Below are 56,472 nucleotides of genomic sequence, written 5' to 3' on the forward strand. Positions count from 1 at the left end.
GTCGGCCCGGGCCGCGACGGCCCGGACGGCGGGCCCCGCGAGGAGCACGTCGCCGAAGCTGTCGAGCCGGCTGACCAGGGCCTTCACGCATGCCTCCGCCGCACGGGCCGGCCGGTGTCGTACGCGGGCGGGGTGGTCGGGGGAAGGTCCCGGGCCGGGGTGTCGAGGACGAGGCGTACCGCCGTGGGCAGGTCCGGGGCCACGCAGGGGGCCGCGGCCGTTTCCTCGGGGCGGGTCCGGGGGGTGGGGACGAGGATGCCGTGGGCGCCGGCGCGGCGCGCGGCTTCCATGTCGGCGCCGATGTCGCCGATGACGACGCAGTCGGCGGGGCTGGTGCAGATGCGGCCGGCGGCCCACAGGATCATGCCGGGCCGGGGTTTGCGGCAGTGGCAGCCGTCGTCGGGGCCGTGCGGGCACAGGGCCCACACGTCGAAGGGGCCGAGGAGTTCCTCGACGCGCCGGTTGACGCGGCGGGCGTCGGCCTCGGTGAGCAGCCCGCGCGCGATGCCGGACTGGTTGGTGACGACGCCGGTGCGGATACCGCGTGCGCGCAGTGCGGCGAGCGCCTCACGGGCGCCCTCGACGGGCCGTACGCGTGCCGGATCGGCGTTGTACGGGACGTCGTGGACCAGCGTTCCGTCGCGGTCGAACAGCACCGCCCGCACCGGGCTCACCGGGCCGTCTCCTGCCAGGCGGGGGCGTTGCGGTGGCGCCAGGCGCCGGCCAGCCGGTGCCAGGTCGCGGCGGGCGGGATGACGACGCTGGTGGCCAGCATGGTCGTCACCTCCTCGCGGGTGCGCGGCCCGGGGACGATGCGGGACCGCGCGAACTCGGCGGTCCCCGCGGCCCAGCCGAGCGCGCAGACGCCGGCCGCCCGGCGATGCCCGGTGGCGCCGAGGACGCAGGCGGCGGCCCCGGCGGCGGTGATCGCGGCGTGCCGGCGGATCCGGCCGCGCGGTGCGACCGCCTTGTCCCACCAGTCCGGGCCGTGCAGCCGCCGCATCAGGGCGTCGTCGGCGTGGCCGCGCTGCCGGCTCAGGGACGCCCAGCGGGAGGCGGGGCGCACGGGGTGCAGGGTGGTGCGGTGGCCCCGGCGGATGCGCCAGCCGGCGTCGAGGAGGCGCAGCGCGAGGTCGGCGTCCTCGCGGTAGGGGCGGCGGAAGCGTTCGTCGAAGCCGCCCACCTGTTTCAGCGCTTCGGTGCGGTAGGCCATGTCGGCGGTGATCCAGCGGGCCCGGGAGAGCCCGGCCGTGCCGCGCTCCCAGTCGTTGGGGCGGCGCCCCTCGGGCAGCGGCACGCTGATGACACCCTGGACGCCGGCCGTGTCGGGGGACGCCTCCTTCAGGTCCCGCACGAGCTCCGCGCACCAGTGCGGGCCCACCTGGACGTCGTCGTCGAGGAACGCGACCCAGGGCGCGGTGACCGCGCGCACGCCGGTGTTGCGCGCGGCGGCGGGTCCGTGGCCCCCGCCGGCCCTGACGGTGGTGCGTCCGCGCAGGTCGCCCAGGACGCTGAGCGCGTGGCCCATCGCGTCGGGGCCGGGCGGGACCTCGGGCCGGTCGTCGACGAGGACTATCTCGTCGGGGCGCGGTCCGTTCGCCGCGGCGAGGGCGGCGAGGCAGTCGGCGAGGGTGTCCCGCACCAGGGTGGGGATCACGACGGCGTACGACGTCATCCGAACGCCCTCGCGCGGGCTCTGGTACCGGGGATGCGCATCGGGGCTGTACTCCGTCCCTGTGAGGCGTGCGGGTGCTACCGGGACGCGGGTGCCGCATTCGCGGTTGCCTCAAACACTTGGACACAGCTTGTCCCAAACGACCGATTGGGGCACTTTCCCGCGTCGGTTCAGGTCACGCCCGCCGGGCGCGGGTGACAACCCTCACACCTCGGCGACGCCTCGGCCGCGGGCATGCGAGACGGACTATGCATTGCGTGTATAAACGCTATGTATAGTCCGCCCATGCCTTCTCTGACCAGGAAGATGAAAAGATCGGGGACCGCGTTCCGCGCGGTGGCGGCCGTGGCCGCGGCCACGGCTGTGACGCTGGCGCTGACCGGTTGCACGCGACTGGAGACGACCGCTCCCAGCACCGCCCGGAACACCGACGTCCAGGCCCGCTTCGGCACCGTCGACTGCCGCGAGGCCAAGTGCATCGCACTCACGTTCGACGCAGGCCCCAGCGAGCACTCCGCGCGGCTGCTGGACATCCTCGAGGAGGAGCAGGTTCCGGCGACCTTCTTCCTGCTGGGCAAGCGGCACATCGACACGTACCCGGAGCTCGTGAAGCGGATGGCCGACGAGGGGCACGAGGTGGCGGGCCACACATGGACCCACCGCAACCTGACGGACCTGGAGCCGGACGAGATACGCGAGGAACTCGAACGCCCCAACGAGGAGATAGAACGCCTCACCGGCCGCCGTCCCACCCTGATGCGCCCGCCCCAGGGCCGTACGGACGACACCGTGCACCGGATCAGCCGCGAACTGGGCCTGTCGGAGATCCTCTGGAGCGTGACGGCGAAGGACTACCGAACCACCGACTCGGACCTCATCACCCGCCGCGTCCTCGCCCAGGCCTCCCGCGACGGCATCATCCTGCTCCACGACCTCTACGACGGGACCGTCCCCGCCGTGCCCGGCATCATCGACGCCCTGAAGAAGCGGGGCTACGTCTTCGTGACGGTCCCCCAGCTCCTCGCCCCGGGGAAGGCGGAGCCCGGGACGGTGTACCGGTGAGCGGGAGCCGGTACCGGAAGGCCCGGCGATGGGCCGTCCGGGTGACCCGGGACCGGCCGTGCCGCCGGGCGGCCGGGGTTTCCTAGGATTCCCCCGTGGCCACCTTCCAGTTCCAGCGCACGGCGCCCCTCCCCCTCGACGAGGCCTGGCGGCGGCTCACCACGTGGCCCCGCCACGGCGAGGTGGTCCCGCTGACCCGGATCACGGTGACCACTCCCCCGCCCACCGGCGCGGGCACCGCGATCGTCGCCCGCACCGGCCTCGGACCGCTCTCCTTCGACGACCCGATGGAAGTGACGGTGTGGCAGCCACCCGCGGGGGACGCCCCGGGGCTGTGCCGGCTGGAGAAGCGGGGCCGCGTCGTCAGGGGCTGGGCGGAGATCGAGGTGCGGCAGGGGCCGGGCGGCCGGGCGCGGGTGGTCTGGCGGGAGGAGATCCGGGTCCGCTTCCTGCCCGCCCCCGCCGACGCGCTCCTGGCGCGGGCCGGACGCCATGTGTTCGGACGGGCGGTCAACCGCCTGCTCCGGTGGGCCTGAGGCCTCGGACCGGGCCTCAGGCCACGGATCCGATCCGGCCGGTGGGCGCGGCCGTGCCGTCGTGGTGGATCGGGGTGTGGGCGCCGGTGAGGGACACTCCGCTGCCGCCGCGCCGGTTCGCGACGATCTCCGCCGCGATGGACAGGGCCGTCTCCTCCGGCGTACGGGCGCCCAGGTCCAGGCCGATGGGGGACCTCAGGCGGGCGAGCTCCAGATCGCTCACGCCGGCTTCGCGCAGCCGGGCGTTGCGGTCCAGGTGGGTGCGGCGCGAGCCCATCGCGCCGACGTAGGCCACCGGGAGGCGCAGCGCGAGTTCCAGCAGCGGTACGTCGAACTTCGCGTCGTGGGTCAGGACGCACAGGACCGTACGGGCGTCGACGGAGGTGCGTTCCAGGTAGGTGCGGGGCCACTCGACGACTATCTCGTCCGCCTCCGGGAAGCGGGCCCTCGTCGCGAACACGGGACGCGCGTCGCACACCGTGACGTGGTGGCCGAGGAACTTGCCGACCCGCACCAGCGCCGAGGCGAAGTCGATCGCGCCGAAGACGATCATCCGGGGCGGGGGGACCGAGGACTCGATCAGCAGCGTGAGCGGTGCTCCGCAACGCGAGCCCTGCTCACCGATATCCAGCGTGCCCGTGCGGCCGGCGTCCAGGAAGGCACCCGCCTCGGCGGCGACCGTGCGGTCGAGTTCCGGGTGGGCGCCGAAGCCGCCCTCGTGCGACCCGTCCGGGCGGACGGTCAGCGCGCGGCCCAGCAGCTCCGCCGGACCGCTCACGATCCGCGCCACCGCCGTCGCATCCCCTCGCGCGGCGGTGGTGAGCGCGGATGCGAGCACCGGGCGGGCGGGATCCGCCGCCCGCACCGGTGTGACCAGGATGTCGATGATTCCGCCGCAGGTCAGACCGACGGCGAAGGCGTCCTCGTCGCTGTAGCCGAAGCGCTCCAGGACGGTTTCGCCGTCCCTCAGCGCCTGCTCGCACAGCTCGTACACCGCGCCCTCCACGCAACCGCCGGAAACCGAGCCGATCGCCGCGCCGTCGGTGTCCACCGCGAGCGCGGCGCCGGGCTGTCGGGGCGCGCTGCCGCCGACCGCCACCACGGTGGCGACCGCGAAGTCACGGCCCTGCTCGACCCACCGGTTGAGCTCCTCGGCGATGTCCAGCATCTCTCTGTCTCCTCAACTGCGGTTGCGGGGAAGGTGCGGGCGGCTAGTGCACGCCCAGCCAGCTCTCGATCGGGGCGAGGGCGAAGTAGACGACGAAGATCAGCGTCAGGCCCCACATGAAGGCACCGATCTCCCGGGCCCTGCCCTCGGCGGTCTTGATGGCCACGTAGGAGATGACTCCGGCGGCCACGCCCGCGGTGATGGAGTAGGTGAACGGCATGATCACCACGGTCAGGAACACCGGGATCGCGGTGGCCCGGTCGGCCCAGTCGACATGGCGGGCGTTCATCATCATCATCGCACCGATGACCACCAGGGCCGCGGCGGCGACCTCGCCCGGCACGATCGCCGTGAGCGGGGTGAAGAAGAGGCAGGCGGCGAAGAAGAGTCCGGTGACGACGGAGGACAGACCGGTCCGGGCCCCTTCGCCGACACCGGTCGCCGACTCGACGAACACCGTCTGGCCGGAGGCACCGGAGACACCGCCGATCGCACCGCCGGCGCCGTCGATGAACAGCGCCTTGGACAGGCCCGGCATCCGGCCCTTGTCGTCGGCGAGCTTCGCCTCGGTGCCGACGCCGATGATCGTCGCCATGGCGTCGAAGAAGCCCGCGAGGACCAGCGTGAAGACGATCATGCCGACGGTCATCGCGCCGACCTCGCCCCAGCCGCCGAACTCGACGTCCCCGAAGACGGAGAAGTCGGGCATCGACACCGCGCTGCCGTGCAGTTCGGGCGCGCCGCTCGCCCACTGCTTCGGGTCGACGACCCCGAACGCGTTGAGGGTGACCGCGAGCAGGGTGCCGCCGACGATGCCGATCAGGATGGCACCGGGGACGCGGCGCGCCTGGAGCATGAAGATGGCGAGGAGGGTGACGGCGAACAGCAGCACCGGCCAGCCGGCCAGCTCGCCCGCCGGACCCAGGGTGACCGGGGTGGCCTTGCCCTGGTGCACGAAGCCGGCCTTGTAGAAGCCGATCAGGGCGACGAACAGGCCGATGCCCATGGTGATCGCGTGCTTGAGCGCGAGCGGGATCGCATTCATGATCAGCTCGCGCAGGCCGGTGACGACGAGCAGCATGATGACCACGCCGTACATCACGCACATGCCCATGGCCTGCGGCCAGGTCATCTCCGGCGCCACCTGCGAGGCGAGGACGCCGGAGACGGAGAGACCGGCGGCGAGGGCGAGCGGCACCTTGCCGAAGAACCCCATCAGCAGGGTGCTGAGGGCCGCGGCGAAGGCGGTGGCCGTGATCAGGGCGGTGCGGCCGAGGGTGTTCCCGGCGGCGTCCTGGCCGGACAGGATCAGGGGGTTGAGCAGGAGGATGTACGCCATCGCCATGAAGGTGGTGACGCCGCCGCGCACTTCGCGTGCGACGGTGGATCCTCGGTGCGTGATGTGGAAGTACCGGTCGAGCCAGGACCGGCCGGCCGGGACGCGGGTTCCCGCGCCCGCGTCGTGGGCGGTGGTCGCCGGCTTGAGGGACTGCTGGGTCATGTGGGCCTACTCCCAAGGTTCATAGGGGCACCCGGACGCTGCCGCTGGGGGCGGGGTCGGGATTTGGGAGGTGCCAGACCCGGGGGACGGCCCGGTACTGCACCTTGATGTGGGGACCGGTGCCGGGGGTGACCGTGGGGTGCTGGCCGCCTGCCCGGCGCCGGGTGCTGCTGCGCCCACCCGTGCCGCCCTGCGGCACGGGTGGGCGCAGCAGCAGCCGTGTTGCCAGGTGCCGCACGCTGCCCGCAGCCTGCGGCACAGGGGTTACATCGTCCCGGTGAGGTGTTCCGGGCGGACCGGGGTTTTGGTCAGGGGGAGGCCTGTGGCGTCGCGGATGGCTGCCAGGACCGCCGGGGTGGAGGACAGGGTGGGCGCCTCGCCGATGCCGCGCAGACCGTAGGGGGCGTGGTCGTCGGCGAGTTCGAGCACGTCGACGGGGATGGTCGGCGTGTCGAGGATGGTGGGGATGAGGTAGTCCGTGAAGGACGGGTTGCGTACCTTCGCGGTCTTCGGGTCGACGACGATCTCCTCCATGACCGCCACGCCCAGGCCCTGGGTGGTACCACCCTGGATCTGGCCGATCACGGACAGCGGGTTGAGCGCCTTGCCGACGTCCTGCGCGCAGGCCAGTTCGATGACCTTCACCAGGCCGAGTTCGGCGTCGACCTCGACGACGGCGCGGTGTGCGGCGAAGGAGTACTGGACGTGGCCGTTGCCCTGGCCGGTGCGCAGGTCGAAGGGCTCGGTCGGGCGGTGCCGCCACTCCTCCTCGACCTCCACGGCCTCGTCGCCGAGGACGTCCACCAGGTCGGCGAGGACCTCGCCGCCGTCGGTGACGACCTTGCCGCCCTCCAGCAGGAGTTCGGCGGTGGCCCAGGCCGGGTGGTACGAGCCGAACCGGCGCCGGCCGAGTTCCAGCACCTTCTCGCGGACGAGCTCGCAGGCGTTCTTGACCGCGCCGCCGGTGACGTACGTCTGCCGGGAGGCAGAGGTGGACCCCGCGGAGCCGACCTGGGTGTCGGCCGGGTGGATGGTCACCTGGCCGACGCCCAGCTCGGTGCGGGCGATCTGGGCGTGGACGGTGACGCCGCCCTGGCCGACCTCCGCCATCGCGGTGTGCACGGTGGCGACCGGCTCGCCGCCGACCACCTCCATGCGGACCCGGGCGGTGGAGTAGTCGTCGAAGCCCTCCGAGAAGCCGACGTTCTTGATGCCGACCGCGTAGCCCACCCCGCGGACGACGCCTTCGCCGTGCGTGGTGTTGGACAGGCCGCCCGGCAGCTGGCGCACGTCGGCGCCCTCGCTGGACTCCCACTGGCGCTCCGGCGGCATGGGCATGGCCTTGACGCGGCGCAGGAGTTCGGCGACCGGCGCCGGGGAGTCGACGGGCTGCCCGGTGGGCAGCAGCGTGCCCTGCTCCATGGCGTTGAGCCGCCTCAGCTCCACCGGGTCCATGCCGAGCTTCGCCGCCAGCCGGTCCATCTGTGCCTCGTAGGCGAAGCACGCCTGGACCGCGCCGAAGCCGCGCATGGCGCCGCAGGGCGGGTTGTTGGTGTAGAGGGCGATGGCCTCGATCTCGACGTCGTCCACGACGTACGGTCCGACGCCGAGGGAGGAGGCGTTGCCGACCACGGCCGGGGAGGCGGAGGCGTACGCGCCGCCGTCGAGGACGATGCGGCACTTGACGTGGGTCAGTCTGCCGTCCGCCGTGGCGCCGTGCTCGTAGAAGAGCCTGGCCGGGTGGCGGTGGACATGGCCGAAGAACGACTCGAAGCGGTTGTAGACGATCTTGACGGGTTTGCCGGTGCGCAGGGCGAGCAGACAGGCGTGGATCTGCATCGACAGGTCCTCGCGGCCGCCGAAGGCACCGCCGACGCCGGCCAGGGTCATCCGTACCTTGTCCTCGGGCAGTCCGAGGACGGGCGCGATCTGGCGCAGGTCGGAGTGGAGCCACTGGGTGGCGATGTAGAGGTGGACGCCGCCGTCCTCCTCGGGGACCGCGAGCCCGGACTCGGGGCCGAGGAAGGCCTGGTCCTGCATGCCGAAGGTGTACTCGCCCTCGACGATCACGTCGGCCCGCTCCCGGGCCGCGGCGACGTCGCCGCGCACGATGGGCTGGCGGTGGACGACGTTGGGGTGCGGGACGTGGCCGATGTGGTGGTCGTCGCGGTTCTCGTGGACGAGGACCGCGTCCGGGGCGAGGGCGGAGGCCTCGTCGGTGACGACGGGGAGGTCGCGGTACTCGACCTTGATCCTGGCGGCGGCGCGGCGGGCGGTCTCCGGGTGGTCGGCGGCGACGATCGCGACGGGTTCGCCGTGGTGGCGGACCTTGCCGTGGGCGAGGACCGGGGTGTCCTGGATCTCCAGCCCGTAGTGCTTCACCTCGGTCGGCAGATCGTCGTACGTCATCACGGCGTACACGCCCGGGACGGCGAGGGCCTCGCTCGTGTCGATGGACACGATCTCGGCGTGGGCGACCGTGGAGCGCAGGATCTGCCCCCAGAGCATGTCCTCGTGCCACATGTCGGAGGAGTACGCGAACTCGCCGGTGACCTTGAGGGTGCCGTCGGGCCGGAGCGTGGACTCGCCGATGCCGCCCTTGGTCCCCGAGCCCTGCGTGATCTTGGTGGGAACACCGTTCGTCGGCATGCTCAGACCCCCTCGGACTGGCGGGCGGCCGCCAGGCGGACCGCGTCCATGATCTTCTCGTAGCCGGTGCAGCGGCACAGGTTGCCCGACAGTGCCTCGCGGATGTCCGCGTCGCTCGGGTTGGGGTTGCGCTCGAGCATCTCGTCGGCCGCGACCAGCAGACCGGGGGTGCAGAAGCCGCACTGGACGGCGCCGGCGTCGATGAACGCCTGCTGGACCGGGGAGAGCTCGGTGCCCTCGCCGGTCTGCGAGTCGGTGCCCTGGGCCTGCCACCCCTTGGCCTCGTCCAACGAGGTGCCACAGGCGCCGGTGCCGCAGGCCCGCTCCCGGGCGAAGTCCGCCAGGCCCTCCACGGTGACGACCTCACGGCCCTGGACCTGGCCGGCCGCGACGAGACAGGAGCACACGGGAACGCCGTCCAGGCGGACCGTGCACGAGCCGCACTCGCCCTGCTCGCAGGCGTTCTTGGAACCGGGCAGGCCGAGCCGCTCGCGCAGCACGTACAGCAGGGACTCGCCCTCCCAGACGTCGTCGGCTTCCTGGGGGCGTCCGTTGACGGTGAAGTCGATGCGCATTACGCGGCTCCCTCCGTGGTGCGGTGGGCGCCGCGGTACGACTCCCAGGTCCAGGTGAGTGTGCGGCGGGCCATGACACCGACCGCGTGCCGGCGGTAGCTCGCGGTGCCGCGCACGTCGTCGATCGGGTTGCAGGCGGCGGCGCACAGGTCGGCGAACTGCTTGGCGACGGAGGGGGTGATGATCTTCCCGTTGTCCCAGAAGCCGCCCTCTTCCAGCGCCGCGTTCAGGAACTCCTCCGCGGCCTGCGCCCGGACGGGCGTCGGGGCGGCCGAACCGATGCCGGTGCGCACCGTCCGGGTCCGCGGGTGCAGGGCGAGCCCGAAGGCGCACACGGCGATGACCATGGCGTTGCGGGTGCCGACCTTGGAGTACTGCTGGGGGCCGTCGGCCTTCTTGATGTGGACGGCGCGGATCAGCTCGTCGGGCGCCAGCGCGTTGCGCTTCACGCCGGTGTAGAAGGCGTCGATCGGGATGCGCCGCGTGCCGCGCACCGACTCGGCCTCGACCTCGGCGCCGGCGGCGAGCAGCGCGGGGTGGGCGTCGCCGGCCGGGGAGGCGGTGCCCAGGTTGCCGCCGACGCCGCCGCGGTTGCGGATCTGCGGGGAGGCGACCGTGTGGGAGGCGAGGGCGAGCCCCGGCAGCTCGGCGCGCAGGTGTTCCATGATCTTCGAGTACGGGACGGAGGCGCCGAGCCGTACGCTCTCCTCGCCGACCTCCCATTCCTCGAGGTCGCCGATGCGGTTCAGGTCCATGAGGTACTCGGGCCGGCGGTGGTCGAAGTTGATCTCGACCATCACGTCGGTGCCACCCGCAATCGGCACAGCGGCGGGGTGCTCGGCCTTCGCGGCGAGCGCCTCCTCCCAGCTGGCGGGGCGAAGGAAGTCCATGACCGGCTCTCTTCTTCGTCTCGTGGGGCGTACAGATTGAGCCAATCCGTGTGCGGCGGGCCCGGCTCGTTCATGTGCTGTTCACTCGGAGTGAGGCCAGTACACCGCCGGGCGATCCGCTCGGGTCAGTCACGGAAACCATGAAGGAGTTGGCTGGCCAGCAAAGGCATCTTGTAGATTCGTATGAACGGAGGTCGGCTGCAACCTCCCCACTTTCCTCCTGTGACGGAGAACACCGTCCGGGAAACGGCCGACACCGCTGATCAGCCACCCCATGGGCCCTCACCGGAAGATCTCTTCCCGGTCCATCGTAGATATCGAGACAGAGAACGGCGGCGACGAGAATGCGGCTGCGCGCACTGCTGGACACCGACGCGCTGGGCCTGAAGCTGCTCGGCGGCGAGGACGAGCTGGACCGCGGTGTGCGGGGCGTGATGACCACCGACCTCAGGGACCCCAGCCGTTACCTCTCCGGCGGGGAACTGGTGCTCACGGGGCTGGCCTGGCGCCGCGACGCCGCCGACTCCGAGCCGTTCGTACGGATCCTGGTGCAGGCCGGGGTGGCCGCGCTGGCGGCCGGTGAGGCGGAACTGGGCGACGTGCCGGACGACCTGGTCGTCGCCTGCGCGCGGCACCGGCTGCCGTTGTTCGCCGTGCACGAGTCGGTGGCCTTCGCGACCATCACCGAGCACGTGGTGCGGCAGGTCTCGGGCGAGCGCGCCGGGGATCTCGCGGCGGTCGTGGACCGGCACCGGCGGATGATGACGTCGGGTCCGGCGGGCGGCGGACCCGACGTGGTCCTCGACCTGCTCGGCTCCGACCTGGACCTGCGGGCCTGGGTGCTGTCGCCCACCGGCCGGCTGATCGCGGGGTCGAAGGTCGCGGGGCCGCACGGGGCGGAGCCGACACTGCCCGCCGACGTGTGCGCACGGCTCGCCGCGGAGCAGCTGGCGGCCGCCCGCACGGGCAGGCGCGGGCCGCACCGGGTCACGCTGGGCCAGACGACGTACAGCCTCTTCCCGGTGCGCGGCAGCGGGCGTTCCGCGCCGACGGCCCGGGACGTGCGCGAGACGGTGCTGTCGGACTGGCTGCTGGCCGTCGAGGCCGATGCCGGGGACTGGGCCGAGGAGAGGCTGGACCTGCTGCAGGGCGTGACCCAGCTGATCTCCGTCGAGCGGGACCGCCGGGACGCGGCGCGCACGGTCCGGCGCCGGCTCGCCCAGGAGGTGCTGGAGCTTCTGCAGACGGGTGCCGCGCCCGCCGAGACGGCGGCGCGGCTGCGGGTGGCCGCGCCCGTGCTGCTGCCCGGGCTCGGCACCGCGCCGCACTGGCAGGTCGTGGTGGCCCGGGTCGACTGGGACGGCGGGGAGGTCGACGGCGGTCCCGTGGCCCAGGCGCTGTTGGAGGAGATCCTGGTCGACCCGGCGTCGACCGGTCCCGAGCACTCCGACCGCATCGCGGTGGCGCACACCGGCGACGAGGCGATCGCGCTCGTACCGCTGCCCGCGGTGACCGGCGACGACGACACCGCCGGCGCCGGAGTCGTCGCCGACGCGCTGCTCGAAGCCGTGCGCGACCCGCTCTCGGCCGGTCTCGACGGCGACGGCCGGCTCACTCTGGGCGTCTCCGCCGCCGTGCACTCGGCGGAGGGGCTGCGGGGTGCGCTGGAGGAGGCACGGCACGCCCGGCGGGTCGCCGCGGCCCGTCAGGGCCGGGTCTGCGCGGCCGGCCACCAGGAACTCGCCTCGCACGTCCTGCTGCTCCCCTTCGTCCCCGACGACGTGCGGCGGGCGTTCACCGCCCGCCTCCTGGACCCCCTGCGGGACTACGACCGCCGTCACCGCGCGGAGCTGATCCCCACCCTGGAGGCGTTCCTCGACTGCGACGGCTCCTGGACCCGTTGCGCCTCCCGCCTCCACCTGCACGTCAACACGCTGCGCTACCGCGTCGGCCGCATCGAGCAGCTGACGGGGCGTGACCTTTCGCGGCTCGAGGACAAGCTGGACTTTTTCCTGGCACTGCGCATGAGTTGAGCCGAAATGGACCCGTCCGGCCAGTTCGGGTCCGCAGCCCATGACTTTGTGAAATCCTTCACCCACCCTCTTGGCCGGGCCCCGTGGTTCGTGCTGAGATGCGGCCACCACTCAACAGCTCGATGGCGTGCTCGGGGAGGGCAACGTGGCGCATACCGCCATGTCCGGTGACGGAACGACCGCCGATGACGATCCCCTCCAGACGGCGGTGTGGCGACTGCGCTCCCGCGCCTGCTGGGCCGACGCCGCGGCGCTGCTCGCCCCCAACACCCCGGACGCGGCGATGCAGCGGGCGTCGCTACTGGTGGAGCGGTGTGTCTACACCGAGGCGGGGTGGGAGGAGGCCGAGGACGCGCTGCGTACGGCCGAGGCGATGGCGCACAGTGACGAGGAGCGGGGGGCGGCCGCTTGTGAACGCGGGTACTTGGCCTATGCGGCCACCCTGTTCCGGGTGCGCGACCGGGCGGACGAGGCGCGGGCCGCGCTCGGCCGGGCGGCGGCGCTGATCGCTCCGGGGGCGGCGGGCCGGGCGCTGCTGGACTTCCGGCGCGGGCTGATCGCGGAGAACCTCACCCGGTCGCCGCAGGCGGCCCGGGCGGCCTACCGCCGCGCCCACGCGGGCGCCACCGCGCACGCCGATCCGCTGCTGCTGTCCGGCACATGGCGCCACCTCGCCGGACTGGCCCTGCGGGACGGGGAGTTGACGGAGGCCCGGCACGGCTTCGCCGAATCACTGCGCATCAGGGAGGAGTTGGGCTACCTGGTCGGCACGGCTCCGGCCCTGGTCTCCCTGGCGGAGACGGAGACCGGCCCCGAGGCCTCCCGCCTCCGCGAGGAGGCCCGCCGCCTGTTCCGCCTCCTGGGCGGAGTCCCCACCTGGCTGGCGGACCAGCTCTCCCCACCGGACGCAGCAACGGCCTGACAGCCCCTCCGGCGCTCGAGGACGAGGCCCGAAGGGCCGAAAGGGGGGTCCGGGGGCACAGCCCCCGGGGACGATGGGGGCACCTCCCGCTCGAGCGAAGCCGAGCGTGGGGGAGGGACGGGGCGGCGGGGCGCAAAGGCCGGAACAACGCCCCCCTCTCACCCCGCCCCGTTGAAATGCTCCGACACCAACGCCCGCACCACGTCCGAATCCCCCGCGATCAACGCGTCCAGCAGCGCGGTGTGCTCATGCGCGTCAGCGATCAGCTCCGCCCGCCCCCGCCCCCCGGCCGCACCGCCGACCAGCGGCCACTGGGCCCGCCGGTGCAGTTCCTCCGCGATCCCGACCAGTTGCTCGTTCCCGCCGAGGGCGAGCACCGCCCTGTGGAACGCGCGATCGGACTCCGCGTACGTCGCCCGGCACCCGGAGGACGCGGCACGGACCGTCGCCTCGGCGAGCGGACGCAGTTCGGCCCACCGCTCGGCCGGCACCGTGCGCGCCAGCCGCAGCATCACCGGGACCTCGATCAGCGCCCGCACCTCGGCGAGCTCGGCCAGCTCCCGCGCACCCCGCTCGACGACCCGGAACCCCCGGTTGGGCACGACCTCGACCGCGCCCTCGACGGCGAGCTGCTGCATGGCCTCGCGGACGGGCGTCGCGGAGACGCCGAACCGCTCCCCGAGCACGGGTGCGGAGTACACCTCGCCGGGCCGCAGGTCGCCCGTCACCAGCGCGGTGCGCAGGGCGGCGAGGACCTGCCCGCGCACGGAGGACCGCTGGACGCCGGTCCGGGGAGCCGGTACGGCGGGTTCGCCGTGCGTGTGCTCGCCGCGCACGGCGTCGCCCTCGGCCGCACCGGCCCGGCCGCGCGCCCCGTCGCCCGGGCCCGTCGGCTGGGCGGGCACCCGGTAGCGGCCGGGCCCGGCCTGAGCGGCGGCGGCCGCCTCACGTGTCACGGCGGAGCCCTGCGTGCCCTGCTTCACAAGGTCCTCCTGCGGACGTGTCGGTACTTGGGGTCATTACGGCGGGTTGCCACCTGTACGTCAAGCACCATAGGCGCACCGGACACCAGTTCACATCTCGGCGATCTTCGGTAAGGTGAGCCTTACCTTTATTGCCCGGCTCCACGAGACGTGAAGGGGTGGTCCCATGCCTGTGCCCGGTTCGGCCGTCGCGGACGCGTACGCCCGCCTGGCGGAGGCCTTCCCCGCGCTGGCCGTCACCGAACTCGGCGCCGGCGAGGAGGCGCCCCGGGGCGGCGGTTGGGTCGCCGCGTCGGAGCTCGCGGACGCCGGGACCGGCCTGGACGCGTTTCTGGCCTGGGACGACACCCAGGTGCTGCGGGACTACGGTCAGCAGGCCCGCCCGGATGTGCTTGCCGGCTTCGGCCTGCACCGCTACGCCTGGCCCGCCTGCCTGCTGATCACCGTGCCCTGGTTCCTGCACCGCCGGGTGCCGCGCTATCCCGTGACGCATGTCTCGTTCGACCGCACCGCCCCCGGTCTCGCCGTGGGCCGCATGGCCGTACGGCCGGAAGGCTTCGCCTGTCTGCCCGACGACCCGGCCGCCGCACTCCCCGGCGCCCGGGTGGTGCCCGACGAGGAGGCGCTGCGGGCGGAGGTGCGCGCGGCGGTGGCCCAGCACCTCGAACCCGTGCTGGCCGGTTTCGGCCCCCGGATGCGGCGCCGCGGCCGCGCCCTGTGGGGCATGGCGACCGACGAGATCGTCGAGAGCCTGTGGTACGTCGCCCAGCTGCTCGGCGAGGAGGAGCGGGCGATGCGCGAGCTGGAGCTGCTGCTGCCGGGGGCGACCAAGCCGTACGTCGGCGCGGCGGCGTTCCGCCGGCCGGCCGGGCCCGGCGGGGAGCAGGAGCGCGCGACCCGGGAGCGGGTGAGCTGCTGCATGTTCTACACCCTGCGCCCCGCGGACATCTGCGCCACCTGCCCGCGCACCTGCGCCAAGGACGCGGCGACCGCCGGACGGGCCACCACCGTTGCCGCACAGGCGAGTTGACGTCACGTCGGACGCCGGGCACCCCCTTCGGAGCCGTAGGATCATGCGGTCGGTACGCCGCAGAGGTCACAGCTGATTCACAATTTCCTCACCTGTCGCGGGAACTATCCGCGGAACCACTCGTACGGGTAGTCTTATTCGAACTCAACTCCCGCCCCTCATGCGGCAGTTCGAGCAGAACGTCGCCCGGACACCCCCCTCGCACTTCCTTGGCGGCCTCTTGCCCCGAAACCCCCTGAGGGCAGCCGGGATTGGGCCACTATGACGGGCGTTACGCCCTATCCCAATGCAAGGGACCCCTAGATGAGACTGACCGACATATCGCTGAACTGGCTGCTTCCGGGCGCCGTGCTGCTCCTGGGCATGCTGGCGGCGGTGGCGGTGCTGGCGCGCGGGAAGCGCTCCTCGGTCAAGGACACGAGCGCGGACGACTCGTGGGAGCGCAGCGAGGAGCGCCGCCGGCGCAAGGAGGCCATCTACGGCACCGTCTCCTACGTTCTGCTGTTCTGCTGTGCGGCGGTCGCCGCGGCGCTCTCCTTCCACGGCCTCGTCGGCTTCGGCGAACAGAACCTCGGCCTCACCGGCGGCTGGCAGTACCTCGTTCCCTTCGGCCTGGACGGCGCGGCGATGTTCTGCTCGGTGCTCGCCGTGCGCGAGGCCAGCCACGGTGACGCGGCCCTCGGCTCGCGGATACTCGTGTGGACGTTCGCCTTCGCCGCGGCCTGGTTCAACTGGGTCCACGCTCCCCGGGGCGTCGGGCACGCGGGTGCCCCGCACTTCTTCGCGGGCATGTCCCTGTCCGCGGCGGTGCTGTTCGACCGCGCGCTGAAGCAGACCCGCCGTGCCGCCCTGCGCGAGCAGGGGCTGGTCCCGCGTCCGCTCCCCCAGATCCGTATCGTGCGCTGGCTGCGCGCCCCCCGGGAGACCTACCGTGCCTGGTCGCTGATGCTGCTCGAGGGTGTGCGCAGCCTCGACGAGGCGGTCGAGGAAGTGCGCGAGGACAAGATCCGCAAGGACGAGGCCAAGCAGCGCCGCCGCGACCAGCAGCGGGTGGAACGGGCCCGACTGAAGGCGATCAGCCGCGGCCACCGGGGTTTCGTGGGCCGGGGCGGCGGGCGCGAGCTGGAGACGGCAACCGTGGAGCGCGACTCCGAGCTGGTCTCCGCGGAGCCTGCCATATCGGCGCCGGAGGCCCTGCCCGTCCGCGCGCGTCCCTCCCTGCAGCCGGCTCGCACCGGCGGCTCTGACGCGGTGACCGTCGACCTCACCGCCGAGGACGACACCCAGGCCCTGCCCCGCCTGGACTCCCTGGAGCGCAAACTCAAGGACCTCGAGCAGCAGTTCGGCTGACACCGATCGACGGACGACGAGGGTGCGGTCCGCACGGGCCGCGCCCGCCGAACCGTGCGGTGCGGCCGTGCGTCAGGCGGCGTCGGCGCCGAGTTCGAACCAGACGGACTTGCCCACCTCGTGGGTGCTGACGCCCCACTCGTCCGCGAGGTACTCGACCAGCACCAGGCCCCTTCCGTGCGTCCCGTCGTCGGTACGCGGCCGGCGCGGCCGGGGCTCGCGGGACACGAAGTCCCGTACCTCCACCCGCAGTCGGCGCGGCCCGACCGTGGCCGTCAGCACCGCCTCGTGGTCGGTGTGCACGAGCGCGTTGGTGACGAGTTCACTGGTGAGCAGTTCCGCGACCGCGGACCGCTCCGGAGTTCCCCAGTGCGTGAGCAGCTCGCGCACCGCCCTGCGGGACTCGCGCACCGCTCTCAGATCCGCCCGCCCCAGTGTGCGCCTCAGCCGATCCGCCGAAGCCTGACTCTTCATGGCCCCCGCCCGCGTACAGATGTCGATTCCCCCTGCGCTCGAACACGTACACGGGATTCATTTCCCCGTCGCTCGCACGCCAGTCATGTCGCATCGTCACAACCGGTAGTTGGCCGAAGTGCACACGCCACGCATGCGGGCGGGGCCGTCCTCCCGACCCCCGTGGCGAGAGGACGACCCCGGCTTTCGTGGTGGTCGTGGTGGACCGTGGCTCAGTAGAGCTTGTTGACGGCCTTCTTCGTCGTCTTCTTGAAGGCGCCGACCGGGGCGTCGTCGAAGTCGCCCATCTGTCCCCAGTCGACGACGGTCACCGTCCTGCCGTCCCGTCCCACGGACAGCAGGTGGATGTCCGTGGCGCCGTAGGAGGTCTCCGTGTGCAGCCCGCGCACCGTGGCGCCCTCCTCGACCGGCAGCGTGCCGTAGTACCGGCCCTCGGCCTCGATGTCCGGGTACGCCTGCTCGAGCCGGTCGGCGCAGGAACGGATCTTCCTGTCGAGCAGGGCGGCCAGCGCCTTGCCCTTGGCGGCGGAGCCGGTGACGACGGTGACCTGTACGGCGCCGGTGTCCAGGTCGGTGTGGAAGAGGCGGTGCCGGTAGTCGTAGGCCGGTACGCCCTCGCCCAGGCAGTGGGCGAGCTGCTCCGGGAATCCGTCCGTGACCGGGCCGGCCGTCCAGTCCGACGACGGGTGCGGGGGCAGCTCGGAGGCGGAGAGGAACCTGGGCGGGGCGCTCTTCCGCACGGCGGCACCGGCCGGTGCGGTGAGCGCGGCGCCTGCCGCGAGGGCGGCGACGGTGAGCGTGGCGAGCGCGGCGGCCCGGGTACGCATGGGCATGGGTGTCCCCCGTGAGGTGTGCGTGATGGAATGGCGGAGCGGTACGCCGTGACGACCGGGATGGTCCGTCCGGCGGCCGTCGGGGCGGTGCGTGCCAAGAGCATCGGCCGCCTCGGGGGACGGGCGCAAGCGTCGTCGCCGGATTCACCGGCATGGAACCATCCCAGCCCGTCCGACGTGCAGATACATGGGGTGCCTGGGATGCCGTCCCGGGGCCCGTCCGGGTCGGAGCGAGTGCGGGGTGACGTGTCGGTGTCGGCACAGGACGACGTGGCTGAGTTCGCGGCGCTGCTGCGGGAGCTGAAGGAACGCACGGACCGCAGTTACGGCTCGCTGGCCCGCCGCCTGAACATGAACACCTCGACGCTGCACCGCTACTGCGCCGGCGAGGCGGTCCCCGTCGACTTCGCCCCGGTGGAACGGTTCGCCGCCCTCTGCGGCGCGTCCCGCGCGGAACGCCTCGAGCTCCACCACCGCTGGCTCCGCGCGGCGGACGCCCGCCAACGCCCCCACGGAACGGCTTCCGCCTCCCGGCCGAAGACACCGCCCCCCTCTGACCCCACGTCAACAACGGACGCGGCCCCCGACAAGGTCTCCGCACCGGCCACGGACACCGGGCCGGGCGCGGAAGCCACACCCGGCACGCACATCCCGCCCACCCGGCCCGCAACCGGCCCCACGCCCGGCACCGACACCTCCTCCAGCACGGCCCCCGCGCCCACCGCGGACGCCGCACCCGGCACGGGCACCCGATCCGGTGCGGCAGCCGCATCCGGTGCGGACTCCGGACCCGGCACCGAGTCCGGGTCCGGTGAGCCGGCCGCGGAGGGTGGCGCCGTTGCCCCGGATTTACGGCGTTCGGCCGTCGGCGGGCGGTCCCGGCGTTCCGAGGCCGTCGGGGCCGGCGCCGGGCGCGTGGTCGAGGGCGGCGAGGTGAGCGGGCCCTTGCCGCCCGGGGACGGGGACCGGCGGCCCTGGTATCGGCGGCGCAAGCGGGTCGCCGTGGCCGTGGCCGCCGCGTGTGCGTTGCTCGCGACCGTGGGGAGTCTGTCCGCGCTGCCCGACGACCGGCGGCCGTCCGCCGGGAGCGAGGCGCCCGGCGCGCCGCCACCGGGCGGGTCCGCGACGACCGGACCCGCCGCGACGCCGCACAGCCGCACCCCCTCACCGACACCCTCCACTGCGGGCACCGGCGCCGGAACCGGTGGCACCCCGTCGCCGAAGGCGCGCCCGGGGGCCCCGGAGACACCGCGCGGCATTGAGCCGCCCGGGTCGAAGGCGCCGGCCGCGGCCCCGCCGCTCACCTGGTCCGCCGACTCGCATGTCTGGGCGGACGGGTGCGGTCACGACTACGTCGTCGCCCGCCCGCCCAAGCAGGTGCCGCCGCCGCCCGCCCCGCAGGACGCCCGGACGTGGGCGGAGGCGCAGTCGGCCGTGCACGGGGGCGAGACGATGGTGGAGCTCTCGGTCCAGGGGACGTCCGGCACGGCCGTCGTCCTGACCGCGCTCCGGGTCCGGGTGACCGGCCGTACCGCGCCCGCCCCGGGAAACGGCTACGCCATGGACCAGGGCTGCGGCGGCGCGCTCACCCCGCGCTACTTCGACGTGGACCTGGACAAGGACCGCCCCATCGCCCGGGCCGTCGCCGGGAACGACGCCGGTACGCCGATCCCCGCCGTGAAGCTGCCGTACACCGTCTCCGCGACCGACCCGGAAGTGCTGATCGTCACCGCCCGGACCCGCGACTGCGACTGCCGCTGGTACCTCGAGCTGGACTGGTCCTCTCAGGGCCGCACCGGCACGGTCCGCGTCGACGACCACGGCCGCCCGTTCCGCACCAGCGGCATCGCGGACCGGCCCCGTTACGAGTACGACACGTCCGCACGCGAGTGGCGCCCGCGCGAGCGGTGACGGCGTCTAAGGCCGTGGCACGTTGCGGAGGTTGGAGCGGGCCATCTGCAGCATCCGGCCCACGCCGCCGTCCAGCACGACCTTGGACGCGGACAGCGCGAACCCGGTCACCATCTCCTTGCTGATCTTCGGCGGGATGGAGAGCGCGTTGGGGTCGGTGACGACGTCGACGAGGGCCGGGCCCTTGTGCCGGAACGCCGATTTCAGCGCCCCGGCCAGTTCCTTCGGCTTCTCCACGCGCACCCCGTAGGCGCCGCAGGCGCGGGCGACCTCGGCGAAGTCGGGGTTCTTCAGGGCGGTGCCGTGCGAGGGCAGACCGGCGACCAGCATCTCCAACTCGACCATGCTGAGCGAGGAGTTGTTGAACAGGACGACCTTCACCGGCAGGTCGTACTGCACGAGGGTGAGGAAGTCGCCCATCAGCATGGTGAATCCGCCGTCGCCGGCCATCGACACGACTTGCCGGCCCCGGTCGGTGAACTGCGCCCCGATCGCCATCGGCAGCGCGTTGGCCATCGAGCCGTGGGAGAAGGAACCGATCACCCGGCGGCGGCCGTTGGGCGTGATGTAACGCGCCGCCCAGACGTTGCACATGCCGGTGTCGACGGTGAACACCGCGTCGTCGTCGGCCATCTCGTCCAGGACGGACGCCACGTACTCGGGGTGGATCGGCACATGCTTCTCCACCTTCCGTGTGTACGCCTTCACCACGCCTTCGAGCGCGTCGGCGTGCTTCTTGAGCATCCGGTCGAGGAATTTCCGGTTGTCCTTGGTGCGGACCCGGGGCGTCAGACAGCGCAGCGTCTCCTTCACATCGCCCCACACCGCGAGGTCCAGCTTGGAGCGCCGCCCGAGGATCTCGGGCCGCACATCGACCTGGACGATCTTCACGTCGTCGTCGGGGAGAAAGGCGTTGTACGGGAAGTCGGTGCCGAGCAGGATCAGCAGATCGCACTCGTGCGTGGCCTCGTAGGCGGCGCCGTAGCCGAGCAGTCCGCTCATGCCGACATCGTACGGATTGTCGTACTGGATCCATTCCTTGCCGCGCAGGGCGTGCCCGACCGGGGCCTTGATCTTCCCGGCGAACTCCATGACCTCGGCGTGCGCGCCCTTGGTGCCGGCGCCGCAGAACAGCGTGACCTTCTCGGCCCGGTCGATCATGTCGACGAGGCGGTCGATCTCCGCGTCGCCGGGGCGGACCGTGGGCCGGGAGGTGACGAGGGCGGTCTCGGGGGCCTGGTCCGGTGCGGGTTCGTCGGCGAGGTCGCCGGGGAGGGAGACGACGCTGACCCCGGAACGGCCGACCGCGTGCTGGATGGCGGTGTCCAGCAGCCGGGGCATCTGCCGGGGGCTGGAGATCAGCTCGCTGTAGTGGCTGCACTCACGGAACAGCTGGTCGGGATGGGTCTCCTGGAAGTAGCCGAGACCGATCTCGCTGGACGGGATGTGCGAGGCGAGGGCGAGGACCGGGGCCATGGAGCGGTGGGCGTCGTAGAGGCCGTTGATGAGGTGCAGGTTGCCCGGCCCGCACGAGCCGGCGCAGGCGGCGAGCCGGCCGGTGACCTGCGCCTCGGCGCCGGCCGCGAACGCGGCGGTCTCCTCGTGCCGGACGTGGATCCAGTCGATGGCGGCATTGCGGCGCACGGCGTCGACGACCGGGTTGAGGCTGTCGCCGACCACGCCGTAGAGGCGTTTGACTCCCGCGCGGGTGAGGATGTCGACGAACTGTTCCGCGATGTTCTGTTTGGCCATGGGTTCCGTCTGCCCCTCCGATGTCGAAGATGCCTGACGGGTTCCATGAATTCACACCGGGAGCGCTCACGCCTCCCAAACGGCGACGGCCGTGCGGTCGTCCGCGTACCCCTTCACCCGTACCTGGGTGTCGGCCAGGAACGCGGCGAGGCCGGGCGGTTCGGGGCGGGACCACCGGTCGGCCAGGTGGGCGCGGAGTTCCTCCTCACCGCGCAGCGGGTCGGCGAGACCGGTGCCGCACATCAGCAGGGTGTCACCCGGGCGGGCTACGGAGGTACGGAAGCGGAAGGGCTCGCGAGGGGGTGCGGGGGCGGGCTCGTACGGGCTCGGGGGTGTGGGGATGCCGAGGTCCATGGTGAGGCGGTCGCCGTCGGGGGTCTCGGAGGGCGGCGAGCCGAAGCCGAGCACGGGTTCGCCCTTCACGTCGGCGACCTCCGGTTCGATGTCCTGCCACTCGCCGTCCCGCAGCCGGAACAGACCGCCGGGGCCGACGCCGAAGAAGACCCGGGTGCGGCAGTCCGGGTCGGCGGGCAGGAGGAGGCAGCGCAGGGTGGCCGCGTAGTCGTCGGGTTCGAGGCCCTGTTCGGCCGCGCCGGCGCGGAGCCGGCCGAGGCTGCGGTCGGTGAGGCGGTGCAGGCCCGATTTGAGGTCTCCGCGCCGGGCGGCCCTTATGTCGTCGACGAGGCGGTCGTGGCTGCGCCCCACGGCACTGCCGATCCAGCGGCAGGCCTCGGCGGCGGCCAGATGCGCCCTGGGCGCGGTCCGGGTGCCGGTCGCCAGCGCGACGAGGAGCAGCGCCCGCTCGCCCGTCCCGAACCGCGCGGTGAGCAGGGCGTCGCGGCGTGGCTCTCCCCGGTACCGCGCGGAGTCGCCGCGCACGGACGCGGCCCGCAGGGTGCAGGCCCCGTACCGGGCGCCGTCGAGCACGGTGTCCGGCGCCAGGTCGTCCAGCGCGTCGGGGTCGGCGGCGGGCAGGGCGGTGGGTTCGGCGTCGTAGGTGGGGGGCCGGGAACCGACGTGGCCGCGGGAAGGCGGGGGCAGGGGCGGGGGCGGATCCAGGCGGGAGGGGCGGGGGCCGGCGGGGGGCGGTGCGTCCTCTGGTTCCGGGGTGGCGGGCGGCGCAGGCGCCGAGTCCGGGAACGGCGTCCAGGTCCCGAAGGTCATGGGCGGCAAGGGCGCCGACGAGGTTTCCTGCGGGGTGGCCCGGTCCCGGCCCGCCCGCCTCCGACGCGGATCCTGCGGCTGACTTCGGTCCGCCTCTCCGCGGGACGCGGGCGGACCCTGCCGGCCGCTGCGGTCTCCGTCGTCCCGGGACGGGGAGGAATCCCGCGGACCGCTCGGGTCCGCGTCCTCGCGTGACGGGGAAGAGTCCCGCCACCCCCTCCCGTCTCCACCCTCCCGGGACGGGGCGGGAGTTTGCCGGCCGCTCCGGTCCGTGCCCTCCCGGGACGAGGGCGAGCCCGGCCGGCCGCTCCCGTCCGGATCCTCGGTGGGCTGCGGCCCGGAAGGCCGGTGGGCTCCCGGCGGGAAGGTCACCGGGCCCGGTGGTGCGGCGGGCGGAGGTTCCCAGGGGGCGCGGGAGGGCGGGGCGGGCGTGGCGCGGGGTGCGGGGATCCTCGTCGTGGGCGCCGGAACCGGCCCGGTGTTCAGCGTCCCGGACGCCGAGGCGAAACGGTCGTCCAGGGAATCGGGCGCCGGTGCGGGGCCCGTGTCACCGGCGGCGTCGTCGTACAGCTGCCCCCACCAGTCGTCCTCAGGACCGGTGGGCCTTCCCCCCTGCTGACTCATGCCCCCAATTGTCGCCCGCACGGGCCGGTTGAAAACGGGGCATCCGGAAAATCCCCGCCAGGCGGCGCACCCGGGACGGCCTCCCGGGTGAACCGCGGGACGGCTGTGCGACGGGGGACGAAGCGGTCGTTCCGTTCTGCGCCGTGGCCGGGCCTCCGGCACCCTGGACAGATGGGAGCGTGGGACCTCCTGCTCGCCGGACTGGTGCTCCTGCTCGGCCTGTGCGGAGTGCTGCTGCCTGGGGTGCCCGGGTCGTGGCTGGTGTGGGCCGGGGTCCTGTGGTGGGCGCTGAAGGATCCCCAGCCCGTCGCGTGGTGGGTGTGCGTGGGGGCGACCGTGGTGCTGTTGCTGTCCCAGGTGGTGCGCTGGGCCCTGCCGCCCCGCCGGCTGCGGATGGACGGCGCCGACGCGCGCATGCTGGGGTACGCGGGCGGGGGCTCGCTCCTCGGTTTCGTGCTGCTGCCCGTGGTCGGCGCGGTCCCGGGCTTCCTCGGCGGTCTCTACCTCTACGAACGGCTCCGGCTGGGCCGCCGCAGGGAGGCGGCCGCGGCGACGCGGACGGCGATGCGCTCGTGGGGCTGGAGCGTGCTGACGGAGCTGTTCACCTGCCAGCTGATCACGGCGGCGTGGCTGGGTGCGGTGTTCTGGGGCTGAGCTCCCGTGCGGGGGGCCGCAGTCCTCAGGGCCGCAGTGCGCCCTCGTGGGTCAGCAGCCGCACCTTCCGCTCCAGTCCTCCCGCATACCCGGTCAGCGAGCCGTCGGAGCCGATCACCCGGTGGCAGGGGCGGACGACGAGCAGCGGGTTCGCGCCGATCGCGCCGCCGACGGCCCGTACGGCGGGCCGGGAGACGCCGATCCGGGCCGCGATCTCGCCGTAGGAGACGGTCGTCCCGTACGGGACGTCGTCGAGGGCGGCCCACACCTTCTCCCGGAACGGTGTGCCGACGGCGCGCAGGGCCAGCCGGAACTCCTGGAGCTCGCCGGCGAAGTACGCGGCGAGCTGCCGCTCGGCCTCGCGGAACGGCCCGGGATCGTGCCGCCAGTCGTCCCGCACGGTGCGGCCGCCCTTCTGACCCGGCACGGAGAGCGAGGTCAGCTCGCCGGTCGGGGCGGCGGTGAGCAGCAGCGGTCCGACGGGGCTGTCCACACGCGTCCAGTACGTCGTGGTCGTCATCGTCATGATTACTCCAACTCCCCTGCGGCGCGCAGGTGGTTCAGGGCGTACGAGCGCCAGGGGCGCCAGCTGTCGGGGGTGTCCCGGCCGGGCGGGGCCACGTCGGGGTCACCGAGGGCGCGGGTGCGGATCGCGGCGATCGTTCGCGTGTCCAGGCCGGGGACGGCGGCGAGGGCGTCCCGGGCTTCGTCGCGGTCGGCACCGGGGCCGAGGCGTACCGTGCCGTCGGCGAGGGCGGCGGTGAGCGCGCCCAGAGGGCCGTCGGGCTCGGCCCCGGCGAGGACACCGGGTTCGGGGAACAGGTGGGTGAGGGCGCCGCAGGGGGCGTCGAGCCGCTTGCCGTAGCGCAGGACCAGGGCGGCCGCCTCGTCGCGGCCGGTGAGCGCGCGCACCGCCAGTTCGTCCGGATCGGCGGCCCCCGGTGAGCGCAGCCCGGGCCGCGCGGCGACCAGGGGGGCGAGCCGGGTGTCGGCACCGAGGCGGGCGTCGACGGCGTACGGGTCGGCGTCCAGGTCGAACAGCCGCCGCAGCCGCTGTACGGCGGTGGTCAGATCGCGGGGGTCGGTGAGGTGGACGCGTGCGTCGAGCCAGCCTCCGGGGTGGGCGCCCGTTCCGGGGTGCGGGCGTTCACCCACGGCGGCGATGCCGGTGCCGTAGGGCAGCCGCAGGGTGCGGCGGTAGACACGGTCGCCGGGGGCGCCGCTCACCTCCTCGACGCCCGGTACCGCCTCGCGTTCCAGCAGGTCGAAGACGTATCCCGCCTGGTAGGGGCCGCGGTGGGCGAGCCGCAGGGGGATCCCGGCGGACGGTGTGGCGGTCCGTGCGGCGGTCCGGCCGGCGCGGGGCGCGGACGCGCGCAGCCCGCTGGGGGTGGTGGCGTACACGGACCGCACGGTGTCGTTGAACTGGCGCACGCTGGCGAATCCGGAGGCGAAGGCGATCTCCGTGACGGGCAGCCCGGTGGTCTGCAGGAGAACGCGCGCGGCGTGTGCCCGCTGGGCCCGGGCGAGTGCGACGGGCCCCGCGCCGAGCTCGCCGGTGAGCTGTCGCTGCACCTGGCGGGCGCTGTAGCCGAGCCGTGCGGCGAGTCCGGCGACGCCCTCGCGGTCGACGACGCCGTCGGCGATCAGCCGCATGGCCCGGCCCACCACGTCGGCCCGCACGTTCCACTCGGCGGAGCCGGGCACGGCGTCCGGGCGGCACCGCCGGCAGGCCCGGAACCCGGAGCCCTGCGCGGCGGCGGCGGTCGCGAAGAAGCGCACGTTGTGCCGCTTCGGCGTGACGGCGGGGCAGCTCGGCCGGCAGTAGATGCCGGTCGTCTCCACGGCGAAGAAGAACGCCCCGTCGAACCGGGCGTCCCGGCTGCGCACCGCCTCGTACCTGCTGTCCTCGTCCATCACACCGCCCAGTCTCCGCCACCCGGGAGGCCCCGGCTGGCGGAAATCGGACATCGCGGTGTGGGCTAGCGCAACCGGCCCCGCTTGGCCTCCATCGCCGCCTTGCCGATCGCGCCCTTGCGCTTCCAGTCCTTGCGGATCTCCGCGCGGAGCCGCGCGTCGGTCTTGGCGACGATGTACTGGTTCTCCCGGAGCAGCTTGCGGTAGCTGTCCAGGCGGCGCTGCGGCAGCTCCCCGGTCTCGATGGCTTCGAGGACCGCGCAGCCCGGCTCGCTCTCGTGGGCGCAGTCGTGGAAGCGGCAGCCCTCGGCCAGCTCCTCGATCTCGGCGAACACCTGCCCGACGCCGGTTCCGGCGTCCCACAGGCCGACGCCCCGCAGTCCCGGTGTGTCGATGAGGACTCCCCCGCCGGGCAGCGCCAGCAGGTTGCGGGTGGTGGTGGTGTGGCGTCCCTTGCCGTCGACGTCCCGGGTGGCCCGGACGTCCATCACGTCCTCGCCGAGGAGCGCGTTGGCCAGGGTGGACTTTCCGGCGCCGGACTGCCCGAGGAGCACCGACGTGCCGCCCGCCGTGATGGCGGAGAGCACGTCGAGTCCGTCCCCGTCCCTCGCGCTGACCGTGAGCACCGGCACGCCCGGGGCGCTGGTCTCCACGTCCTGGACGAGGTGCGCGCGGGTGACCGCGTCCGGCACGAGGTCGGCCTTGGTGAGCACGACCACGGGCTGGGCCCCGGACTCCCAGGCGAGCGCCAGGAAGCGCTCGATTCGGGCCAGGTCGAGTTCGACGGCGAGCGAGACGGCGACCACGGCGTGGTCGACGTTGGCGGCGAGGATCTGCCCCTCGGACCGCTTGGAGGAGGTGGAGCGCACGAACGCGGTGCGGCGCGGCAGATACGCGCGGACGTAGCGGGGGTTCCCGCCGGGTTCGACGGCGACCCAGTCGCCCGTGCACACGACCCGCAGGGGGTCGTGCGGGGTGACGAAGGCGGTGTCGGCGCGCAGGAGCCCGCCGGCGGTGACGACGTCGCACTGGCCGCGGTCGACGCGGACCACGCGCCCGGGCAGCAGCCCTTCGGTGTCGTAGGGGGCGAACGCTTCCGCCCAGGCGTCGTCCCAGCCGTACGGGGCGAGCGCGGAGGAAGCGGAGGAAGGAGAGGGGGAGCTCAAGGGAGGACCCTTCGGGCGGGTGGCCCCGGCGGCCGCGCGTACACGGAGACGTACGGACGGGAAAAGGGTGAGGTCAGCCGGTGGCCACGGAGGTGAATGTGACGGATTCCTGAATGCGGGCAGCGCCCAGTGCAACGACAGCCATCGGTCAACACCTCCCGCTTCACGCTCGAATCGGCACCATCGACGGCCGGCGACCAGGTCGCCGAACGCCGCGGCACACATTAGGTGTTCCGCCGGCCCGAGTGCCACTGCTTTTTCTCTTCACCGGCCGGCAGGCGGGCAGGGAGCGGAGCACCCCCGCCTGAGTGGCACGATCCGTCGGCCCTGACGACTATGGAAGGCAGAGGGCGCTTGCGCCGGCTTCTGCGTCCGGGGGCGAGACGAAAGGCCGCGACCGAGCGGTCGCGTCGCCACACGCCGACCGTCCGGGAAGTCCCCCGGACGAGCAAGCGGAGGGGCTCTATGAGGAGCAGTATCCGGCCTCCGAAGTTCAAGCTGGTCACGGGAGAAGAGCAGGAGGAAGGCCCGTTCCACCGGTCATGGGCCCATCTGAGGCGTCCGTTCGTCTCCGGCTTCTGGCACGTCCGCGCACGGATGCTCCTCAAGAGGGGCGCCACGGAACCGAAGAGGTGGCGGAGCCGTCGCCTCAGCTTGAACCTCGTGCTGATCGTGCTCAGCGTGGCCCTCCTGCTCTGGTTGACCAGGGCGGTGTGGGCGTTGGTCGCCACCTCCCTGAAGTCGTCGACGACGCCTGACCGGGGCGCTCCGTCCCCGGGATGGAAGGGGCCGGCGGGATTCGATCCGGATCGGGTGTGCAGCACCATCGGCATGTCCTGCGGCGCCGTCACCGGTGTGGTGACGCCGCTCGTGGTACTGGCGGCGTCGACGATGCTGTTCCTGGTCTGGCGGGTGATGCGGATCCGCAGGTACTGCCGGCACGAGGTCAAGCGACACCCCACCCGCTACGTGCCGACGGCGGGCAGCCTTCTGGGAGAGGTCGTGGGCCGCGACCGGCTCTGCACCGCGATCATGAACAACCTGCGGGACCACACCGTTCGCCGCCCCCATGTCGTGGTCGGAGAAGTGGGAACGGGCAAGACCGCGGTACTGGTCCGGCTCGCCCAGAAGCTGGCGGAGAAGGGGGCTGTCCCCATTCCGGTCCAACTGCGGGACGCGCAGAGGGAACTGGACTTCTCGGAACTGGCACGGACGCGCTTCGAGGAGATCGTCAAACCGAAGGCCCGGTCCAGTGGCGAGGTCGACCGCGTCTGGCGGTGGCTCCGGCAGCGTCAGGACCGGATCGTGGTGCTCGCCGACGGTCTGGAGGAGGCGCTGAACCACGAGGAAGTGAGGGGAGAACGCGACAATCTGATCCGCAACGCCATCCGGAAAGCGGGCGAGGAATGTCTCCCGCTGGTCATCGCCTCCCGGCCGCACGACCCGCTGCGGGCCATGCAGGCGGCGATCACGGAGCTTGAGCCACTGAACGCGGAGGCCGCGCTCGAGTACATCTCCGCCAACGGAACCTGGCGTCAGGACATCCCCGTGCTCGACGAGATCGTCGAGGTCGCGCGGATGGCGGACTCGCCTTTGTACATGCGTGTCGCGAGGGACCTGCACGCACATGAGCTCCTGCAGACCCTGTGGCAGGGTTTCGACAGCGACGCACGCGTGGACAGCTGGGACCTGCGCGCGGGTCTCCTCGACCAATGGGTGGAGGCCCTGGCCGAGGGCATGGTGCACCCGGAGCTGCCGCTCAACGAGGGGACGAGGAGGGCGGTGATCGCCTATGTGTCCGCCCTCGCCTGTATAGGCCTCGCCTCGGACCGTGCCGACATCGCACTCGCGGAGCTCGATCCCACGGCTGCCGGCCTCGTCGACGCCCGGCCGGACGGACTGTCACCACCGCAGCCGCACGAAGGGCGATGGAACGACCTCGTCGCCGCGGAGCTGGACCGGCACATCGAGAAACTCCTGTGGGTACCGCACTGCTTCTCCACAACGGCGGAGTGCCTGGAGGGGCCCTCGATGGATGTCCAGCTGGCAGCGACCTGGGGGACCCGCATGGGTCTGCTCCAGGAGACCGGACGATCGGTTCGCTTCCAGCACAGTGTGCTGCAGGCCTACCTCGGCTCCCGCTATCTGCGGTCGATCGTGGAAGCGGCACTGCCGGTGCCGGAACCCGCTGGTGGGCGCCTGCGCCACGCCTCCGCCCACCTCACGTCCCAGGGCGGTGCCGGAACACTGGTGGAAACGTACTGGGACGACAGGGCCCTCCGCGAAGCCGTACGTCTCGGCGGCCGGGAGCTGCTCATCGCACTGACCCTCTACTCCCGTTCGGCGCGCCACCGTTGCGGGTGCTCCGACGGCCGGGTGCGGCGCGACTGCCCGGTCGCTCTGATGCGCGAACTCCTGGTCGACGAGGCAGGCAAGCTGCTGGGGGAGGCCGACGATGCGGAGCACGTGGCTGCGCGGCGCGGCCGGCAACTCCGCGACCAGCTCCATCTCGCCGAACACGGAAGCCCCAGGGCGAGGGCCATGGAGCTCTACGGCACCGCCGTGGAGATCGACAGTGTCGACGCCGCCCCTCGTCACGAGGAGGTGACGGAGGCGCTGTGCCATGACTGGCTGCGGCTGAGCCGGGGAGAGGACGCGGCCCGACTGCGCGAGGCGAAGCTCTCCGCCGTCATGAAGTGGGGGGCGGCCGCGCGCCGCGTGGGGCGCTCCGGCCGTCGGGTCGATTACACACGGCTGATGGACATCTGCCGGAAGGAGCCCGATGCCCAGGTGCGGGTGGCCATCGCCCAGGAGGTCGGAAGCGGGGGGCAGCAGGCTTACGCTTCCCTCGCGGACCAGCTTCGCCGGCTGCCTAGTGCGGTGAAGGTGAAACGGGCGGCGAACGAACCGGAGACCGACGGCCTCGACGGCCGGACCCGGGGGGTCTCCGCCCGTTCCGGGTGTCCAGATGACGACGGGCCCCACACGGATCAGGGCCGGGCCCGGCACGACCACATCCGGGTCGAGGACGAAACGCTGGGGGAACTCCAGGAGTGGCGCGGTGAGACCGCCCAGGCCTCGCTCCTTCCCCTGCTCGCCCTCTCCTCGGGACGGGCGGACCACGCTCACAGCCCTCTGAACGACCTGCAGACGTGGATCGACGTGGCCATCGGGGAGGAACGGGGCCGGAACCGGCTGTTGGTGTCGGGCCATCGGACGGAGCTCGGTATGGCGCTGGCCCAGGGCTTCAAGTACGCCGCCAACCGCCGGCCTCTCAAGAGTTCGGGAACGGATCTCGTCCGGGAGAGCTTGAAGGAGAAAGCGCGGAACATGCTGAACCGAACGTCGTTCTGGTACACGCGGCTGACACTCGTGCAGGCCCTTGCCCTGTGGGAACTGCCGGACGATGTCTCCGCGGACCAGCCGATGAGCGGCAAGGGATCGATCGATGCCTGGCGCCCCGACACATCGGGCCGTCAGGAACATCCGCTGGTCCGTGCGGCCACGGGTCTCGCGGTCCGCGCCCTCCAGACCCGGCGCCCGGAACGCTTCCTGTGGATCGACGAGGCCGCAACGGTCGGTGTGATCGGCACCGAGGTGTGCCTTCCGTACCAGCAGCGCGCCCACAACCTCTGGATACCTCCGTCGACGGGATGGAGCACACTCGATCCCACGGCTCAGCAACTGCTGGCGGACGTCGTGCTGCTCCTTGCCCTGGAAACCGGCCGTCACCGGCCCACGAGGCAGTTCCGTGCCCTGGGAGAGCGGACGGCCCGCCGCTGCCCCGCGACCCTCCCCCACTGCCTGGCGAAGGACCGTTCCCTTCTCGACCCCGCGCCGTCGACGGCGGGCGACTCGAACAGGCCTCAGCCGGGCGCACCGGACGCGGGGCGACACTGCGCGGAGAAGAAGTGCGGCATGCGGATGTGTCCGTACCCGAGGAAGGTGGAGGCGCTGAGCATCGAGTTCAGCGAGGTCTTCTGTCTGCATCAGCGGGAGTTGCTGGAGCTGCGGCAGCCGCGGTCATGGCGGTACTGCCGCCTGCGGCGGGCGCCCTGGCAGCGCCACGTCCGCCTCACCGGCATGCGTCACTTCTGGGACCGTATGCAGGACCGGGCACGGGACATTCCGTCCGACGAGGACGCCAAGGCCTGACCCGGTCGACCAGGCCGTCAGCCGCCACGGCCACCCGACGTCACGACGAGGTGGCGGCCTCGAAGATCCGCTGCAGCGAGGTGTGCGCGCCCTCCAGGTGCGCTTCCATGCGGCGAACCGCCTCCGCGGCGTCGCCGGCCCGCAAGGCCTCCAGTACCGCCCCGTGTTCGGCGACGATGCGTTCGCGCCCCAGGGTGTGGCGGGTCTGCACCATGCACAGGTGCATCTCGCCCTTGATACCCCGGTAGATGCGGCTGAGCCGAGGGCTGCCGATCGCGTCCACGAGTGATTCGTGGAAGCGCAGGTCCGATCCGACGAAGGCGCTGTGCGGCGCGTCGGGTCCCAGCCGGCCGAGATCCGCGATGGCCCGCTCGGCAGCGGTCACCGGTACCGCGTCGCGCTCGACGAGGACGCGGACGACCTGCGTCTCGAGCGGCGTGCGGACCAGGAAGAGATCGTCGACGTCGGCGCGGGTGAGGTGGGGGACGTAGGCCGACTTGTTGGCGTGGCGGTGCAGCAGTCCCTCGTGGACCAGCATGGTCACGGCGCTGCGGGCGGTGGGCCGCGAGACGCCGTAGCCGGTCGCGATCTCGATCTCCGCCACGGCCGTACCGGGTGTGAGCTGACCGTCGAGCACCCGGTCGCGCAGGGACGCAGCAAGGGCCTCGACGACCGAGACGGTGGACAGCCGGATGGCGGCGTCCTGAGCCATGAATACCTCCGAGAAGACCTCCGCCATTGTCGCACGCAACCGTGCGTGACTCATTGACAGACATGTGCGGTTGTCTGACAATCGACCAACCCTGCACGGAGGAGTGACGGGGATCACGTCCGTTTCCGGACATGAGGCAAGGACGCGTCATGGCTGCTTACCAACAGGTTTTCGACCCCGTCGGGGGGTCTCTCGGATGGAGTGCGCTGTTCGCCGCGCTTCCCCTCGTCACGCTCTTCGTCCTGCTGGGGGGACTGCGCTGGAAGGCGTGGAAGGCGTCGCTGGTGTCCCTAGCGGTCGCGTTGGGAGTGGCGGTCCTCGCCTACTCGATGCCCGTCGGGCAGGCGGCACTGGCCGCGAGCGAGGGAGCCGCGTTCGGCCTGTTCCCGATCATCTTCATCGTGCTGAACGCGTTGTGGATCTACAAGATGACCGAGATCACCGGCTGGGACGCGGTGCTCCGCAGGGCGTTCGGTTCGCTCTCCGGCGACCAGCGGGTCCAGGCCGTGATCATCGCGTTCTGTTTCGGCGCGCTGCTCGAAGCGCTCGCCGGCTTCGGCACCCCGGTCGCCGTCTCCTCCGTGATGCTGATGGCGGTCGGACTGAGGCCGATGAAGGCCGCCGCCGTCTCGCTCGTCGCCAACACCGCCCCGGTCGCCTTCGGCGCCATCGCGGTCCCGATCACGACCCTCGGCAAGATCACCGGTATGGACGCGGCCGGCCTCGGCGCGATGGTGGGGCGCCAGACCCCGCTGCTCGCCCTGTTCGTACCGCTGGTCCTGGTCTTCATGGTGGACGGAAGACGCGGTGTGCGGCAGACCTGGCCGATCGCCCTCGTCGCCGGATTCGCCTTCGCCGCCGCCCAGTTCGTCAGCGCCAACTACATCTCGTACGAGATCGCCGACATCGTGGCCGCCTTCGCCGGCGCCGTGTCCGTCGTGGGCATGCTGCGCGTCTGGCAGCCGAGGGAGGTGCTGGCCGCGCAGGGGCGGACCCCGGTCATCGCCGGCGGCTCCACCGCCGACGACCGTGTCGACGCGGTGGCACGGCGCCGGCAGACCGGTGAGGGCTCCGCTCTCAAGGCCTTCGCCCCGTACCTGATCGTCGTGGCGCTCTTCTCCGTGGCCACCGCCGGTCCCGTCAAGACCTGGCTGGAGGCCCACTCCGGCTGGAAGTTCACCTGGCCCGGCCTGGACGTCGCCAACGCCGAGGGCGAGCCGCTGTCCTCCCTGACATACAACTTCAACATCTTCAACGCCGGCGGGACCGTCCTGCTGCTGGCCGGCCTGCTCACCGCCGTGCTGTACGGCATCGGCGGCCGGCGGGCCGCGGGCGCCTACGCCGACACGGTCCGGCAGTTCCGGTGGACGATCGTCACCGTGATGTCGGTGCTCGCCCTGGCCTATGTGATGAACCTGTCCGGCCAGACCGTCACCCTCGGCCTGTTCCTGGCGCAGACCGGCGCCGCGTTCGCCCTGCTCTCCCCCGTGGTCGGCTGGCTCGGTGTGGCCGTCACCGGCTCCGACACCTCCTCCAACTCCCTTTTCGGCATGCTCCAGGTCACCGCGGCCGAGGAGACCGGGATCTCCGCCTACCTGCTCGGCGCGGCCAACACCACCGGTGGTGTGCTCGGCAAGATGGTCTCCCCGCAGAACCTCGCCATCGCCGCGGCGGTCGTCGGCCTCGAGGGGCGCGAGGGCGAACTGTTCCGCAAGGTCGTCGGCTGGGGTCTCGGCATGCTCGTCGCGGTCTGTGCGCTGGTCTACCTCCAGTCGACCCCGGTCCTGGACTGGATGGTGGTGCGCTGATGCCCGCCGGCACCGGCCGCCTGGCCGGGGACCTGGCCGCCATCGTGGGGAAGGACCACGTGCGCGACGACGCCGGCGCCCTCGCCGCGTACGCGCGCGACGCCACCCCGCTCTTCCACTCCCGGCCGCAGGCCGTCGTGCTGCCCGGCAGCACCGAGGAGGTCGCGGCGGTGCTGCGCTACGCCACCGCCCGCGGCGTCCCCGTGGTGCCGCGGGGCGCGGGCTCCAACCTGTGCGCGGGCACCGTGCCGCTGACCGGCGGCATCGTCCTGGTCCTGACCCGGCTGAACCAGCTGCTCGAGGTCAGCTCCGAGGAACTGCTGGCCCGCGCGCAGACCGGGGTGACCACCGCCGCGTTGGCGGACGCCGCGGCCGAGAAGGGTCTCCTCTACGCCCCCGACCCGGGCAGCAAGACCGTCTCCACCATCGGTGGCAACGTGGCGACCTGCGCCGGAGGGCTGCGCGGCCTGAAGTACGGCGTCACCCGCAACTACGTCCTCGGCCTCGAGGCCGTCCTGCCCAGCGGCGAGGTCGTCCGCACCGGCGGGAGACTGTGGAAGGACGTCGCCGGCTACGACTTGACCCGGCTGCTCACCGGCTCCGAGGGCACCCTGGCGGTGATCACCGAGGCCACGGTCGCGCTGCTCCCGGCGCCCGCCGAGACCGGTACGGGAGTGGCCTACTTCGACGGTCTCGCCGCCGCCTCCCGCGCGGTGGCGGCCGTCATCGCCGCCGGCATCGTCCCGGCGACCCTCGAGTTCCTCGACCGCAAGTGCATCGACGCGGTCGAGGAGTTCGCAGGCCTCGGCCTGCGCGGGGACGCCGGAGCGCTGCTGCTGTTCGGCGACGACGGCTCGGCGGCGAACGTCGCCGGGAACCTGGCGAGGATCGGGGACGTCTGCCACGACCACGGTGCGCTGGAGGTCACGCTCGCGGAGAACGTGGCCCGTGCGGACGCCCTCCTCGCCGCCCGTCGCTGTTCCCTGCCCGCGCTGTCCCGGCTGGGTTCGCTGACCATCCTCGAGGACGCCACGGTGCCCCGCCACCGCATGGCCGAGATGGTCGACCGCATCGACGAGATCGCCGACCGGTACGACCTGCGGATCGCCACATTCGGTCACGCGGGCGACGGCAACCTGCACCCGACCTGTGTGCTCGACCCCGACGACGGCGAGGGTGCCGCCCGCGCCCACGAGGCGTTCGCCGAGATCTTCGCCGCCGCGATCCGGCTGGACGGCACCATCACCGGCGAACACGGCGTGGGGGCCGCCAAGTTGCCGTACCTGGCCGACCGGCTCGGGGACGACCAGGTCGCCCTGTTGCGCCGCATCAAGAAGGCCTTCGATCCCGCAGGCATCCTCAACCCCGGAAAGCTCGGATCATGACCGATCACGACTGTGTGGACCCCTCGCGCCCGTGCGGCTCCTCCGGCGCCACTCGTGCCGGAGGAGCCCCCGGGCCCGCCCCCGCGGCCGGTACGCCGGGCCTCGGAATCTTCGACAAAGACCTGCTGGACCGCTGCATCTCCTGCGGGTTCTGCCTGCCCGCCTGTCCCACGTACGCCCTCACCGGCGAAGAGACCTCGTCCCCGCGCGGGCGCATCACGTTGATGCGGGCCCTGGAGACCGGGGACCTCGCTCCCGACGATCCCACGTCGGCCGAGGAGGCCTCCTTCTGCCTGGGCTGCCGTGCCTGCGAGACCGTGTGCCCGGCGGGCGTGGAGTACGGGCAGTTGCTGGAGCAGTGGCGCGACCACCAGTGGGGCGGCCGTGACCGGCCCTGGATGGCCCGGGTCCTGATGATGCTGGTCTCCCGGCCGGGGCTGTTGCGCCTCCAAGGGCTCGTGCGGCGCCACGCCCGCGGTCCGGGCGAGAAGGCCGGACCGGGCGATGCCACGCCGGCGCCGCCGCCCCGTCCGCCGGAGCAGCCCGTGTCCCTGATGCTGGGCTGCGTGGAACGGGGCCTCTACCCGCAGGTCTCGCAGTCGGTGCGCCGGCTGTGCCCCGAGGTCGGCGTGCCCGCCTCGCAGGGCTGCTGCGGCGCGCTGCACGCGCACAACGGTGATTCGGCCACCGGCGAGAAGCTCGCCCGCACGCTCGGCAGGCAGCTGCCGGGGACCGTCCTCACCACGGCGGGCGGCTGCGCCGCACACCTCGCGCACCACCTCGGCCGCGACCGGGTGCGGGAGCTGAGCGAGTACCTCGACGAGCGAGAGCACCGGCCGTCCGGTCAGGTCACGGTCGACGGCCGCAGGGCTCGGGCCGCCCTCCAGGACTCCTGCCATCTGCGCAACGGTCTGGGGGTGACCCGCCCGCCGCGTGAGCTGATCGCCGAGGTCGCCGACTACGTCGAGCTCCCCGGCGCGGGACAGTGCTGCGGAGCGGCCGGAACCTACGCGCTGCTCCGGCCGGCCGACAGCAGAACGGTGCTGGACCCGAAGCTGGCGGAGGTGGAGACGGCGGACGTCGACTACGTCGTGGCGTTGAATCCGGGCTGCCTGCGCCAGCTCGAGCAAGGGCTGCGCCGGGTCCGCTCCCGTGCGAAAGCCATCCATCTGGCCGAGTTCCTCGCCCTGGCGGCGGAGCCGGAGACCGGCCCGGGCACGGCCGGGGAGGCGTGAGACCGCATGCCCACGGATCACGCCTGCCGGGCCGCTGCCGACGCCGTGGCCCCTGCTCTGGGCGCCCTTCGTCAGCATCTGGACGCCCCCGGGGAGTGGGGCAGTGCGCCGCGGCCGCGGTACGGCGAGACGCCAACCGTGGCCTTCCCGCAGCCGGGTGACCTCTCACAGGGCGGCATGCCCTGACCGGAAGCGGGCCGGACCGAGCGCCGCACGGTCCCTGCCGGGCGTGCGTCGCCCCAGGGGGACAACGCCGGGAACCGGACCGGACGTCGCCGACCGACCGCCCGCCGTGCCAGGACCGGCTGCGGGCGGGCGCGGCGTCACCGGCCCGAGAACGCCCACAGGGCGTCCCGTACGGCCCTCGGTCTGTCGCCGGACGCTGCGGCCGGGTTCCGGACTTGGCGGCGAGCGTGCGTGCCGGACGCCGCGACGCCGCGGGCATGTGTCGGACCCCTCAGCTGTGCGCGCAGGTCCGGCCGTTGAGCGTGAAGCCGGTCGGCGGGCCGTTGGTGCCGCTCCAGGAGGCGATGAAGCCGAAGGCGAACTTTCCGCCGGCGGCGACCGTCCGGCGGTAGTCGGGGGCCGTGGCGGTGACGCGGGAGCCGTCCTGGCGCACCGAGGCGTCCCACATCTGGGTGATCTGCTGGCCGTCCTCGAAGGTGAAGCCGACGCGCCAGGAGTCGAGCGGGTCCCGCGTGGTGACGGTGACGGTGGCCTGGAAGCCGTCGGGCCACTGGTTGGTCAGGTCGTAGTCGGCCCGGCAGGCGGCGGGGGCACCACGGCCGGTGGTCGCGTTCGCTGTGGTGGCGGAGGAGGTGCCCTGGGGTTCGGGGTCGGGGTTCTCCTTCCGGTCCGGTGTGCCGGAGGGGGTGCGTGCGGCGGACTCCGTGGCGGCCGGGGAGCTCGGGGAGGAGTCGTCGCCGGCGGGGACGGTGGGGGCGGGCGGCAGGGAGGGGCCGGGGTCGGCGACGGGCCGGCCGGGGTCGGAGCGTGCCGCGCGGTCGTCGGCCGTGTCACCGAAGGGCATCAGCGAGGCCGCGAGGGCGAGCAGGGAGACGAGCACGGCGGCGACGAGCGGTGCGTGCCGGGCGACGGATGTCCTGCCGGAGGCGTCCGCCGGGTCGCCGGTGTCCGCGTCGGAGGGGTCCGGGCGGCCGGCGCCCAGGCGCACCTCGGCGGCGCGGCGGCGGCGTTCCAGATAGGCGAGTCCGCCCCAGCCGATCACTCCGCCGGCCAGGGCCCCCGGCAGTCCCCCGCCGTGCAGGCGCAGACAGGCGGCGGCCTCGGCGCACGGGTGGCAGGTGGCGAGGTGCCGGGAGAGGTCGTCGGGGGTGTCGGCGGCGGGCGACCGGGTGACGGCGTCGAGGAGCCGGGCGTAGCTGCGGCACTCGGCGTCCAACGGGGAGTCGAGGTGGTTGCGGTGGCAGCGGTCCCGGAACAGGCGGCGTACCTGGGCGAGTTCGTCGGCCACGGTGGCGGGGTCGAGGCCGAGCCGGCGGGCCACCAGGGGCAGCGGCAGGGCCTCCGCCTCGGCCAGCCAGAGCAGTTCGGCGTCCGCCTGCTGAAGGTCGCGCAGTCCGCGCACGGCGACCGGGCGTTGCAGCGGCGGGCCGGTGTAGCGGGCGGCCTGGCCGGAGTGGAGCCACAGCCGCAGGTCGGGGTCGAGTTTGTGTCCGTGCCCCGCCTTCTCCCAGGCGGCCGCGGTGGTGCGAACGGCGGTCAGCAGCAGGGGTATCCGGGGCAGTCTCGACGAGCGGCGCCCGGTGCCCCGTACGGTGCCGTGCTCGGCCGCGCGCAGTTCGCCGATGCCCTGGGTGAAGGCCTCACGGGCCAGTTCGGCGGCGGCGGTGGATCCCGCCGTGCACAGGTCGGCGTAGGAGAGCACCGCGTCCCAGCACTCGGTGAACAGTGCCGCCTCGCTGGCGTCCTTGGGGCTCGGCAGGTCGGGCATGAGACTCCTGCATCACGTACGAGGTCAACTCGCCACAGTCGGCGTGGAGTTGGGGGAAACCTCGCGGCAGTGGCCGAGCTTTTCACGTTCTCGACACAACTGACAAGCGCCGCCTTCACTTTCTGTGGCGGCGTGGCGACCCCTCGCGGTGACAATACGCAAGGAAGGCCGGAACGTCTCGGTTCCGGCCTTCCGATGGTGCGTGGGGCCGCTGGGCGGCCCCGCGCTCAGACGGTCCCGGCGGGCTCCTGTGCGGGGAGGCTGTCCATGAAGGAGCTGACGGAGAACACCGCGTTGCCGGGGCCGGGCGGGCCGTATCCGGGCGGTGAGGACAGGCCGAAGTCCTCCATGGTCTGCCGGTACGCCTGGAGCAGCCGGATGTGGTACTCCAGCGGGGCGCCCTGCGGGTTGGCCTTGCCGAGCGGGGTGGTCGGCTCCGGGCACCAGGTGGTGAAGCGGGGCGTGATGCCGTGCGACATGAAGAAGCGCAGGCCCTCGGTGGTGGAGTCGATGGCCTCGTCGACCGTCTTGAAGCCGAAGGGCTCGGCCATCTCCACGCCCGCGACGAAGTTGGGGATCACGTTGCGCGCGCCGAAGATCTCGGCGGAGTCGAGGATCCGCCGGTGCCACTCGTCCCGGCCGACGTAGCGCTCCTTGCCGGGGCAGTACATCTTGAACAGGTACTCGTCCCACACCTCGTAGTTGGGGTGGTAGATCTGCACGCCGTAGTCCTTGAACCGCTGGACGTCGTCCTTGGGCAGCGCCTGGGCGACGACCTTGCCGATCCAGCGGCCGGGGAAGCGCTCCTCGATGGCCTTGGCGTAGTGGCCGTAGAAGTCGGCCTCGTCGCGGCCGGAGACCGTCTTGGTGATGGCGCCGCCGGTGAGGGTGTAGGCGGTGGAGGCCTTCGCCGTGTCGTACCGGTCGATGATCTCCAGGGCCTCGAGGACCTCCTCGACGTCCTTCACCCCGGTGTAGGGCCGGCCGGCCGCCTTGTGCTGGCGCCAGTTGTGATTGATGTCGCAGTACTGGCACTCCTCCTTGGCGCCGAAGTACTGGCAGACCCGGAAGACGGTCAGATAGATCAGGTAGCCCCACTGGATGGTGGGCGCCACCTCCATGACCGACTTCCCGTTGGACAGGGTGTGCCGGTAGTACTCGGGCATGGGCGGCACGCCGACGTCGGAGATCCGCTTGCCGTCCAGGTAGAGGCCGAGCATGCCGTGCTCGTCGGCGGCGACGCGGTAGGGGGAGGCCGGGTTCACCCGCACGGACACCACCGTGCGGCGCAGGTCGTAGGGGCCGCCCGTGAGGATGATCTCCTCCGGCGGCCTGCGCAGCGCGGCCTCGCCCAGCTCGGGCAGGGTGCCGTGGTCGAAGGAGAAGATGAAGTACGACTTCGGTTTGACCTCTCCGCTCTCGTTGTCGCTGAGCGCGGACGGGTCGAAGGCCACACCGCCGCGCAGCAGGTCCTCCTTGAAGACGGCCTCGCGCGGCACGTGCGGGAACCGCTCCATCAGATCCTCGACCAGCGCGGTACGGCTGCCCATCCCGTGTTCTCCTCCCGGTTCGGACGTACGACTCCTCACGGTATGCCCCCGGCCGGACATCCGGGCGGCCGGGTCCCCCACAGGGTGCGGGCCGTATCCGAGGTAGGTTCCGGCTGGGGCCCTTTTCGGCCCCGGTGGCCGGGAAGGACGAGGGATGACCGAGAGCGTGACCAACTGGGCGGGCAACATCACGTACGCCGCCAAGGAACTGCACCGCCCGCGCACCCTGGACGCGCTGCGGACACTGGTCGCGGAGTGCTCCCGCGTGCGGGCGCTCGGCAGCGGGCACTCCTTCAACGAGATCGCCGAGGCCGGCGAGGACGGCATGCTGCTCTCGCTGGCCGAGCTGCCCCCGCGGATCGACGTGGACACCACGGCCCGGACGGTGCGGGTCGGGGGCGGGGTGCGCTACGCGGAGCTGGCCCGCCAGGTGCACCGGCACGGGCTGGCGCTGGCGAACATGGCGTCGCTCCCGCACATCTCGGTGGCCGGTTCGGTCGCCACCGGCACGCACGGCTCGGGCGTGGGCAACGGTCCCCTCTCGTCGTCCGTGCGCGCGGTGGAGCTGGTCACGGCGGACGGCTCGACGGTGACCCTCGCGCGCGGCGACGAGCGGTTCGGCGGGGCGGTCACCTCGCTGGGCGCGCTCGGTGTCGTCACCGCGCTCACCCTGGACCTGGAACCGGCCTTCGAGGTCGAGCAGCACGTGTTCACCGAGATGCCGCTGGACGGTCTGGACGACACCGCCTTCGAGACGGTGATGGCGTCGGCGTACAGCGTGAGCCTGTTCACCGACTGGCGGGAGCCGGGCTTCCGGCAGGTGTGGGTGAAGCGGCGCACCGACCAGCCGCTCACGGACCTGCCCCCGGCCGCTCCGGCGGTCGAGAAGATGCATCCGGTGCCGGGGATGCCCGGGGTGAACTGCACGGAGCAGTTCGGGGTGCCGGGGCCCTGGCACGAGCGGCTGCCGCACTTCCGGGCGGAGTTCACGCCGAGCAGCGGGGCGGAGCTGCAGTCGGAGTACCTGATGCCGCGCAGGTCGGCCGCCGCGATGCTGCGCGCGCTGGACGCAATCCGCGAGACGGTCGCGCCGGTGCTGCAGACCTGCGAGGTGCGCACCGTCGCCGCCGACGACCAGTGGCTGAGCCCCTGCTACGACCGGGACACGGTGGCCGTGCACTTCACCTGGATCGAGGACACCCGGACGGTGCTCCCCGTGGTGACGCGGGTGGAGGAGGCGCTGGCACCGTTCGACGCGCGGCCGCACTGGGGGAAGGTGTTCACGACGCCGGCGGCGGTGCTGCACGCCCGCTACTCGCGTCTGCACGACTTCCGGGCCCTCGTCCGTGACATGGACCCCGACGGCAAGTTCACCAACGCCTTCGTGCGGGACGTGCTCGGGGACTGAGTCTCCGCGCATGCCTCCGGCGCGCCCCCGGGCCGGACTTCGTCAACCCCCTTTCCAAAGCCCTTGTCGAACGTTCGGCTCCTGCATAGCCTTGCCGCGCGCCGGTGGCGGGCCGCCCCGGCCCGGCCGGCAGGGGATGGGGGCAGCGGACGGTGAAGCGCACATCACGGGACATCCGTACGGCCAACCGCTATCGGGTACTGCGTCAGATCATCGCCGCGTCGCCCACCTCCCGGCAGGAGCTGGCGGCCGCCACCGGCCTGAGTCTGGCCACCGTCGCCACCCTGGTGGGCGAGCTGCTCGACCTCGGTCTGATCACCGAGGTCGGCTTCGAGGACTCGGCCGGCGGCCGTCCCCGGGGCCTGGTGGCCGTCGACGCGTCCGGCGGCGCCCTGATCGGTGTGGACCTGGCCGAGACCTATGTCCGGGTCGAACTGTTCGACCTCGCCCTGAACGTGCTGGCCCGCGCCGAGAAGGCCATGCGCCCCGGCGACAGCCGCCCCGAGCAGGTCGTGGGCCATGTGGCCACGGCGGTCGGGTCGGTGGTGGCGCAGGCCGGGGTGGAGGGCGCGCGGGTGCTCGGGGTCGGCGTGAGCGTGCCGGGTCAGGTGGACCGGGACACCGGCGTGTCCGAGTACGCGCCGAACTGGGACTGGCACGACGTACCGCTGCTCGATCTGCTCGCCGGCCACATCGCCTACCCGCTCCACCTGGACAATCCGCTGCGGGCCTGCGCGGTGGCCGAACTGTGGTTCGGGGCGGCGCGGGGGTGCGGGGACGCGGTGGTGGTGAACCTGGGGACCGGGGTGGGCGCCGGGCTGGTGCTGGGCGGCGGGGTGCACCGGGGGGTGAGCAACAGCGCCGGCGAGTGGGGGCACACCACGCTCGTCCTGGACGGCCGCCCCTGTCACTGCGGCAACCACGGCTGTGTGGAGACCTACACGGGTGCGCCCGGGATCATGCTGAATCTGCGGGAGCTGAGTCCGGACAGCCCGCTGCTGCGTCCCGGGGACCAGACGGCCACGATCGACGCGCTCGCCCGCGGGGTGGGCGCGGGCGATCGGGAGGCGGTGGCCGTGCTCCGGCGCACCGCCCGCTATCTCGGCGCCGGTGTCGCCGATCTGGTCAACCTCTTCAATCCGGAGGTGGTCGTGCTCAGCAGCTGGGTCGCGGCCGCGTTCGGTGAGCCGCTGCTGGAGGAGGTCCGCGCGGCCGTCGCCCGGCACGCGCTGCGCCGCCCGATGGCGGCCACCCGGATCGTCCTCTCCCCGATCCCGACCGATCCGGTGTGTCTGGGGGCGGCGACGTTCGCGCTGGAGGGCGCGCTGCAGTCGGCCGGCAAGGGCGTCAGGGCCCGGGCGGCCGGAGGGCGCCGGTAACGCGAGTTGTTCGTCATCACGAACGGTCCACAACGCTTCGCACCGACTTTGTCCAACCCCTTGCCGAAGTATTGGCCGAAGGTTAACGTCCCGCGCACCGCAAGTCCTTGAGCGCCACCCGCCGCAAGCCGCACACGAGACAAGGACGTCGACATGCCGGCCATGAGCAACAACAACTGGGACCGCCGAACCGTACTGCGCGCTGCGATGGGCCTGACCGCCGCGGGAGGTCTCGCCGCATGCGGCAGCAACACCGGCCGGAACGGCGGAGGTTCGGGCGACGCGCTCGTGCAGTACTTCCACGCGTACGGCGAGGCCGGCACCGAGCAGGCCGTCAAGAGGTACGCGAAGGCCTACGACAAGGCCGATGTCGCCACGCAGTGGATCACCGGCGACAACTTCGAGAACAAGCTGTTCTCCGCGCTGCTGACGGACAAGGCCCCGGACCTGTTCGAGTTCCACCCGCAGATCCAGCTCGTGCACAGCGGCCAGGTGGCCGATCTGACCGACATCATCGACCCGGTCAAGGACGACTTCAACCAGGCGGACATCGCGTCGCACACGGTCGACGGGAAGATCTACGGCGTCCGGATGATCGACGACCCACAGTTCTTCTTCTACCGCAAGTCGTTGTTCGACAAGGCGGGCGTCGGCGTCCCGGCCACACTCGACGAGTTGGTGGAGGCCGCGGCCAGGCTCACCACGGACCAGGTCAAGGGCGTCTTCCTCGGCAACGAGCTGCACGCGATCATCCGCCCGATGATCTGGGCGGCCGGCGCCGACACCCTCGACGACGACAACCGGATCGCGTACCACACGGACGGGGTCAAGGAGGGCCTGGTCACCCTGCGCAAGCTCTTCACCAGCGGCGACCTCCTCCTGGGCGCCCCGGCCGACTTCTGGGACCCGTCCGCGCTCAACCAGGGCCTGTGCGCCATGCAGTGGTGCGGCATGTGGGCGATGCCGCAGATGCAGGAGGCGCTCGGCGACGATCTCGGCATCTTCCCGTTCCCCAAGGTCACCGGCGACGGCAAACCCGCCGTCTACAACGGCGGCTGGTCCATGTTCGTCAACGCCAAGGGCAAGAACGTCGACGCGGCCAAGGAGTACGTGAAGTGGCTGTGGATCGACCAGAAGGAGTACCAGGAGGACTGGGCCACCTCCTACGGCTTCCACATCCCCCCGCGCACCTCGATCGCCGAGTCCGCCGACAAGCTCAAGTCGGGTCTGCCCGGCGAGGGCGTCCGGCTCTTCAACGAGTTCGGGCACTTCGACAACATCGGCTTCACCCAGGCCATGATCGACGCGACCGAGGACGTCATCGCCGACTGCGTCCGCCAGGACGGGGATCCGGAGGCCGCGCTCGACAAGTGCGACCGCAAGGTCGACCGCGAGCTCGAGAAGCTCTTCGGTTAGGCCGCCGGACGGACAGCCACGACATGCCGACCCTCACCGACAGCGGTGTCACGAGCCCCGCCCCGTCCGAGGCCCCCAAGGCCCGGGCGAGGCGGCCTCTGCGGGGCAACCCCACCGCCAACTTCTGGCTCTTCACCGGCCCGTTCATGATCGGGCTGGCGATCTTCGTCTACCTCCCGATCGGCTGGAGCCTCTGGCTCTCCTTCTTCGACGCCCGGTTCACGGTCACGCCGAGCGAGTTCATCGGCTTCGACAACTACCGCTACATGCTGACGGACGACGGCTTCACCGGCTCGCTCGTCACCTTCACCGTCTTCGCCGCCTTCATCGTGCCCACCACCTGGGCCCTCGCCCTGGGGCTGGCGCTGATGGTGAACCGGCTGCGGTTCATGCGGGCGTTCTTCCGGTCGGTGTTCTTCCTGCCGACCGCGGTGAGCTATGTCGCCGCCTCGCTCATCTGGAAGATGTCGATCTTCAGCGGTGTTCGCTTCGGCCTGATGAACACCGTCCTCGGCTGGTTCGGCGTCGACAGCATCGCCTGGCTGGCCGCCCCCGAGCCGCCCTGGTACTGGCTGGTCATCGTCACCGTACGCCTGTGGCTCCAGGCCGGGTTCTTCATGATCCTGTTCCTGGCGGCCCTGCAGAACATCCCGCGGGAGCTGTACGAGGCGGCCGCCATCGACGGCGCGAAGCCGGGTTGGCAGACCTTCCGGTACATCACACTGCCGCAGCTGCGCGCCACGTCGACGGCCGTGGTCCTGTTGCTGCTGGTGCAGGCGTACCAGGCCTTCGACGAGTTCTTCAACCTGCTGTCGAGGACCACCTGGGGCCGCCCGCCGCTGGTCGAGCTGTACGAGACGGCCCTCGGCGAGAACCAGGACTACGGTGCCGGCAGCGCGGGCGCGATGATCCTGACCCTGCTGATCTGCGTGGTGACCCTGCTCCAGGGCACGTTCATGGGCTTCGGAAAGGGGGAGGAGGCCAAGTGACCACCACCGCACCCGGGACACGGAAGTCCCGCACGCCCCGTCGCGTCCGGCGCGGCGGCGTCATGGGCTCGGCCGGGCTCTACGCCGCCACCTCCGTCGCGGCCGTCCTCTTCCTCGTCCCGTTCTATCTGATCGTCCGCAACGCCCTGTCCACCGACGCCGACATCACGGGCGCACAGTGGCAGTTCTTCCCCACCGACATCCAGTGGGGCAACGTCACCGAGCCGTTCAGCGACTCGACGGTCGACTTCGCCCGCTCCCTGTGGAACTCGGCCGTCGTCGGCGTCCTGCACACCCTCGGCACCCTGCTGGTCGCCTCGCTCGCCGGGTACGGCCTGGCCCGCATTCCGTACCGGCACGCCGACAAGGTCTTCTACGCCGTCCTGGGGACGCTGATGGTGCCGACCGCCGTCACCTTCGTCCCGAGCTTCGTGCTGGTCTCGTCGCTCGGCTGGGTGGACACCTACCGGGGACTGATCATCCCGGGCCTGTTCAGCGGTTTCACATGCTTCCTGTTCCGGCAGTACTTCCTGGGGTTCCCGAAGGAGCTGGAGGAGGCGGCGCGGGTGGACGGGCTCGGCTACTGGGGCGCCTACTGGCGTGTCGTCGTGCCGAACTCGCTGAACTTCTTCGCCGCGATCGCGACGATCACCTTCATCAGCGGGTGGAACGCCTTCCTGTGGCCGCTGGTCATCGGCCAGGACCCGAGCGCCTGGACGATCCAGGTCGCGCTCTCCTCGTACATGACCAACCAGACCGTCAACTTCCACCTGATGTTCATGGCCACCGCCATTTCCATCCTGCCCCTGGTGTTCGTCTTCCTCTTCCTCCAGCGCTGGCTGGTGCAGGGGATCGCGCAGACCGGGATCAAGGGCTGAGCTAGGAGACCGATGTCATTGCGCACCCCGTCGAGCGGCCCGACCGGCTATGTCGAGGACGTCTCCCCCGGCCGCGGGGCCCTGCCCCCACGGGCCTGGTACGCGTCCTCCGACGCGGCGTCCCTGTCCCTGAACGGCGGCTGGCGCCTGCGGGTGTCCCCGGCCGCCGACACCGAGGACGAGGCGTTCGCCGCACCCGGGTACGACGCCGGTGACTGGGCGGAGGTGACCGTGCCCGGCCACTGGGTGCTGCAGGGCCACGGCGCGCCGATCTACACCAACCACCTGTACCCCTTCCCCGTCGACCCGCCGCACGTTCCCGCCGAGAACCCGACCGGCGACCATCTGCGCCTCTTCGACCTGCCGGACGACTGGCCCGCCGACGGCGACGCGGTGCTCCGTTTCGACGGGGTCGAGTCCTGCGCCCGGGTGTGGCTGAACGGCACGGACATCGGGGAGTTCAAGGGTTCGCGGCTGCCGCACGAACTCGCGGTCGGGCAGCTGCTGAAGCGGTCCGGCAACGTTCTCGCGGTCCGCGTCCACCAGTGGTCGGCGGGCTCCTACCTGGAGGACCAGGACCAGTGGTGGCTGCCCGGCATCTTCCGTGACGTGACGCTGCTGCACCGCCCGGCGGGCGCGGCCGGTGACTTCTTCGTGCACGCCTCCTACGACCACGTCACCGGCGAGGGGACGCTGCGCGTCGACTCCGACGCCGCGGGGCGGGTGACCGTGCCGGAGCTGGGCGTCGACGTCGCCACCGGTGAGGCGGTGACGCTGCCCGTCGCTCCCTGGACGGCGGAGACGCCCCGGCTGTACGCGGGGACGCTGGCCACGGCGGGCGAGCGCGTCCCGCTGCGCGTCGGCTTCCGCACGGTCGTCGTGGAGGACGGCCTGATCAAGGTCAACGGAACGCCCCTGCTCTTCAAGGGCGTCAACCGCCACGAGTGGCACCCGCGCCGGGGCCGCGCGCTGGACCTCGACACCATGCGGCAGGACGTGCTGCTGATGAAGCGGCACAACGTCAACGCCGTCCGCACCTCCCACTATCCCCCGCATCCGGCCTTCCTCGACCTGTGCGACGAGTACGGGCTGTGGGTGATCGACGAGTGCGACCTGGAGACCCACGGCTTCGTCGAGCAGGACTGGCGCGACAATCCCGTCGACGACGACCGCTGGACCCCCGCCCTCCTGGACCGCGCCGCCCGCATGGTGGAGCGGGACAAGAACCACCCGTCGGTGGTGATGTGGTCGCTCGGCAACGAGGCGGGCACCGGACGCGGGCTGACCGCGATGGCCGGCTGGATCCACGGCCGGGACCCCTCCCGTCCGGTGCACTACGAGGGCGACGCCGGCTGCCGTGACACGGACGTGTACTCGCGGATGTACCCGCCGCACGAGGAGGTGGAGCGGATCGCGCGGGGTCTGGACGGCGGCACCCGCCGCAGGCGCGAACTGCCCCTGATCCTCTGCGAGTACGCGCACGCCATGGGCAACGGGCCCGGCGGACTCACCGAGTACCAGGAGCTGTTCGAGCGGTACGGCCGGCTCCAGGGCGGTTTCGTCTGGGAGTGGATCGACCACGGCATCGAGCACCCGGAACTGGGCTACGCCTACGGCGGCGACTTCGGGGAGGAACTGCACGACGGCAACTTCGTCTGCGACGGGCTGCTGTTCCCGGACCGTACGCCCTCACCGGGGCTGACCGAGTACAAGAAGGTGATCGAGCCGGTCCGGATCGAGGCGGGCGGCGCGGACGGCACCGTACGCGTGACCAACCGGTACGACTTCGCGGACCTGTCCCATCTGGAGTTCTGGTTGTCCTACCAGGTGGACGGCTGGCCGACGGGGGCGCACCCGCTCACCGTGCCGCCGCTCGCGCCCGGGGAGTCGGCGGAGGTCAAGCTGCCCGAGGCCCCGGACGGCAAGGGCGAGGAGGTGCAGTGGACGGTGGGGGCGCGGCTCGCCGAGGACCTGCCCTGGGCCGGGAGGAACCACGAAGTGGCCTGGGCCCAGGGGACGGTGGCCCGCCGTGCCCCGCTGCCCGCGGCGACCGGCGTCCGCCCGGCCGTCGACGGTGACCGGATCGTCCTCGGCCCGGCGGTCTTCGACGCCCGCACCGGCGCACCGCGCAGCCTCGCCGGTGTCCCGGTGCGGGATCTGCGCCTGGACGTGTGGCGGGCGACCACCGACAACGACGACGGCGCGCCCTGGCAGTCCGACACCCGGTACGGGCTCCTCTGGCGCGAGCTGGGGCTGCACCGCATGCGCCACCGCCTGGTGTCCGTCGGCACGGACGACGACGCGCTGACCGTGCGGACCCGGGTGGCGCCCGCCGGCCGGGAGGCGGGCCTGCGCACCGCGTACCGCTGGACGTCCGACGGCACGCAGGTGCGGCTGACCGTGTCGGTCGTGCCGGAGGGCGACTGGCGGGTGCCGCTGCCCCGGCTCGGCATCCGCTTCGGCCTCGTCGGGGCCACCGAGGAGAACGCGGTCTTCTGGTTCGGCGGCGGCGAGGAGTCGTACCCGGACTCCCGGGCCGCGTCCAGGGACCTGCTGTGGGACGCGAGCGTCCGGGACCTCCAGACGCCCTATGTGCGCCCGCAGGAGAACGGCGCCCACGCCGATGTGCGCTGGGCCGAGGTGGGCGGCCTGAGGGTCGACGGCGAGCCGGAGTTCTGGTTCACGGCCAGGCCCTGGACCACCGAACACCTGGACGCCGCCCGCCACCTGACCGACCTCGTCCCCGGCGACACGGTCTGGGTGAACCTGGACCACCGCCTGCACGGTATCGGCTCCCAGTCCTGCGGCCCGGGTCCCCTCCCCCGCCACTACCTGTGGCCCGAACCCACGGAGTTCTCCTTCGTCTTCTCGGAGCCGCGCGACTGACGGGGCCCGTGGTCCGCGCAGCAGGGGGTGGGGTCCGGGGCCTCGAACGGCACGAGGGCGCCGCCCAGGGCCCATGTGGCGGCGAGGACGAGTTCGCCCCGCTGCCACTGCGGCCGGACGTGGTCCCGGGTCACCAGGCGCGTCTGCGGACCGGGCGGTTCGGGTGTGCCCAGGACCGTCACGCGGGCGATCGCGGAGCCGGCGAGGAGCTCCGCGACGGTCATCGTGCCGGTGAGGGCCCCGGCGCCCGGGTAGAGCACCGCGCGGCCCACCGCGTCGGGCGGTCCCGGGGAGACGGTGCCGTACTCCGCGAGCCGCTCACGGAGGTGGTCCGGGAGCGGACGCGGGGGCGAGGACAGGGACACGACGACCCGCGGACGGTCGTCGCGCACGAGGTGGGTGCAGCCGAAGGTGCCGTCGGGCAGGTCGAGCCCGGCTGCGATCGCATGCAGCAGGCGGTCGGCGTCGAGCAGGTCCCGGGTGCCCGCGTCCACCGTGAGGGCGTGCGGGGTCATGACGGCAGGACCCACACGGGGTTGCTGTAGAACCACAGGTCGCGCCACGGGTCGGCGTCGCCGACGACGTCGAGCGCCGGGCCCGCCGGGTCGACCCTCGCGCCCATGGCGCCGACGGCGGACCGGTTGCCGTCCGTGCCGCGCAGCCGGACGTACACCGGGCGGTCGACGCGGCCGAGGGCGAAGGCGACGCGGACGGTGCCGGCCGGCTTGTCGATGTCGTACGACCGGGCGACCCTCGCCGTGGGAGCGGTGAAGGTGTCCTGGTCGGCGACCGGGCCGGTGACATCGCCCTGGATGACGTCGACGCGGGCGAGCTTCGGCGTGAAGCCGGCCCAGTTGTTGCCGCCGGCGAGCGCGATGTCGGCGGTCAGGGTGACTTCGGTGCCCTTGCGGACGTGGAGGGCGCCGCCGAGGGTGGCCCAGCGGCCGCCGCCCAGGACGCGGACGTCGAGGCCGCTGATGAGCTGCCCGTGGTCGACCCAGATGCGGCCGGCGCGGATGCCGTCCATCACGGCGGCGTAGGAGAAGCCGTCGGCGCCGACGTGGGTGCGGCTGTACTGGCCCGGCCAGAAGTCGCCCTGGTCGACGTCGATCTTCCCGGCGTAGACGGGGTCGTCGTAGCGGCCGCCCGCGGCGAAGTCGCCCCCGCCGCGGGCGGCGGTGTCGGCGTAGACCTGGTGGGAGTCGGAGTTGGCGGTGATCCACCAGGGGCGGCCCTCGGCGAGGAGGCTGTCCCACAGGCCGCCGACGGTGGCGGTCATCCAGTCGAAGCCGCCCCAGGTGCGGTAGCTCTCCAGCGGGTAGCCGGGGAAGGAGTTGGCGCCGGGGCTGCCGTCGTAGATGCCGCGGGCGCGGCCCATGCCGAGCGGCTCGGGCAGGCCGGCGGCCTGGTGACCGGGGGCGCCCTCGAAGCCTACGGCGATCTGCCGGTCGCCGGTGCCGGTCGCGTCGCGCCAGGCGCGGATCTCGTGCGGGGAGTCGATGCCCTTGCGCGCGGGGTGGTTGGCGAGCATCAGGGCGTCCTTGATCTTGCGCCGTCTGACCTGGTCGGCGAGGAACTCCAGACCGGCGACGGCGAGCGCCTCGTTGGCGGGTGTGGAGTCGCCGGCGCCCTTGACGCTGCCGTCGTAGTCGGTCTCGAACTGCTTGAGGACGGAGACCTCGTGGCGGCCGGGGTGGACGAAGACGGTGCCGTGCTCGGCGGCCGGGATGTTCCACTCCAGGCCCTGGAAGACGAGGGTGTCCTCGTGGGCGGCGCGGGCTTCCTTGATGTCCGGGTTGACCTTCTCGACGCCGATCCTGGCGTGGGTGGTGCTGCCGTGGTCGGTGATGACCAGCCAGTCCATGCCGTGCCTGGCGCCCTGGCGGACCTGGTCGACGACGCGGTACTTGCCGTCGCTGCTGTACTGGGTGTGGATGTGGTGATCGCCCGCGAGCCACAGGAAGCCGCGGCCCCGGCCGTTGCCGCTGCGGTTCCCGCCCGCCGCGTGCGCGGGCGTGGCGGCGGCGCCGGCGGACAGCACGGTGCCGGCGGCGAGTCCGGCGCCGAGCAGCCCGGCCCGGCGCAGCAGCGTCCGGCGGGACTTCTGCTCGGGGTTCAGTGCCTCGTCCGGCACGGAGGTGTCGAAGGCGGCGGGCAGGGGCGCCGTCGTTTCGTGCCGGTGGTCGTGTCCGTGGTGGTGATGGTGGTGCGGTCCGTGTGCGTGCCCGTGACCCATGGAGTGCCTCCTCGATGCCGCGACGCGACCGCGCCGCGTGTGGAGGATCACGGCAGCGCATGAACGTCGAACGACCGGCGGGTGAGCCTCACATGCCCCGGACACGACGCCTCGCCCGCGCGCGTCCGGTGGTCCGGGTTCGCGCCGAGCGGGTGCGCGGGCCACGCACCTGCGTGAAGGGCTCGCGTCCTCGGCGTCGGTCCGGGAAGCCGACGGCCCGACGCGCGGATGGGCGGCTCGCTCACCCCTTGGCGCGGGGCGGCGGGTCGGCCCGGTGGGCGGTGCGCACCGGCCGCCAGAACGTCCGGTGGAGGAAGAGCAGGGTCAACAGCAGCAGGATCAGCCCCACGGACACGAACATCCCCACCAGCATGACGTCGTCGCCGGCCGGATCGTCGTCATGGGCCATGGCGACGAGGATCGGGCCGATGAGCGCGGCCGGGAGGAGGACCCAGAAGAACAGGTAGGCCCGGATGACCTCGACGGCACGGATGCGCGAGGTGCCGTAGATCTGGTACTCGGTCGTCGAGCCGCTGCCCTCGAGGGTGGTCCTGCCCTCCCGCACGTAGTAGCGACGGAGCGGGGCCACCGGCAGGATGATCATCAGCCATTGCGTGGCGAAGAAGCAACCGGTCTCGTCCGGGCGGGAGTTGTACAGCAGCATGGTGCCGAGCGCGTTGTAGGTCCCCAGCGAGGGCGGCCTGGCGTCCGGCGGCAGCGGGTACACGGGATCCGGCATGCCCCGCAGGACAGACACGCGGGCAGGGACCCGTCCCGGCCGTTTCCGGGCCTACCGGCTGAGCCCGCGGATCTCCTCGTACGACGGTGTCGTGCCCTCCGGGAGCGTGCGGCCCGAGCGGATCGCGGCCGCCGTGTCCAGCGCCGCGCCCAGTGCCCGGCGGTACAGCAGGGAGCCGAGGCTGACGCGGCGGACGCCGAGGTCGGCGAGGTGGGCGACGGACGGTCCGGCGGGCGAGTGGAGGATGTTGAGGGGGACGCCGTCCAGGGCGCGCACCAGGCCGGCGATCCCGCGGGGGTCGGTGAGGCCGGGGACGAAGACGCCGTGGGCACCCGCGTCCCGGTAGGCCTCGGCGCGGGCGAGGGTGTCGTCCGGGTCGCCGTCGCCGAGCCAGTGGGTGTCGGTGCGGGCGTTGACGAAGAGGCCGGGAGCCGCCGCGCGGACGGCGGCGATCTTCGCGGCGTGCCGGTCGGCGGGCCCGAGTCCGTCCTCCAGGTTGATGCCGGCGGCGCCCAGGGCGTACAGCTCCCGCGCGAACTCGGCCACCTCGTCCGGGTCGTCGCCGAAGCCGCCCTCCGCGTCCACGGAGAGCAGCAGGGGCGCCGGGCCGAGGGCGCGCGTGAGGTGCAGGGTCTCGGCACGGGCGGCGGCCGCGCCGTCGGGGAGTCCGGCCGCCGCGGCGACGCCCAGGCTCGTGGTGCCGACGGCGCGGAAGCCGTGCGCGGCCAGGAGGAGCGCGGAGGCGTGGTCCCAGGCGTTCGGGAGCAGCAGAGGTTCGTCCGCGTGGTGGAGGTCGGAGAAGGCGGTCATGACAGGTCTCCCAGGGCGTCGGCGTAGTAGACGGACCCCTGGACATGGCGGGCGAGTTCACGGAAGCGCCGGCCCGCGCCGGGTGAGTGGTCGAGCTGCTCGTCGGTGAGCGCGTCGAGGCGGTTGGCCCAGATCCTCGCCAGCCGGGTGAGGCGGCTGCGGGCCTCGTCGAGGTCCGGCGGGGTGAAGGGGGCGAGGTCGGCCTCGGTGGTGACCAGGGAGGCGTGCCAGTGGTCGGGCCGCGTCTCCTCACCGGCGAGGCGTGCCTCCCTCTCCGCGAGGTGGTCGATCAGGTGGTCGGTGACGCGGCGGATCGCCTTGTGCGGGGTGTACACGCGGCCGTCGACGTGGACGGGTTCGCCGTTCCAGCGGGTCCAGGTGCCGGCCGGCGCGAGGACGTGGTCCACCATGCCGGTGACGGCCGCGGCGGGGGCGGAGATCTGCTTGCTCCGGGTCATGGGGGAACGTTAGAAGCGGGACGCTTCGGTCCCGGCCGAAGTGTCCGTGCCCCGCGCGGAGTCACGGACCTGGGGCGCCCCGGTTCCGGTCGGGGCGCCCCAGGGGTTCGCGTCCCTCGCCCACACGTTCCTCGGCGGCCGTGCGTCCCGGCGGTGTCCTCAAGGAGCGGGTTCCCCACGTGGCCGGCCGTACTCTCCTCGTGGTGTGCGTGGTTGCCTCACGTCGCGCCGGACCACCGCCGGGTGGGGGGCCGCGCGTCTCCTCTCACGCCCGCTGCCCGCTCGCCGTGTCGGCCACGGGGACGCCGAAGTCCGGGGTGCCGTCGGGCCGCCAGCCGAGCCTCTGGACGCGGGTGTGGCGGTTCGGGTCGTGCAGCGGATCGCCGTCGATCTCCTTGTACTGGCGTGCGTGGTACACGAGCACGTCGGTGACGCCGTCCTCGGCGACCGTGAAGCAGTTGTGGCCGGGGCCGTACTGCTCGGTCGTGTCGTTGCTGGTGAACACGGGGACGGGCGACTTGGACCAGTTCGCCGGGTCCATGAGGTCGCTGTCCTCGTCGGCGGTCAGCAGCCCCATGCAGTAGTTGGCGTCGGTGGCACTGGCGGAGTAGGTCATGAACAGCCGCCCGTTGCGCTTCAGGACGTACGCTCCCTCGTTGACCGCGAAGCCGATGCGCTCCCAGGCGTACTCGGGGGTGGACAGCCGTACTTGAGGTCCTGTCAGGGTCCACGGGCTGTCCATCTCGGAGAGCCAGATGGCGGTGTTGTTGTCCATGCCGGGTTCGTGCTGTGCCCAGGCGAGGTAGCGGGTGCCGCGGTGGGTGAAGGTGGTGGCGTCCAGCGAGAAGGTCTCCCAGGCGGTCTTGATCCGACCCTTCTCGACCCAGGCGCCCCGGAAGGGGTTGGGGTGGGCGTTCTCCAGCACCCAGATGCGGATGGCCCACACGTCCTCGGCGGGTGCGGCGGCGAAGTAGATGTACCACTTGCCGCCGACGCGGTGCATCTCCGGTGCCCAGATGTGGGCGCCCATGTCGCCGGTGGGGTGCGCCCGCCAGACCACGGACTCGGCGGCCCGTGACAGGCCGTTCAGCGTACGGGAGCGGCGCAGGATGATCCGGTCGTACTCGGGGACGGTGGCGGTGTAGTAGTAGAAGCCGTCGGTGTGGCGGGTGATGTGCGGGTCGGCGCGGTTGCGGACGAGCGGGTTCGCGTACGGAGCCGCCTTCGGGGGCGCGGCGGGGGTGGCGTGGGCCGTCACGGGCGCGGCGGCGACGGCGCCCGCGGCCAGGGCGCTCTTCAGCAGGAGTCTGCGGGCGGGGGGCGGGGGCGGTTCGGGCAGGTCGGCGTCGCGGCTCATGCTGTCTGCCTCTCGTGGGGGAGGACGAAGGACGAGCTTGCTCGATATCTCGAACGTCATCTGTCATGACGAACGCCGAAAAGGTAAGCGCGTGCCGTGAGGAGGTCAACGGGTCCGACGGGGACCAACAGAAACCGCGTTCTACACGGGCGCGAAGGCGTGCATCTCGTCCCCCTCGGGCTGCACCACGCCGTAGGTGCCCTCCGGGACGGCGTTCCAGGCGCCGGGCAGGTCGCCCAGGGGCTCGGAGACGATGAGACGGGCGTCGTCGGAGACCTCCCGCAGGAAGGCCACGTCCGGGTGGAGGGACCGCAGCGTGTCCACGCGTGTGCTGTAGAACAGCGAGCGCGTCTTCTTCCGGGTGGAGTAGCGGAACGCCCACAGGCGCACGCCGTCGGTCACCGCGACCGACATCTGCATCGGGAACTCCACGCCGTGCTCGTGGCCGACGCGTTCCACGAGGCCGGCCATCCGGGCCACCGCACCGGGCGGGTCCTCCTCGAGGCCGAGGGTCAGCGCCAGGTAGAACATCATCTCCGAGTCCGTGGACCCCTCGACGTACGGAAAGAGGGATGGCTCGACGGCCAGCGCAAGGTCGCGGCGGAGCCGGTGGAACTCGGCGATCGCCCCGTTGTGCATCCACATCCAGCGGCCGTACCGGAACGGGTGGCAGTTGGTCTGCTGCACCGCCGTGCCGGTGGAGGCCCTGATGTGGCCGAAGAAGAGCGGGGAGACGACGTGCGCGGCGATCTCCCGCAGGTTGCGGTCGCTCCAGGCCGGTCCGATGTCCCGCACGACCGCGGGGCTGTCCTTGTCCGGCACGTACCAGCCCACGCCGAAGCCGTCGCCGTTGGTGGTCTCGACGCCCATCTTGGCGTGCAGACTCTGGTCGATCAGTGAGTGCACCGGTTTGTAGAGGATGCTGTCGAGGAGGATCGGCGTGCCCGAATAGGCGAGCCAACGGCACATGTCCACCGCCTTCCCGGCCCCGCGGGGGGACCGTCGTTCCCGTCGGTCCCCGTCACGGACCGCGCCCCGGCGCCGTCTCCCGCGGTCCCAGCGCCCACCTGGTCCACCCGCAGCCACTCGGAGCCACCACTGCCCCACCGCGTACCCACTCGGCCCCGCGGGACGCGGACCCGCAGTGTTCCCGGGGCGCTGCGGCACACCACCGGGACATCAGTGCCCAGGAACGCTCGGGCGGCGGCAAGGGCACCGCCCGCGTGGGTCCGGGGCCGGACGCGGTCCGCGCCGCCGTCACCGCGAGCGCCCACAGCGCCACGGACAGCCGGTGCCGGCATCCCGCCCGCGGCATACAGCCCCAGCACCGTGAGCGGGGCCACCACGCGCGGCACCGCGCCGGCGATCCGTACGGCCCCGGAGTGGGCGAGCGTCCACCACAGGCCCACGGCCACCAGGGCCGGTCCGGCGACACCGAGCAGGATCCAGAAGACGCTGCGCAGACCCGCGGCGGTGAGCGGGACCAGTACGGCGGCCGCCAGGGCGGGGAGTGACAGACGCGTCCACCTCGCGCCACGACGGCCGGAGGCCGGCCGGGGGCGGCGCCCCGGCCGGCCTGCCCGGAACATGGTGTGCGGAGTCAGCGCTCGGAGCGGCTGCCCGGGCGCGAGACGCACAGGGCCCAGACGATGAAACCGGAGAAGGCGATCATCACGACGGACCAGACCGGGTAGTACGGCAGGGAGAGGAAGTTGGCGATGATGAGGAGCCCGGCGATCACCACGCCGGTGATGCGGGCCCACAGGGCTCCCCGGACCAGGCCGAGGCTGACCAGCACGGCGATCGCGCCGAGCACCAGGTGGGTCCAGCCCCAGGCGGTGAGGTCGAACTCGAAGACGTAGTTCTCCGTCGAGACGAAGACGTCGTCCTCGGCGATGCCCATGATGCCCCGCAGGATGTCGAGCACTCCCACGATCATGAGCGAGACGGCGGCGAAGACCGTCAGGCCCTCGGCCCACTGCCGCTTCGCCGACGGCGCGTGCGCGCGCGCTCCGTGTGTCGGGTGTGTCGCTGTCATGGCCGATGCCTCGATTCGGTGTCGTGCGGTCAGCGCCCTGCGGACGAAGCGAACGGACCCGACCGGTCCGCCGGGCCGTGGCCGCTGAGGACCAGTTCCTTCGCCCTGCGATACTCGTCGTCCGTGATGTCGCCCCGGGACTTGATCTCGGACAGCCGGGCGAGTTCGTCGACGCTGCTGGAACCTCCGCCCTTGGCGGTCTCACGGACG

Annotated in this window: 47 protein-coding genes (2 of these 47 running past the window's edge); 19 read left to right on the forward strand and 28 right to left on the reverse strand. The window is 72.5% G+C overall.

The window, feature by feature from the left end:
- The 3 genes in view from ACZ44S_RS05445 to ACZ44S_RS05455 are tightly spaced (each overlapping or abutting the next) and all read right to left on the reverse strand, a layout consistent with a single transcriptional unit that may run on beyond the window.
- Positions 1–87 carry the beginning of a glycosyltransferase family 9 protein gene (locus ACZ44S_RS05445; RefSeq protein WP_466924693.1) on the reverse strand. 906 nt of this gene lie to the left of the window's left edge, so the window shows 87 of its 993 coding nt (coding positions 1–87); it begins with the start codon at positions 85–87; its stop codon lies off the left edge, out of view.
- Positions 84–674 carry a D-glycero-alpha-D-manno-heptose-1,7-bisphosphate 7-phosphatase gene (locus ACZ44S_RS05450; RefSeq protein ID WP_466924695.1) on the reverse strand — a complete coding sequence of 197 codons (591 nt, stop codon included), beginning with the start codon at positions 672–674 and terminating at the stop codon, positions 84–86. Before ACZ44S_RS05450 ends, ACZ44S_RS05445 begins: the two co-directional genes overlap by 4 nt.
- Entirely contained in the window at positions 671–1,675 is a 1,005-nt protein-coding gene (locus ACZ44S_RS05455; RefSeq protein WP_466924697.1) for a glycosyltransferase family 2 protein, read from the reverse strand. Before ACZ44S_RS05455 ends, ACZ44S_RS05450 begins: the two co-directional genes overlap by 4 nt.
- A 285-nt stretch (positions 1,676–1,960) precedes the next feature.
- Between ACZ44S_RS05455 and ACZ44S_RS05460 the strand changes: the two genes are divergently transcribed.
- Together ACZ44S_RS05460 and ACZ44S_RS05465 are read left to right on the forward strand one after the other, a co-directional pair.
- Positions 1,961–2,737 (forward strand): polysaccharide deacetylase family protein, encoded by a 777-nt coding sequence (locus ACZ44S_RS05460; protein ID WP_466924701.1) that lies wholly within the window; start codon positions 1,961–1,963, stop codon positions 2,735–2,737.
- A 95-nt stretch (positions 2,738–2,832) separates the two neighbouring features.
- On the forward strand, positions 2,833–3,273 hold the full coding sequence (locus tag ACZ44S_RS05465) for an SRPBCC family protein (RefSeq protein ID WP_466924704.1): 441 nt from the start codon (positions 2,833–2,835) through the stop codon (positions 3,271–3,273).
- Between the two features lie 16 nt (positions 3,274–3,289).
- On the opposite strand, the gene ACZ44S_RS05470 is transcribed toward ACZ44S_RS05465, so the two are convergent.
- The 5 genes from ACZ44S_RS05470 to ACZ44S_RS05490 form a co-directional block, all read right to left on the reverse strand.
- The gene (locus tag ACZ44S_RS05470; protein WP_466924706.1) at positions 3,290–4,441 is read right to left on the reverse strand and encodes an XdhC family protein; all 1,152 of its coding nucleotides are present in this window, start codon (positions 4,439–4,441) and stop codon (positions 3,290–3,292) included.
- A gap of 43 nt (positions 4,442–4,484) precedes the next feature.
- A complete protein-coding gene (locus tag ACZ44S_RS05475) occupies positions 4,485–5,942 on the reverse strand; it encodes an NCS2 family permease (RefSeq protein WP_466924709.1) in 1,458 nt (485 codons plus the stop codon).
- Between the two features lie 264 nt (positions 5,943–6,206).
- Positions 6,207–8,591 (reverse strand): xanthine dehydrogenase family protein molybdopterin-binding subunit, encoded by a 2,385-nt coding sequence (locus tag ACZ44S_RS05480; RefSeq protein ID WP_466924711.1) that lies wholly within the window; start codon positions 8,589–8,591, stop codon positions 6,207–6,209.
- A 2-nt stretch (positions 8,592–8,593) separates the two neighbouring features.
- Positions 8,594–9,166, reverse strand: coding sequence for a (2Fe-2S)-binding protein (locus tag ACZ44S_RS05485; protein ID WP_466924714.1), 573 nt, complete (start codon positions 9,164–9,166; stop codon positions 8,594–8,596).
- Positions 9,166–10,056: an FAD binding domain-containing protein gene (locus ACZ44S_RS05490; RefSeq protein ID WP_466924717.1), complete on the reverse strand. Its 891-nt coding sequence runs from the start codon at positions 10,054–10,056 to the stop codon at positions 9,166–9,168. Before ACZ44S_RS05490 ends, ACZ44S_RS05485 begins: the two co-directional genes overlap by 1 nt.
- Before the next feature lie 344 nt (positions 10,057–10,400).
- On the opposite strand from ACZ44S_RS05490, the gene ACZ44S_RS05495 reads away from it, so the two are divergent.
- Together ACZ44S_RS05495 and ACZ44S_RS05500 are read left to right on the forward strand one after the other, a co-directional pair.
- Positions 10,401–12,089, forward strand: a complete 1,689-nt coding sequence (locus tag ACZ44S_RS05495; RefSeq protein WP_466924720.1) for a PucR family transcriptional regulator — start codon at positions 10,401–10,403, stop codon at positions 12,087–12,089.
- A 160-nt stretch (positions 12,090–12,249) separates the two neighbouring features.
- Positions 12,250–13,011: a hypothetical protein gene (locus ACZ44S_RS05500; RefSeq protein WP_466925177.1), complete on the forward strand. Its 762-nt coding sequence runs from the start codon at positions 12,250–12,252 to the stop codon at positions 13,009–13,011.
- A gap of 158 nt (positions 13,012–13,169) precedes the next feature.
- On the opposite strand, the gene ACZ44S_RS05505 is transcribed toward ACZ44S_RS05500, so the two are convergent.
- Complete coding sequence (locus ACZ44S_RS05505) at positions 13,170–13,994, reverse strand: GntR family transcriptional regulator (RefSeq protein ID WP_466924722.1); 825 nt, start codon at positions 13,992–13,994, stop codon at positions 13,170–13,172.
- Positions 13,995–14,160: 166 nt separating this feature from the next.
- Between ACZ44S_RS05505 and ACZ44S_RS05510 the strand changes: the two genes are divergently transcribed.
- A complete protein-coding gene (locus tag ACZ44S_RS05510) occupies positions 14,161–15,024 on the forward strand; it encodes a (2Fe-2S)-binding protein (protein WP_466924725.1) in 864 nt (287 codons plus the stop codon).
- 303 nt (positions 15,025–15,327) lie between these two features.
- Positions 15,328–16,374, forward strand: coding sequence for a DUF2637 domain-containing protein (locus ACZ44S_RS05515; RefSeq protein ID WP_466924727.1), 1,047 nt, complete (start codon positions 15,328–15,330; stop codon positions 16,372–16,374).
- Positions 16,375–16,446: 72 nt separating this feature from the next.
- Here the strand turns inward: ACZ44S_RS05515 and ACZ44S_RS05520 are convergent, their stop codons facing one another.
- Both ACZ44S_RS05520 and ACZ44S_RS05525 read right to left on the reverse strand, forming a co-directional pair.
- Entirely contained in the window at positions 16,447–16,848 is a 402-nt protein-coding gene (locus tag ACZ44S_RS05520) for an ATP-binding protein (protein WP_466924729.1), read from the reverse strand.
- Positions 16,849–17,060: 212 nt separating this feature from the next.
- Positions 17,061–17,681 carry a hypothetical protein gene (locus ACZ44S_RS05525; protein WP_466924732.1) on the reverse strand — a complete coding sequence of 207 codons (621 nt, stop codon included), beginning with the start codon at positions 17,679–17,681 and terminating at the stop codon, positions 17,061–17,063.
- A 201-nt stretch (positions 17,682–17,882) separates the two neighbouring features.
- On the opposite strand from ACZ44S_RS05525, the gene ACZ44S_RS05530 reads away from it, so the two are divergent.
- Positions 17,883–19,592: a helix-turn-helix domain-containing protein gene (locus ACZ44S_RS05530; protein WP_466924735.1), complete on the forward strand. Its 1,710-nt coding sequence runs from the start codon at positions 17,883–17,885 to the stop codon at positions 19,590–19,592.
- A 6-nt stretch (positions 19,593–19,598) separates the two neighbouring features.
- On the opposite strand, the gene ACZ44S_RS05535 is transcribed toward ACZ44S_RS05530, so the two are convergent.
- Together ACZ44S_RS05535 and ACZ44S_RS05540 are read right to left on the reverse strand one after the other, a co-directional pair.
- A complete protein-coding gene (locus tag ACZ44S_RS05535; RefSeq protein ID WP_466924738.1) occupies positions 19,599–21,344 on the reverse strand; it encodes a pyruvate dehydrogenase in 1,746 nt (581 codons plus the stop codon).
- Between the two features lie 66 nt (positions 21,345–21,410).
- A complete protein-coding gene (locus ACZ44S_RS05540; protein WP_466924741.1) occupies positions 21,411–23,132 on the reverse strand; it encodes a protein phosphatase 2C domain-containing protein in 1,722 nt (573 codons plus the stop codon).
- Between the two features lie 171 nt (positions 23,133–23,303).
- Between ACZ44S_RS05540 and ACZ44S_RS05545 the strand changes: the two genes are divergently transcribed.
- Positions 23,304–23,786: a DUF456 domain-containing protein gene (locus ACZ44S_RS05545; protein WP_466924743.1), complete on the forward strand. Its 483-nt coding sequence runs from the start codon at positions 23,304–23,306 to the stop codon at positions 23,784–23,786.
- Positions 23,787–23,811: 25 nt separating this feature from the next.
- Here ACZ44S_RS05545 and ACZ44S_RS05550 read toward each other — a convergent pair whose 3' ends face one another.
- The 3 genes from ACZ44S_RS05550 to rsgA all read right to left on the reverse strand — a co-directional run bounded on the left by ACZ44S_RS05550 (position 23,812) and on the right by rsgA (position 26,869).
- Positions 23,812–24,306 (reverse strand): methylated-DNA--[protein]-cysteine S-methyltransferase, encoded by a 495-nt coding sequence (locus ACZ44S_RS05550; RefSeq protein WP_466925179.1) that lies wholly within the window; start codon positions 24,304–24,306, stop codon positions 23,812–23,814.
- A gap of 8 nt (positions 24,307–24,314) precedes the next feature.
- The gene (locus ACZ44S_RS05555) at positions 24,315–25,703 is read right to left on the reverse strand and encodes a DNA-3-methyladenine glycosylase 2 family protein (RefSeq protein WP_466925182.1); all 1,389 of its coding nucleotides are present in this window, start codon (positions 25,701–25,703) and stop codon (positions 24,315–24,317) included.
- A 65-nt stretch (positions 25,704–25,768) separates the two neighbouring features.
- A complete protein-coding gene (rsgA, locus tag ACZ44S_RS05560; RefSeq protein ID WP_466924746.1) occupies positions 25,769–26,869 on the reverse strand; it encodes a ribosome small subunit-dependent GTPase A in 1,101 nt (366 codons plus the stop codon).
- A gap of 465 nt (positions 26,870–27,334) precedes the next feature.
- Here rsgA and ACZ44S_RS05565 point away from each other — a divergent pair, with 465 nt between their 5' ends.
- Entirely contained in the window at positions 27,335–31,024 is a 3,690-nt protein-coding gene (locus ACZ44S_RS05565) for an NACHT domain-containing protein (RefSeq protein ID WP_466924748.1), read from the forward strand.
- A 40-nt stretch (positions 31,025–31,064) separates the two neighbouring features.
- Here ACZ44S_RS05565 and ACZ44S_RS05570 read toward each other — a convergent pair whose 3' ends face one another.
- On the reverse strand, positions 31,065–31,736 hold the full coding sequence (locus ACZ44S_RS05570) for a GntR family transcriptional regulator (protein ID WP_466924750.1): 672 nt from the start codon (positions 31,734–31,736) through the stop codon (positions 31,065–31,067).
- Between the two features lie 149 nt (positions 31,737–31,885).
- Between ACZ44S_RS05570 and ACZ44S_RS05575 the strand changes: the two genes are divergently transcribed.
- Genes ACZ44S_RS05575 through ACZ44S_RS05585 form a run of 3 tightly spaced genes read left to right on the forward strand, consistent with a single transcriptional unit; the run spans position 31,886 to position 36,164 of the window.
- Positions 31,886–33,544, forward strand: coding sequence for an L-lactate permease (locus ACZ44S_RS05575; protein WP_466924752.1), 1,659 nt, complete (start codon positions 31,886–31,888; stop codon positions 33,542–33,544).
- On the forward strand, positions 33,544–34,929 hold the full coding sequence (locus ACZ44S_RS05580; RefSeq protein WP_466924755.1) for an FAD-binding oxidoreductase: 1,386 nt from the start codon (positions 33,544–33,546) through the stop codon (positions 34,927–34,929). The genes ACZ44S_RS05575 and ACZ44S_RS05580 overlap by 1 nt, the downstream gene beginning before the upstream one ends.
- Positions 34,926–36,164, forward strand: coding sequence for a (Fe-S)-binding protein (locus ACZ44S_RS05585; protein WP_466924758.1), 1,239 nt, complete (start codon positions 34,926–34,928; stop codon positions 36,162–36,164). Before ACZ44S_RS05580 ends, ACZ44S_RS05585 begins: the two co-directional genes overlap by 4 nt.
- 457 nt (positions 36,165–36,621) lie before the next feature.
- On the opposite strand, the gene ACZ44S_RS05590 is transcribed toward ACZ44S_RS05585, so the two are convergent.
- Both ACZ44S_RS05590 and ACZ44S_RS05595 read right to left on the reverse strand, forming a co-directional pair.
- Complete coding sequence (locus ACZ44S_RS05590) at positions 36,622–38,118, reverse strand: cellulose binding domain-containing protein (protein WP_466924760.1); 1,497 nt, start codon at positions 38,116–38,118, stop codon at positions 36,622–36,624.
- Positions 38,119–38,345: 227 nt separating this feature from the next.
- Entirely contained in the window at positions 38,346–39,668 is a 1,323-nt protein-coding gene (locus tag ACZ44S_RS05595; RefSeq protein WP_190165829.1) for a radical SAM protein, read from the reverse strand.
- 154 nt (positions 39,669–39,822) lie between these two features.
- On the opposite strand from ACZ44S_RS05595, the gene ACZ44S_RS05600 reads away from it, so the two are divergent.
- The 6 genes from ACZ44S_RS05600 to ACZ44S_RS05625 all read left to right on the forward strand — a co-directional run bounded on the left by ACZ44S_RS05600 (position 39,823) and on the right by ACZ44S_RS05625 (position 48,624).
- Positions 39,823–41,076 carry an FAD-binding protein gene (locus ACZ44S_RS05600; RefSeq protein WP_466924763.1) on the forward strand — a complete coding sequence of 418 codons (1,254 nt, stop codon included), beginning with the start codon at positions 39,823–39,825 and terminating at the stop codon, positions 41,074–41,076.
- A gap of 152 nt (positions 41,077–41,228) precedes the next feature.
- Entirely contained in the window at positions 41,229–42,455 is a 1,227-nt protein-coding gene (locus ACZ44S_RS05605; RefSeq protein ID WP_466924766.1) for an ROK family transcriptional regulator, read from the forward strand.
- A 153-nt stretch (positions 42,456–42,608) separates the two neighbouring features.
- The gene (locus ACZ44S_RS05610; RefSeq protein WP_466924768.1) at positions 42,609–43,871 is read left to right on the forward strand and encodes an ABC transporter substrate-binding protein; all 1,263 of its coding nucleotides are present in this window, start codon (positions 42,609–42,611) and stop codon (positions 43,869–43,871) included.
- Between the two features lie 23 nt (positions 43,872–43,894).
- The gene (locus ACZ44S_RS05615) at positions 43,895–44,860 is read left to right on the forward strand and encodes a carbohydrate ABC transporter permease (RefSeq protein WP_466924771.1); all 966 of its coding nucleotides are present in this window, start codon (positions 43,895–43,897) and stop codon (positions 44,858–44,860) included.
- Positions 44,857–45,738: a carbohydrate ABC transporter permease gene (locus ACZ44S_RS05620; protein WP_466924774.1), complete on the forward strand. Its 882-nt coding sequence runs from the start codon at positions 44,857–44,859 to the stop codon at positions 45,736–45,738. Before ACZ44S_RS05615 ends, ACZ44S_RS05620 begins: the two co-directional genes overlap by 4 nt.
- A 12-nt stretch (positions 45,739–45,750) precedes the next feature.
- Complete coding sequence (locus tag ACZ44S_RS05625; RefSeq protein WP_466924777.1) at positions 45,751–48,624, forward strand: glycoside hydrolase family 2 TIM barrel-domain containing protein; 2,874 nt, start codon at positions 45,751–45,753, stop codon at positions 48,622–48,624.
- Here the strand turns inward: ACZ44S_RS05625 and ACZ44S_RS05630 are convergent.
- The 7 genes from ACZ44S_RS05630 to ACZ44S_RS05660 form a co-directional block, all read right to left on the reverse strand.
- A complete protein-coding gene (locus ACZ44S_RS05630) occupies positions 48,567–49,139 on the reverse strand; it encodes a hypothetical protein (RefSeq protein ID WP_466924779.1) in 573 nt (190 codons plus the stop codon). The two genes, ACZ44S_RS05625 and ACZ44S_RS05630, sit on opposite strands and share 58 nt — an antisense overlap.
- On the reverse strand, positions 49,136–50,860 hold the full coding sequence (locus tag ACZ44S_RS05635) for a PHP domain-containing protein (protein ID WP_466924782.1): 1,725 nt from the start codon (positions 50,858–50,860) through the stop codon (positions 49,136–49,138). Before ACZ44S_RS05635 ends, ACZ44S_RS05630 begins: the two co-directional genes overlap by 4 nt.
- Positions 50,861–51,101: 241 nt before the next feature.
- Positions 51,102–51,599: a hypothetical protein gene (locus ACZ44S_RS05640; protein ID WP_466924785.1), complete on the reverse strand. Its 498-nt coding sequence runs from the start codon at positions 51,597–51,599 to the stop codon at positions 51,102–51,104.
- A gap of 51 nt (positions 51,600–51,650) precedes the next feature.
- Complete coding sequence (locus tag ACZ44S_RS05645; protein ID WP_466924787.1) at positions 51,651–52,409, reverse strand: isocitrate lyase/PEP mutase family protein; 759 nt, start codon at positions 52,407–52,409, stop codon at positions 51,651–51,653.
- Positions 52,406–52,867: a hypothetical protein gene (locus ACZ44S_RS05650; RefSeq protein WP_466924790.1), complete on the reverse strand. Its 462-nt coding sequence runs from the start codon at positions 52,865–52,867 to the stop codon at positions 52,406–52,408. The genes ACZ44S_RS05645 and ACZ44S_RS05650 overlap by 4 nt, the downstream gene beginning before the upstream one ends.
- A gap of 265 nt (positions 52,868–53,132) precedes the next feature.
- A complete protein-coding gene (locus tag ACZ44S_RS05655; RefSeq protein ID WP_466924792.1) occupies positions 53,133–54,224 on the reverse strand; it encodes a glycoside hydrolase family 43 protein in 1,092 nt (363 codons plus the stop codon).
- Positions 54,225–54,365: 141 nt separating this feature from the next.
- The gene (locus ACZ44S_RS05660) at positions 54,366–55,193 is read right to left on the reverse strand and encodes a class II glutamine amidotransferase (protein WP_466924794.1); all 828 of its coding nucleotides are present in this window, start codon (positions 55,191–55,193) and stop codon (positions 54,366–54,368) included.
- 254 nt (positions 55,194–55,447) lie between these two features.
- Between ACZ44S_RS05660 and ACZ44S_RS05665 the strand changes: the two genes are divergently transcribed.
- Positions 55,448–55,738, forward strand: coding sequence for a hypothetical protein (locus ACZ44S_RS05665; RefSeq protein ID WP_466924797.1), 291 nt, complete (start codon positions 55,448–55,450; stop codon positions 55,736–55,738).
- An 86-nt stretch (positions 55,739–55,824) separates the two neighbouring features.
- Here the strand turns inward: ACZ44S_RS05665 and ACZ44S_RS05670 are convergent, their stop codons facing one another.
- Positions 55,825–56,262: a DUF7144 family membrane protein gene (locus ACZ44S_RS05670; protein ID WP_466924799.1), complete on the reverse strand. Its 438-nt coding sequence runs from the start codon at positions 56,260–56,262 to the stop codon at positions 55,825–55,827.
- A gap of 29 nt (positions 56,263–56,291) precedes the next feature.
- Positions 56,292–56,472 carry the final stretch of an SHOCT domain-containing protein gene (locus ACZ44S_RS05675; RefSeq protein WP_466924802.1) on the reverse strand. It continues 284 nt past the right edge of the window, so 181 of the gene's 465 nt are visible here — the last part of the coding sequence; its start codon lies beyond the right edge, outside the window; the stop codon is at positions 56,292–56,294.

The sequence above is a fragment of the Streptomyces malachitofuscus genome, from assembly GCF_055571035.1.

Coding starts and splice junctions, on each gene's coding strand:
- ACZ44S_RS05455 (WP_466924697.1), bottom strand. CDS start 1,675: ATGACGTCGTACGCCGTCGTGATCCCCACCCTGGTGCGGGACACCCTC.
- ACZ44S_RS05460 (WP_466924701.1), top strand. CDS start 1,961: ATGCCTTCTCTGACCAGGAAGATGAAAAGATCGGGGACCGCGTTCCGC.
- ACZ44S_RS05470 (WP_466924706.1), bottom strand. CDS start 4,441: ATGCTGGACATCGCCGAGGAGCTCAACCGGTGGGTCGAGCAGGGCCGT.
- ACZ44S_RS05475 (WP_466924709.1), bottom strand. CDS start 5,942: ATGACCCAGCAGTCCCTCAAGCCGGCGACCACCGCCCACGACGCGGGC.
- ACZ44S_RS05480 (WP_466924711.1), bottom strand. CDS start 8,591: ATGCCGACGAACGGTGTTCCCACCAAGATCACGCAGGGCTCGGGGACC.
- ACZ44S_RS05485 (WP_466924714.1), bottom strand. CDS start 9,166: ATGCGCATCGACTTCACCGTCAACGGACGCCCCCAGGAAGCCGACGAC.
- ACZ44S_RS05490 (WP_466924717.1), bottom strand. CDS start 10,056: ATGGACTTCCTTCGCCCCGCCAGCTGGGAGGAGGCGCTCGCCGCGAAG.
- ACZ44S_RS05495 (WP_466924720.1), top strand. CDS start 10,401: ATGCGGCTGCGCGCACTGCTGGACACCGACGCGCTGGGCCTGAAGCTG.
- ACZ44S_RS05500 (WP_466925177.1), top strand. CDS start 12,250: ATGTCCGGTGACGGAACGACCGCCGATGACGATCCCCTCCAGACGGCG.
- ACZ44S_RS05510 (WP_466924725.1), top strand. CDS start 14,161: ATGCCTGTGCCCGGTTCGGCCGTCGCGGACGCGTACGCCCGCCTGGCG.
- ACZ44S_RS05515 (WP_466924727.1), top strand. CDS start 15,328: ATGAGACTGACCGACATATCGCTGAACTGGCTGCTTCCGGGCGCCGTG.
- ACZ44S_RS05520 (WP_466924729.1), bottom strand. CDS start 16,848: ATGAAGAGTCAGGCTTCGGCGGATCGGCTGAGGCGCACACTGGGGCGG.
- ACZ44S_RS05525 (WP_466924732.1), bottom strand. CDS start 17,681: ATGCCCATGCGTACCCGGGCCGCCGCGCTCGCCACGCTCACCGTCGCC.
- ACZ44S_RS05530 (WP_466924735.1), top strand. CDS start 17,883: ATGCCGTCCCGGGGCCCGTCCGGGTCGGAGCGAGTGCGGGGTGACGTG.
- ACZ44S_RS05535 (WP_466924738.1), bottom strand. CDS start 21,344: ATGGCCAAACAGAACATCGCGGAACAGTTCGTCGACATCCTCACCCGC.
- ACZ44S_RS05540 (WP_466924741.1), bottom strand. CDS start 23,132: ATGAGTCAGCAGGGGGGAAGGCCCACCGGTCCTGAGGACGACTGGTGG.
- ACZ44S_RS05545 (WP_466924743.1), top strand. CDS start 23,304: ATGGGAGCGTGGGACCTCCTGCTCGCCGGACTGGTGCTCCTGCTCGGC.
- ACZ44S_RS05550 (WP_466925179.1), bottom strand. CDS start 24,306: ATGACGACCACGACGTACTGGACGCGTGTGGACAGCCCCGTCGGACCG.
- ACZ44S_RS05555 (WP_466925182.1), bottom strand. CDS start 25,703: ATGGACGAGGACAGCAGGTACGAGGCGGTGCGCAGCCGGGACGCCCGG.
- ACZ44S_RS05565 (WP_466924748.1), top strand. CDS start 27,335: ATGAGGAGCAGTATCCGGCCTCCGAAGTTCAAGCTGGTCACGGGAGAA.
- ACZ44S_RS05570 (WP_466924750.1), bottom strand. CDS start 31,736: ATGGCTCAGGACGCCGCCATCCGGCTGTCCACCGTCTCGGTCGTCGAG.
- ACZ44S_RS05575 (WP_466924752.1), top strand. CDS start 31,886: ATGGCTGCTTACCAACAGGTTTTCGACCCCGTCGGGGGGTCTCTCGGA.
- ACZ44S_RS05580 (WP_466924755.1), top strand. CDS start 33,544: ATGCCCGCCGGCACCGGCCGCCTGGCCGGGGACCTGGCCGCCATCGTG.
- ACZ44S_RS05585 (WP_466924758.1), top strand. CDS start 34,926: ATGACCGATCACGACTGTGTGGACCCCTCGCGCCCGTGCGGCTCCTCC.
- ACZ44S_RS05590 (WP_466924760.1), bottom strand. CDS start 38,118: ATGCCCGACCTGCCGAGCCCCAAGGACGCCAGCGAGGCGGCACTGTTC.
- ACZ44S_RS05595 (WP_190165829.1), bottom strand. CDS start 39,668: ATGGGCAGCCGTACCGCGCTGGTCGAGGATCTGATGGAGCGGTTCCCG.
- ACZ44S_RS05600 (WP_466924763.1), top strand. CDS start 39,823: ATGACCGAGAGCGTGACCAACTGGGCGGGCAACATCACGTACGCCGCC.
- ACZ44S_RS05610 (WP_466924768.1), top strand. CDS start 42,609: ATGCCGGCCATGAGCAACAACAACTGGGACCGCCGAACCGTACTGCGC.
- ACZ44S_RS05615 (WP_466924771.1), top strand. CDS start 43,895: ATGCCGACCCTCACCGACAGCGGTGTCACGAGCCCCGCCCCGTCCGAG.
- ACZ44S_RS05625 (WP_466924777.1), top strand. CDS start 45,751: ATGTCATTGCGCACCCCGTCGAGCGGCCCGACCGGCTATGTCGAGGAC.
- ACZ44S_RS05630 (WP_466924779.1), bottom strand. CDS start 49,139: ATGACCCCGCACGCCCTCACGGTGGACGCGGGCACCCGGGACCTGCTC.
- ACZ44S_RS05635 (WP_466924782.1), bottom strand. CDS start 50,860: ATGGGTCACGGGCACGCACACGGACCGCACCACCATCACCACCACGGA.
- ACZ44S_RS05640 (WP_466924785.1), bottom strand. CDS start 51,599: ATGCCGGATCCCGTGTACCCGCTGCCGCCGGACGCCAGGCCGCCCTCG.
- ACZ44S_RS05645 (WP_466924787.1), bottom strand. CDS start 52,409: ATGACCGCCTTCTCCGACCTCCACCACGCGGACGAACCTCTGCTGCTC.
- ACZ44S_RS05650 (WP_466924790.1), bottom strand. CDS start 52,867: ATGACCCGGAGCAAGCAGATCTCCGCCCCCGCCGCGGCCGTCACCGGC.
- ACZ44S_RS05655 (WP_466924792.1), bottom strand. CDS start 54,224: ATGAGCCGCGACGCCGACCTGCCCGAACCGCCCCCGCCCCCCGCCCGC.
- ACZ44S_RS05660 (WP_466924794.1), bottom strand. CDS start 55,193: ATGTGCCGTTGGCTCGCCTATTCGGGCACGCCGATCCTCCTCGACAGC.
- ACZ44S_RS05670 (WP_466924799.1), bottom strand. CDS start 56,262: ATGACAGCGACACACCCGACACACGGAGCGCGCGCGCACGCGCCGTCG.